Here is a 57671-nt window from a genome sequence, read left to right as displayed (position 1 = left end):
CTGGGCGATGGCCGTTTGCGAGACCCCCATCAGGGCGGCCTTCTCGCGATCCACCTCCAGGATCAGACGCGGGCCGGGATACTCAACCGAGTCATCCACGTCCACCACGCCCGGCGTGTCTTCAAACATCTGTCTGAGCTCGCCGGCCAGGGCCATCTGTCCCGCGTAGTCCGGCCCATAGATCTCCGCCACGATAGGCGCCCGCACGGGGGGGCCGGGAGGCACCTCCACCACCTGAACCCTGGCCCCGTAACGATCGGCAATCTCCCGCAGCGGTTCGCGCACATCCCGGGCGATCTCATGGCTCTTGCGGCTGCGCTCCTTCTGCTGTGCCAGGTTCACCTGCAGATCCCCCAGGTGAGCCCCCTCACGCAGGTAATACTGGCGAACCAGACCATTGAAATTGATGGGGGAAGCGGTGCCGGCATACACCTGATAGTCGTGCACCTCAGGGACGGTGGACAGGTAATCCCCCATCTCGTGAAGCACCCGGGAGGTGCGTTCCAGGCTGGTCCCCTCCGGCATTTCCAGCACCACCTGGAACTCGGACTTGTCATCAAAGGGCAGCATCTTGAGGACCACGGCCTGCACATACACCAGTGACACCGAGGCCAGGATCAGCAGCACCATGCCCCCATAAAGTCCCCAGCGCCGGTAGCGGGCGCCGCTCCCCCGCAGGAAGAACCCCAGGAGCGTCTCCGACACACGCATCAGCCCGGCGCTTGCCTCTTCACCACCGCCCTGCCCATGCCCGCCTTCAGCTGGCGGCCGGGACTCGGCATGGCGGCGAAGCAGCTTGTAGGTCATCCAGGGTGTCACGACATAGGCCACCGCCAGAGAGATGAGCATCCCCATGCTGGCGTTGATGGGGATGGGGCTCATATAGGGCCCCATCAGGCCCGTCACGAAGGCCATGGGTAGCAATGCGGCAATCACCGCAAAGGTGGCCAGGATGGTGGGGGCACCCACCTCGTCCACCGCCAGGGGAATGGCCTCCAGCAGCTTCTTCCTGCCCATCTGCATGTGTCGGTGGATGTTCTCCACCACCACGATGGCATCGTCCACCAGGATGCCGATGGAAAAGATCAGGGCAAACAGAGAGACCCGATTCAGCGTGAAGCCATAGGCCCAGGAGGCGAACAAGGTCACCGCCAGGGTGATCACCACGGCGGTCCCCACGATGATGGCTTCGCGCCAGCCCAGGGCCAGCCACACCAGCAGCACCACCGAAGCGGTGGCCAGGATCAGCTTCTTGATCAGGGTGCGGGCCTTGTCGTCGGCCGTCTTGCCGTAATTGCGGGTCACGGTCACCTGCACATCATCGGGAATATGGGTGCCCCGCAACTGATCCATGCGCGTCATGAGTTGATCGGCGATGTCCACCGCATTGGTGCCCGGCTGCTTGGCAACGGCAATGGTCACCGCCGGCTCGCTATGCCCCGGCAGGGCCCCCGCCTCTGAACCCGCACCCCAGCCAAAGCTCACGTATTGATGCGGAGATGCCGGGCCCTGGCGCACCTGTGCCACATCGGAGAGATATACCGGGGCGCCTTCATGCACGCCCACCACCAGGGACGCCACCTGTGCCTCGGAAGACAGGAAAGTACCGGCCTGGACCGGGATTTCCTGGTTGTCCCGCACCAGGGCACCAGCGTCCCGAGAGACATTGCCCGCCTGAAGGGCCTGACGCAGATCGTCCAGACTGAGACCGAAACCGGCCACCCGCTGCGGATCGAGCGTGACCTGGACCACATGATCCGGGCCACCGATGGTGTAGATATCCCGAGTGCCCGCCACCCGCTTGAGCTCCGTTTCCACTGTGTGAGCCACCCGTTGCAGGTCATGGGCGCTGCGCTGACGATCCTCGGTCCACAGGGTGAAGGCGACGATGGGCACATCATCGATCCCCTTGGGCTTGATGATGGGCTGCCCGACCCCGAGCCTCTGAGGCAACCAGTCCTGATTGGAAAAGATCTGGTTGTACAAGCGCACAATGGCATCGGTCCGCCCTTCACCCACCTGGTACTGCACGGTCAGTACCGACATGCCAGGCCGCGAGGTGGAATACACATGCTCCAGGCCCTCAATCTCGGAGAGCACCTGTTGCGCCGGGATGCTGACCAGTTGCTCCACCTCCTCCACCGAGGCCCCGGGGAAGGGGATGAAGACATTGGCAAAGGTCACATCGATCTGCGGCTCTTCCTCCCGTGGCGTGACCAGAACGGCAAACAGCCCCAGCAACAGACCCACAATGGCCAGCAGCGGCGTGATCTGAGAGGTGAGAAAGGTCCTGGCGATGCGTCCAGAGATGCCCATGGCGCCGTCCTTGTCCGCGTCACTCATCGGGCCGCCTCCCGCTGTGCCTTGAGGGTGATGCCGGCACGTACCGGATCCACGGCCACCCGTTCACCGGCCTCGAGACCCGCCAGCACCTGCACATGATCCTGATTGGCGGCGCGACCGGTGCGCACCTGGCGCAAGCGGATCCGGCCATCCTCGTCCACCACATACACGGCAGAGACCTCTCCCCGCTGCATCACGGCCTCCGTCGGCACCAGCAGACGCTTCTGTTCGCCCACCGCAAACGCCACCTTGACGAACATTCCAGGGAACAGACCCGGCGTGCCATCGGGCAACTGAACCCGCACGCGGAAGCTGGCGCTGACCGGATCGGCGTAGGGGAACAGCGTCAGGCCCTCCGCACTCACTGGCATGGCGCCGTTGAGCATGACGCGCGCCTGCTGATGCTCTCGCACCGCCTGGATATGACGCTGTGGTACCTGGGTAACCACCCGCAGATGCTCCAGGGAGATCCCCGAGACCAGTGGCTGACCTGGACTGACGCTCTCCCCCGTCTCCACATGGCGTTCAGTCAGGATGCCTGCGTAAGGTGCCACCACCCGGGTATGATCCAGTTCCTCACGAGCCCCTTCTACCGCGGCCTGGGCGGATTCCAGACGAGCCCGCGCCGACCGCAACGCCGCCGTGGCCCGGTCCATCTCGGAGCGGGAGACCAATTGCCGCTCAAAGATGTCCTCGATGCGTTCATAGTCACTGCGGGCCTCGTTATAACGTGCCCGGGCCTCCCGCAGACCGGCTTCCGCCTGCTCCAACCGGGAGCGTTGCTCAGTGTCCCTCAGCCGCAGGATCAGATCCCCCTCCTCCACGAAGTCGTCCACGTCGAAGAAGACCTCAACCACCCGCCCGCTGGTCTGGGCCGACACGGTGGCCTGCTGCACCGCCTCGATGCGACCATCGAGCACCTGCTCCATGGGCAGCGTATGCATGCGAACCTGGGTGGTCTCCAGATCCTGAGCTGCCAGGGGCGCAGCCAGGCAGAGGGCGGTGGCGGCCAGCAGCCAGCGAAGTCCTGGGTTGATCATGGGCAAAACTCCCTGCTTGGACACCCGAGGGCGCCACTTCAATATTAGATGTCGCTAATTTATCACAGATTGATCAATTTCAACCCCCCCCCACCCTCACCCCAACCCCGCAATCCGCTCGTAGGGGCGCTTCGAGAAGCGCCCGGCCGGGGTGTCCGATGCCTCCGCACCCCTCCGACAGGCCAGCGACCCGGGACGCTCCGCGCGGGCCGTTCGCGAACGGCCCCTACAGGTGCACGCGAATGGCCCCCAAAATTCATGGGTGATCCCCCCCTGGCCCGAAGGGGTCTACCCGAACCATATCCCCCTGACCCGGAGGGTCTACCCACCCCCGATTGATGTAAAATCCCCACCCAAGCCCCCAACAAACACGATCATCCGGAACCCCTACATGCGTGTATCCCAATTCCCCCTGGCAACCCTCAAGGAAACCCCGGCCGACGCCGAGGTGATCAGCCACCAGTTGATGCTGCGGGCCGGCTACATCCGCCGCCTGGCATCGGGGCTGTACACCTGGATGCCCCTGGGACTGAGGGTATTGCGACGGGTGGAAGCCATCGTCCGCGAGGAAATGGATCGCGCAGGCGCCCTGGAAGTCCTGATGCCGGCCGTGCAACCGGCGGAACTGTGGCAGGAATCCGGCCGCTGGGACCAGTACGGACCCGAACTGCTGCGCCTGAAGGACCGCCACGACCGCGAGTTCTGCTTCGGCCCCACCCATGAAGAAGTGATCACCGACCTGGTGCGCCGCGAGATCAACAGCTACCGCCAATTGCCCGTCAACTTCTACCAGATCCAGACCAAGTTCCGGGATGAAATCCGCCCCCGCTTCGGGATCATGCGCGCCCGGGAATTCCTCATGAAGGACGCCTACTCCTTCCACGCCAGCCCGCAGAGCCTGCACGAAACCTACCAGGCCATGTACGCGGCCTACACCCGCATCTTTCAGCGGTGCGGCCTGGATTTTCGGGCCGTGCAGGCGGATACCGGTTCCATTGGCGGCCACCACTCCCACGAATTTCACGTGCTGGCCGATTCCGGCGAAGATGCCATCGCCTTCTCGGATGCCAGCGACTATGCCGCCAATGTGGAACTGGCCGAGGCACCGGCCCTGAACAGCGAGCGCCCGGCCCCTACCGAAGGCATGCGCATCGCGGACACCCCCAACGTCCGCACCATCCAGGACCTGGTGGAGGGCTTCGATGTGCCGGTGGAGAAGACCATCAAGACCCTGGTGGTGGCAGCCTCCGAGGAAAACGCCACCCAACTGGTGGCCCTGCTGGTACGTGGCGACCACGAACTCAATACCCTGAAAGCAGAAAAACTGCCCCAGGTGGCCAGCCCCCTGCGCATGGCCAGCGAGGTGGAGATCCGCGCTGCCATCAGCGCGGGGCCCGGCTCACTGGGGCCGGTCAACCTGCCCATTCCCTGCATCGTTGACCGTTCCGTGGCCACAATGAGCGATTTCGCCGCCGGCGCGAATCAGGACGGTAAACACCTGTTCGGCATCAACTGGGACCGGGACACCCCGCTGCCCCAGGTGGCTGATCTGCGCAATGTACTGGAGGGGGACGCCAGCCCCGACGGCCAGGGCACACTGGTCATCCGTCGTGGCATCGAAGTGGGTCACATCTTCCAACTGGGAGACAAATACAGCCGCGCTCTGGATGCCACCGTGCTCGACGAGCAGGGCCATAACCAGATGATTTCCATGGGCTGCTATGGCATCGGCGTCTCCCGGGTGGTGGCGGCGGCCATCGAACAGAACCACGATGCCCGCGGCATCCTCTGGCCCCAGGCCCTGGCCCCCTTCCAGGTCGCCCTGTGCCCCATCAACGCCCACAAGTCCCAGCGGCTTCGGGACGCGGTGGAAGGGCTGTACCGGGAACTGACCGAAGCGGGCATGGAGGTGCTGTTCGACGATCGAGGCGCCCGCCCCGGGGTCATGTTCGCCGACATGGAACTGATCGGCATTCCCCATCGGGTGGTACTTGGGGAAAAGGGCCTGGATGCGGGTGAGGCAGAGTACAAGGGTCGACGGGACGCGGAGGCGACCCTGGTGCCCCTGGAAGGGCTGGTCACATTCCTGAAGGAGCGGATGCAGGCCGCGTAAGCCCTCGGCGATTCCCTGAACGCCACCACCTTCGGGCGCCCCCCCGGCGGCCCGGAGGTCTTCAGATGCCCAGGTAGGCCGCCCTCACCTGCTCGTTCTCGAGCAGGTCCTCACCACGCCCTTCCAGCACCACCCTACCCGCCTCCAGCACATAACCGCGATGAGAGGCAGCCAGGGCCTGGGAGGCGTTCTGCTCAACCAGAAAGATGGTGATGCCCTCCTGGTTGAGTTCGCGAATGATGTCGAAGATCTCCTCCACCACCAACGGCGCCAACCCCATGCTGGGCTCGTCCAGGAGCAGCAACCGGGGCCGGGCCATGAGCGCGCGCCCCATCACCAGCATCTGCTGCTGACCGCCGGAGAGCATGCCGGCCAGTTGGCGCTGCTTCTGCCGCAGGATGGGAAAACGCCCATACACCCGCTCCAGATCCTGCTCCACCTCCTGACCCCGCCCGCGCGTGTAGGCCCCCATGAGCAGGTTGTCGTGCACCGTCATGTCACGAAAGACCTGCCGCCCCTCCGGCACCTGGATAATCCCCTGCGCCACACGACGGTGGGACGGCCAGCGGCGCAGATCCTCTCCCTCATAGGTCACACGTCCGGCATCCACCGGCTGCAGCCCGGAGAGGGCCATCAATAACGTGCTCTTGCCAGCGCCGTTGGCACCCACCAGAGAGACGATCTCGCCGCGCCGGATGGTCAGATCCACCTCATGCAGTACCTGGATGCGCCCATAGGATGACACCAGCCCCTGGATGGTCAGCATCTCGTGACGATCCGGCGGCACCTCCATGCGCGTGGGGTGACTGATCCCCAGCCCGCCCACGTGCTCCGGCGCCAGGTTGATGATGCGATGGCGCAGGTCACGGAACTCCTCCCGCACCCGCTCGCCGAACAGGGGATCATTGTACTGGTCCCGGGCCTCGGCGATGGCCGTCCAGTCCGCCTCGGTCAGCACCTTGAGGGCCTGTGGAATGAGGATCTGCTCTTCCAGGAGGATGTGCCGGCGCAGGGTCTGATTGAAGCGATCCAGGGCCGTGCATAGTTCCTCCCCCCCCTCGGGCCAGTGCTCCACGCAGCGGTGCAGCAGCACGCGCAGGTGCTGCAGGGCATCATGGGCCGTCAGATAGTCGGCTTCCAGTTCGTCCAGTTCCTCGAAGGTACCTCCCGCGCGGGCCCGCAGACGCTCAAACAGCAGAATCTCGTTGGGGCGACTCTGCACCCGCTCGGAGTAATGCTCGAAATAGTCCAGGATGGCATTGATCAGCACCTCGTCCGGCTCGGAGCCCTGCTGATCCATATCCTTTTGCAAGCGATCCAGCAGCAGGATGATGCGCCACAGGTTCAGGTGTTCCTCGGAAATCGTGCCCGTGGCACGCTGACTGGCAGCGCCTTTGTGCGGTTGGTTCATGGCTTTCAGCCCCCCAGGTAGGCAGCAATCACGTCGGGATTGTGGCGTACTTCCTCCGGCGTGCCCTCCGCCAGTTTGCGTCCGTAATCCAGTACCAGCACCTGGTGGGAGATGGCCATGACCAGCTTCATGTCGTGCTCCACCAGCACCACCGTCACACCCTGATCGGCGATGCGCACAACCAGCCGCTCCAGGGCGGCTGTCTCGGCGCTGTTCAGGCCCGCCGCCGGCTCGTCCAGCAACAGGATACCCGGTTCCGTGGCCAGGGCCCGGGCGATCTCCAGGCGCTTGAGGGCACCATAGGGCATGGCCGAGGCCTCGGCCTCCAGGTAGGCCTCGCAGCCCACAAAGCGCAGCAACTCCCGCGCCTTCTCCCGACAGGCCTGTTCACTGCGCCGCAAGGAAGGCCAGCGCAACAGGGCCGCAAGAAAATTTCGCTTGAGATGAAGATGCCGGCCCAGCATGACATTCTCCACCGCTGACATGTTCATGCAGACCTGCAGATTCTGGAAGGTACGGGACATGCCGCGCCGGGCCAGACGCTCGGGCGCCATACCCTGTATGGGTTGCCCATCCAGAAGCACTTCCCCCCGGTCCGGCTGGTACAACCCGGTGATCAGGTTGAACAGGGTGGTCTTGCCTGCCCCATTGGGACCGATCACGGCATGGATGGCCCCGGCACGGATGTGGAAGGTCAGATCCTCCACCGCGTGCACGCCACCAAAGGCCTTGCTCAGGGACAGGACCGCCAGATCGGCACCGGCACGTCTCCCCTTTTCCTCGTCAGGTTCCACAGGGTCGTTCTGTGACGGGACCGCATGCATCGATTCAGTCCTCCTGTCCCGACGACCGGACACGACGCGGCCAGCTGCGTTGCAGCAGACCACTGAGGGTTGGCAGCAAGCCCCTGGGCATGAAGATCATGGTGAGCATCAGGATCAGCCCGAACATCATCATCTCGTACTCGTGAAAGTCCGTGAGCAACTGGGGCAGCAGCAACAGCAAGACAGCCCCGATGATCACCCCGTAGGTGGACCCCATGCCCCCCAGAACCACGATGGTGATGAGTTCGATGGAGTGTTCAAACGTGGCCAGCTGGGGCGTGATGAAACCGGTGTAGTGGGCAAAGAAACTGCCCATGAGGCTGGCATACACTGCCGAGATGACAAAGATCAGCAGCTTGTAATGGCTGGTATCGATCCCTACCACCCGGGCCGCCACTTCGGAGCCGCGTACCGCCCTGAGAGCGCGACCAATGGGCGAATCAACCAGGTTCTGGGCGATCCACACCGCCAGCAATAACAGCACGCCGGCCAGGGCATACCAGGCCAGGGCGCCGGACACCGTCATTCCCAGCACCGGGTACTCATCAAAGATGCTCAACTCAAAGCCCATGACGGAGAAAGGGGCCACCGGAATGCCATCGGGCCCGCCGGTGAGCCAGCCCTCGTTGTTGATGACGATGGCGATGATGATGCCCAGGCCCAGGGTAGCCATGGACAGGTAATGCCCCTTCAGCCTCAGGATGGGACGACCCACCAGCCAGGCCAGGGTGGCCACCAGCAGGGCGGCGCACAGCAATGCGGGCACCGGCGCCCAGCCATAGGTGCCAGTGAGGATGGCACTGCCGTAGGCCCCCAGGGCAAAGAACGCCGCATGCCCCAGGCTCACCTGACCCGCGTACCCCACCAGCAGGTTGAGCCCCACGACCGTCGCGGCGATCAGGGCCACCTGGGTGGCAATATCCAGATAAAACTCATCGTTCAGGACGATGGGCACCAGCAGCAGCACGATGGCCAGTACCGGCAGGCCCGGTATCTTCGAAGGGACGGACAAACGCATCACACCCGCTCCGCCACGCGACTGCCAAACAGGCCACGGGGCATGAACAGCAGGATCACCAGGATCAGCAGAAAGGCCACCGCGTCCTTGTAATCGGAGGAGATGTAGCCCGCCGTCATGGCCTCGGCGATACCCAGCAGCAGGCCGCCCACCACGGCACCCACGCCGCTGCCCAGACCGCCGATGGCAGCCGCCACAAAGCCCTTGAGGCCCAGCATGATGCCGATGTCATAGGAGGTGAGGGTGATGGGCGATGCCACCGCACCGGCCACGGCACCGAGAATGGCCGCCAAGGTGAAGGCCAGCATGACCACGAACTGAATGCGCACCCCCATGAGACGCGCGGCCTGCCGGTTCATGCTGGTGGCGAGAATGGCCTTGCCCACCAGGGTGCGGGTGAAGAACAGGGCCAGGGCCAGCACCAGCAACGTGGTCACGCCCAGGATCCACAGGCTCTGGGTGTACATGACCGCCCCCATGACCTCAATGGATTCTTGTTCACTAAAGGACGGCAGGGCATGGTATTCCTTGCCCCAGATCACCTGGGCAAGGCCCCTCAGGAAGATGGAGGCGCCGATGGTGATGATGATCAGGGTGACCACATCCGCCTGACGCGCGGGGGCGATGGCGAGTTGGTGCAGCAGCGCCCCCAGTACCGCCGCCAACAGGATGGCCAGACCAATGGCCAGGGGCATGGGCACCCCCATGCCCAGCAGCGACAGGGTGGCCATGCCGCCGATCATGATGAATTCACCCTGAGCGAAGTTGATCACGTGGCTGGCGTTGTAGACCAGGGTGAATCCGAGGGCCACCAGGGCATAGATGGCCCCGGTGGTGACGCCGGAGAACAGGTACTGGAGAAACTCGGCAAACATGCGGGACTCGAGGCAGACTAGGGATGGGTCATCGAACAGACCCCGTGTGGAGACTGACCGGGCGCCATGCAAATGACGGATAGGGATCTCAGTGAATCAATACCCAGCCACCGTCGCGAACCTCCAACAAACGGAAGGACTCCGGCTCAAGGCCGTTATGATCCTCTGGTGCCATACTGAAGACTCCGGTCACCCCCACAAAGCCCTGGATGGATTCCAGCGCCTCACGAATGGCCTTGGGATCGGTGCTGCCCGCCTGTTCAATGGCATGCACCGCCAGGTGCAGGGCGTCGTAGGCATAACCGCCAAAGGTGGATACAGAGGTGTTCCAGCGTGCCTCGTAGGCCTGCTTGTAACCCTGAACCACCGGTTTCTGCGGGTCCTCATCCGGGAGAGCATCGGGCACGAGCAGCGCCGAGGCGGGCAGGCGCACGCCTTCGGCAGCTGATCCCGCCAGATCCAGGAAGCGGTCGGAGGCGACGCCGTGGGACTGATACAGGGGCAGATCAATATCCAGGTGGGCATAATTGCGGGTGACGATGGCCGGCCCCTGCCCGAAACCGAAATTGAACACCGCCTCGACCCCCTCCGTTGTGCGGATACGGGTCAACTGGGACGTCATGTCCGTGTCCTGGGGGCCATAGGTCTGGTCTGCCACCACCTCGATGCCGAATTGTTCGGCCACTTCCAGGGTCTGCTCCCGACCGGAGCGACCGAACCCATCGGTACCGGAGATCAGTCCGATGCGGGTGATACCGCGATCCTGCATATCGGCCAGGACACGCTCCGCCGCCATGCGATCCGACTGGGGTGTCTTGAACACCCAGGGGTTCACCGGTTCAACGATGGTGAGGGCACCGGCCATGGAGATCATCGGCGTGCGGGCCCGTTGGGCCAGCGGCACGGCAGCCAGGGTGGTTCCGGTAGTACTCCCGCCAATGAGCACGTCCACCCGATCGCGGCGCAGCAACCGGTTGGCGAAGTTGCGGGCCTCGGAGGCGCTGCCACCATCATCATAGTGGACCAGATGCAAGGGGCGGCCCAGCACCCCACCCTGTTCGTTGATGCGCTCCACGTACATCTCCAGGGTCTTGAGCTCCGGGTCACCCAGGAAGGACGCCGGACCGGTAGCGGAGACGAAGGCGCCGATGCGTATGGGCTCATCGGAGGCCGGGGCAGGCCCGGCAAGGGCCAGGGCAAGGAGGGTCGTGACAGCGGCAAGACCGCGCAGCAGGCTCTTCTTGTTCACCGGGTACTCCCGTCTGTGGGGGTGGACAGATGGAAAAACCCGCTAATAAAACCACAAACCCATCATGGGTGGCTAGGGGCGCCACCGGATTACCCCGCTCTCAGGCTGGACATGAGGGTTTCAATGGCCCGATCAAAGACGGGCACATCCTCGATGATCCGCGCCCGGCCAGCCCTGAACTCCGCCGCCAGGGCATGGGAGGTCATCTCTCGAACCTTCAGGCCCTGACGATTGACGAAAAAGTACTTGCCACTGATGAGACTTTTCCAGGACAGCTTGATCCGCTCGGGCTGATTCTCCGCATCCAGCAGTTCCAGCCAGGTGCCCTCGGCCAGTTCCCGGGCGGTCATCAGATGCAGATCCTCCACGGCATCGTCCCCATTCGCTTCTTCCTCCGGCCACGCCGGCGTGGCCTGACCAGGCACGCTGAAGCGACCCTCGGAGATCAGCTGATTGATTTCCGCCACTTTGCGGGCCATGAAGGAACGACCATCGTGGATATCCTCAGGAATGCCTTCCGGCGGGGCCTCACGAGCCGATGGCTGAAGAAGGGGATCCGGCCCGCCCCCCCCATGAGCGGGTACCGGGTTCACGGCCTGCGCCTGGGCAGCGGGAGCCGCTGAGGCCTTCACCTCCTCCGGGTCCATCGGCTCGTCCGGATCCAGCCCCTCGATCGGGGCCAGTGCAGCGGCATCCTCGGAGGGGAGGGGCTTTTTCACCATCCGGGTGTGCTCTTGTGCCAACAGGGCCATGACCTGCTGCTGCTCTTCTGGTGGCCGCGCCATACGGGTCATGCCATCCTGGAGTGCCTTGAGCAACGAGGGCAGCAGGCCCATGAGTTGCTCCCGTTCATCCTGACGTTGCTTGGGAATAAGGCTCCATACCAGCAGCGAGGCCACGTTCAAGGCCTTTTGCCATAATTGACTGTGCTGACCATTCTTCAGATAGATCAACACCAGCAATTCCTTCCATGTGTGGCGCAGCAGATGATCAACGGGTTCCGGCAGGTCACGCCCATCGATCACCCGCTCAATGGCCTCGTCGGCCACCCCCCGGGCCAGCAGCAGATTCTCGCGGCCCTGAGTGGCCAGGGCCGCCTGTTCCTCCCGCTGGGCGGCTCGTTCGGCCTGCTGGGCACAGAAGGTCTGCAGATCCTCAAGGACCGATTCGAAGATGCCCACATCATCCTCGAAGTCGTTCAGCAAACGCTCCACCAGGGACTCGATCTTGACCTTCAGCCCTTCCTCTTCATCGGCAGCCTCGGACCACCCCACGCCCACCCGGGATAATTCCGTCAGCAGGCGACGGGCCGGATGGCGCTTGCGACTGAAGAAGCTCTTGTCCAGCAGCGCCACCTTGAGCACGGGGATCTGCAAGCGACCAATGAGTTCCTTGATGGGGGCAGGCAACGCAGCGTCGTCGAAGATGAATTCGAACAGCATGGCCACAATATCAATGGCCGATTCGTCCATGCCGTTCAGGGCGACTGTCTGATCCCCCCCCGTGTTCAGCGCACCAACCACGGCGCCCTTGAGTTCCGCGGCCCCGCCTGTGGCAACGCCCATATGCCCCTGGGAGGGCAGCGAGGAAAGCGCGGCGATCACCGACCCCATGTCGGCCGTGACCGTTCCGGCATGCCCGTCAACCGCACCGCCCGAGCCAGAAGACCCGCCTGGCGCACCCGGCCCCATCATCCCGGGCCGACCACGCGGTTGGGCAGCAGCCCCCTGGCCTCGACGCCCCACCCAGTGTCGCAGCAGCGCCACCAGATCACCCTCGTCGTCATCGCCATCGGCCTCTTGCGCCCCCGCCCCGTCCGCATCATCAGCCGTGGAGCCACCCAAGGCCCCTCCACGGGGCTCCGGGCCACCCCCCCCTCCCCGACTCTCATGGCGCAGGTCCGGGAGGATGCGCATCTCCACCAGATAACGGTTGATCTCGTGATACAGCGGGCCCAGGCGGGTGACCACGAATTGGTCAAAGAGCTTGAAAATGATCAGACGGATGCGGATATCCACGTCCAGCACCTGCATGGCATCCCGAAACCCTCGGCAGAACGCAATGGGGTCTACCGGGTTGTCCTCCTCATTCAAGCGGGATTGCTCCATCACTGCGGCCAGACGACGCGCGATGGCCTGCAGGTCGTGTTCATTCAGTCGCCGGGCCTTGCCCACCATGCCATCAATGGCCAGGTTTTCCTCCAGTTCCTCCTCATCCACCAGGCTGAGTTCGTCCGACTCGACGGTCGACGCCCTTGGGGTTCCGGGCTTGGCGCGCAGACACAGATCGAAGACCCGCGCCATCTGCGTGGCATACTCGCTTTCCATGGTGGAGCGCTGCCGCCGCAGTTCCCGCATGGCATCGAAATAGGCTGTCTGCGAGCGGTTGTCCTCGGCCTTCTCGGCCAGCTTGAACAAGGCATCGTCGGCATTGTCCAGCATCTCCCGCAACAGCGGTTCCACGTGACGGGTCGACAGGTTGCGGCAATGCCCCAGAATCTGGATGGGCAGGCGCCCCCCCGCCTTCTGTTGGCCTGGGGCCTTGAACGCGACCACGTTTTGTACGGCTTTCTCGTTCATGGCAATGCCCTGGGGTTGCTTCAAACCGTTCCCGGCACGGTTGACTTCAGTGTCTTATAGTCCATAGTTAGGTTCGGGAAACGCGACAAGATTCAAATATTTTCGAGACCAATCAAGCGCATGGGCGAACTTTCAGACAAGCGGTTCGATCTCGACGACCTATTGAAGGACGTCTCGCACCTGATTTCTCCGCCGGAGATCATCATCCGGCTGCGCCAGGCACTGGAGGCACCCCACTCTTCGGCCAACAGCATTGCCGCCATTGTGACACAGGACCCCAACCTGAGTGCCCAGGTGCTGCACCTGGCCAACTCGGCCATGTACGGCCTGCCGAACCGGATCGATACGGTCTCCCGGGCCATCTCCATTGTCGGTACGAGGGCCCTCTACCATCTGGCCCTGGCGGTCAGCGCAACGAACACCTTCTCGCGCCTGCCATGCGAGCTGGTCAACGTGGCCGTATTCTGGCGTCACAGCATCTTCACGGCCCTGGTGGCCCGCTCCCTGGCGCAGCGCTGCCATGTACTGCATCCAGAAAGATTATTTGTTGCCGGGCTGCTGCATGATGTGGGCAGTCTGGTGCTGTACAGCCAGTACCCGGAGGCGCTTCGTGAGGCCCTGATGATCTCCCAGGGGAACGAACAGGTACTGGCGGAACAGGAGCGGGAAATCCTGGGGTTCGATCATGCTGACGTGGGCGGGGAACTGCTGCGCATCTGGGGCCTGCCACCGGTCCTGCAGGAGGCCGTGGGGCGGCACCACCGGCCCGGCGCGGCTCATCAGGCCAGCCTGGAGGTATCGGTGGTGCACCTGGCCGATGCCCTGAGCAATCGCACCGAGCAGGGCAGTTTCAGTGAATATGGCGGCTACGCGTGTCTGGTGGATCCAGGCATCTGGACGACGCTGAAACTGGAGGAAGAAGACACGGACGACATCTGGGACGAGATCACGCCCCAGTTTCTGGAAATCCTCACCGTCATCGTACCCCGGGCCAGGGCCTGAGGCCGGGGTTCTTGGCACCTCAACGTGTGTGGAATCCCGGCTCCACCCGTCCGGCGAAGGCCTCGCAGTCGACACTGTCCACCCGGGCCTTGGGTGGCCCCTGGCGCAGCCATTGCCCGAGTGACTCAAGTGCGGATTCCGGACCCTGGGCCACGACTTCCACGCGCCCATCCGACAGGTTCATGGCATACCCGTCCAGTCCCAGCGCTTGCGCCTTGTCCTGGGTGGAAGCCCGAAAGAACACACCCTGCACCCGGCCTGATATCCAGCAACGCATGGCCTGATGGTCGGCTTGCGACATGATGCTTGACTCCGTATCGGTCTGCCTTTCGGCAGGTAGTGGGTATCACAACGCGGAAGGGCCCGCCAAGGCGGGCCCTCTGATCGAGCACTGCGGCTCTGATCACCCCCCGGGCTCAAAGGCCCTGGTGGGGATCACTGCCGGGCAGACAGCCCATACTGGTCCAGATAGCGCCCGTCCGAGCGCTCCACCGGACCCACCTGCCAGGCACCCCGTGTACGGGCATGCCGTACAGCGTCATCCACATCCGCCGAGGCAGGATCCCGTTCGATGCGCAGCTGCTGACCGGGGTAGATCAGGTCAGCGTCGCGGATCCTGTCCACATTGGCACGATAGATCAGCGGCCACTGGTAGGGATTGCCGTACACGGAACTCTTGCCCGAGATCTTCCAGAGACTGTCACCCCGTTGCACACCATAGGACATGAAACTGGGCTCGGACTCCGGCTCCGGCATGGGCTCGGCCGGGGGCGGCGCCGGTTCGGGTTCGGGCGCAGGCTCCGAAGCACGCGCGAACAAGTGCGGATCGCAGTGCTCGCTGGCCCGCGCCTCGGTCCAGTAAGGGGTGCGCCAGCATTCGCCCGAGGCGTTGGTTACATATTCGCCGCTCGCATCAACCAGATAGGCTGTGCCCACGGGCGTCTCCGACACGGTGGCACAACCCGACAGCAATGCGACAGACGCGACCCCCGCCAACAGTATCGTATTCTTTTTGGTTTTCACGGCGACAGACTCCCTTTTGAATCCTGAGAAGCGAGCACAGGGTCAATTCCCCATTACCACCGAGTTTAGACGATCCCGCGATGCAAGGCGAACGTCGCCGAAGGGTCAGTCCCCGGACTGAATCCGTGCTTCAATGGCCAGACGCTTGGCCTCCTTGGCCTTATAGCGCGCCGACCGGTACTCACCCTGCTGGAGTCGGGTTTCGGCCTGCTCCAGCAATTCACGGGAACGCTGGTAGGTCTCGCCCGCCCGGTCCGGTGCCTGGGCTTCCTCGGCGGCCCGCAGGGCCTGCCGGGCATCGCTCATCTCCTGAACGGGCGGCGTCGTGGCACAGCCGGACAACATCAGCAAACCGCCCATGAACAGGCCCAGGGCGTATAATGTGCCTCGACGTCGACCGGCGGGGCGGAGAAGGAAAGGCAGGGTGCGATGTGAATTCACGATGGCTTCGGGGGCTCCCGTGACGGATTTACAGACCCTAGCACCAGGAAAGAAAATCGTCAAGACAACAATCACCTACAGACAAAACCTTTGATGACTGTTTAAATACTGTTCATCCCAAGGCCCAGCAGGAGTGAGCATGACACTCAATCCCCAGGCAGAGATTCTTGTCGTCTATTACAGCCGTTACGGCGCCACCGCCACAATGGCGCGTCACGTGGCACGCGGCGTTGAAGAGGTGGGTGGTTGCACGGCTCGACTGCGCACCCTTCCTCCAGTATCCGCCACTTGCGAGGCGGTGGAGGACGCCATCCCGGCGGACGGTCCACCCTACGCAACCATGGAAGACCTGAAAGCATGCGACGGCGCAGCCTTTGGCACGCCCACGCGCTTTGGCAACATGGCTGCACCCCTGAAGTATTTTCTTGACCAGACCAGTAACCTCTGGTTCGCCGGGAATCTGGCGGGCAAGCCCGCGGGAGTATTCACCTCAACCGCCACACAGCATGGCGGCCAGGAGTCCACGCTGCTGAGCATGATCACCCCGTTGCTGCATCACGGCATGCTCATCGTCGGCGTACCCTATACGGAATCCGCCCTGACCGAGACCACCTCTGGCGGAACCCCCTATGGCCCCAGTCATGTGGCAGGCCCCAAGGGAGACAACCCCCTGACCGAACACGAAAGGGTACTCTGTCATGCCCTGGGCCGCCGCCTGGCCCGCACAGCCCTTGCCCTCAAGCAGGGCAGCGACCCAAAGGGATAACGTCGTGTCGATGCGCAACTACCGGATATTGACCCTGGGTGGGTTCTTTGGATTGCTGGCGCTGATCCTGATCGCCACCACCTGGGCCTCTCCTCCCGAGGATTTCCCCCGCTCCCTGCTCCTGCTGCTGTTGGGCGGCCCACTGCTGACCCCCTTGCGAGGACTGCTGCACGGGCGCACCCAGGCCCACATCTGGGGCAGCCTGCTGGCCCTGCCCTATGTGGTGATCGGTGTGGCCATGGCCACAACAGGAAGCCATCAGGCTTACGGACTGCTGATGCTGGTACTGAGCCTGGTGTTTTTTGCCGGATGCCTCGGCTATGTAAAGACTGCCCGGGGCGAGACCCGAAAACCTTAGTCCCGCTGAAGCACCTTGCGCACGAAAGGCAGCGTGATCTTGCGTTTGTCCCGGAGCGAGGCCTTGTCCAGACGGTCCAGAAGCCCCATCAGGGAGGTCAGATCACGACGCTGATGGCGCAGCAGATAGTCGCAGGCATCCGGGGGCAAATCGAATCCCCGGCGACGCGCCCGGCGCGCCAGCACCTCACGTTTGTGGGCATCGCTGAGTTCGTGGAGCTGAAACACCGGCCCCCAGAGCAGCCGCGAACGCAGATCCGGCAGGGCCACGGACAACGACTGAGGGGCCGTGCGTGAGGCCAGCAGCAGGCGGGTGCCGGCATCACGCTGACGGTTGATGAAGTCGAACAGGGCCCGTTCGAAATCCGCCGCCCGCGGCATCCGATCCAGTTCATCCAGGGCGATGAGATCCAGCCCTTCCCAACCATCCAGGACCTCGGGACCGCTGTCCGCCAACAACTGCATGGGCAGGTAGGCAATTCGCCCCCCTGACCGGGAGACATGGTGGCAGGCCGCCTCCAGCAGGTGAGTCTTGCCGCAGCCGGCATCACCGAAAAGATAGACCTGAGGCTCACCCGTCCCCTGGGCGACCGCACGCACCGCCTCCGGGCCCAGGGGATGGTCTCCGGAATGAAAGACATCGAAGGTGGCGCCATCACGCAGGGCCACATCCAGGGTCAGTTGCTGGGTTGGTTTTTGGGTCATGAGGTCATCGCGGGGGGTCGACGGTGGCACGGCCGTGATGGAAGGCCTTGCGCGCCCAGGCCACCACATAGGCCAGGCCGCTACTGACCGTGGTGAGCAGCACCAGCACCAGCAATCCCTCCAGATACCAGGCCGGCAGGGAGAACACCCCTGCGCTCACGATGACCGAGAGCACCAGCACGATCTGCATGAAGGTGTTCACCTTGCTGATGAACAGCGGCTGCATCTCCAGGCTGCGCGTCACCGCCCGGAAGGCCAGGGCGCCGCTGAGGATGATCACCTCCCGGGCCACCACCAGGACCACCAGCCACCAGGGCAGCAGCCCCGTCCAGGCCACGGTGAAGTAGGTGCTCACCACCAGCACCTTATCCGCCAGCGGATCCAGGTATCCGCCCAGCCGGGTATACCAGCCGTAACGGCGCACGAGCCAGCCATCAAGGGCATCGGACAGGCCGGCCAGGAGCAGCAACCCAAGGACCAGCCCGTAGGCTTCCGCCAGCAGCGCCCAGATGATGGGCACTGTCAGGGCAATGCGCAGCAACGTAATCGTGTTGGGAAGTTGGCGCAGGCTCACCGAATCAACCTGAAACCAAGAACCGGGTCGGCCTCTTGGTCGTCATTGTTCAAGGACGTGGGCGTGAGGGTGCCGCCCAGTCGTGCGGCCCGTTCAATGTCTCTGGCCTCGCCACGCACCTGCACCAGAAACAAGGCGCGATCCGCATCCAGTCCCCGGGGCTGCACACGGCTCACCGGGGCCATCTCCGAGAGGTGTCGACCCACACGCAGGTAGTCGGACAGGGAGCTCACCCCTGCCACCGACACCATCACGCCATCCTGGTCCTGCTGCAAACCCGTGACCACCATCTGCCGGCTCAGGCTGTTCGCCACCTGGTCCACACCCTGGCGCATGAGACCTGTCAGACCCTCATCACGCATCTCCCAGGAAGGGTCGGAATCATCCGCATGCAACTGAAAGCGCCCCTCCCAGCCCCCGTCGCTCTCGCGAATGCGCACCACGAGCATGCCGTCAGGGCTGTAGCGGGCGGACGCCTCGCGCAGGACATCCTCGAAGCCACCCAGCACATCGGCAGGGCCGACGCGTGCCTGGTCTTCCATGTCCAGCAGGGGGAAGATCAACGGCAGGCCACGCTCGCGGGCCACCCGCTCCATGGCGCGGCGCGCTTCACCGGCATCCTGATCGCCCACCAGCCGTCGCTCGCCATCACCCTGCAGCAACATCCAGACCAGCAGCGCCGGCCTGTCCTGCCCCCAGACCGGCAGGCCACTGTCACGCAGGAATTGCTCCAGGGGGGCGGTATCAAAGCGTACCCAGAGGGTATCATCGCCATCCGGCTGTTCCCGGTAACGGTATTGGCGAACATGACGGGGGGCCTGCTCCAGAAACTCTGCCACGCGCTCATCCTCCGCCAGGGCACGGTCTCCGGTGAGCTTGACCACCACTTGACTCAAGGCCCTGGAGAAGGCCTCGGCACGCTCGGGACGATCGCGGGACTCCACCGGCACCTGGGCCTCGTCGAGGCCAGCCGGAGGCAACGCCGCCGCGGCCGGGGCTCCGGCCAGGACGGCCAGCGCCAGAACCACGGATAGGAACGGCCGAAACTGAACAGCTGATTTCATGGCACCGGGACTAGGGCTAGGGGTGTCTGGGTGGCTAAAATACCATAACTGCCCGGCCCGCCGCCTCGGTTTACAGCAACACCCGGCGTCGCTAACATCACAGCCCCCGTCAGCACCCGGCAGGCACCGGTTCGCGACCCGATTGCCGGCCCTGCCCCGCCAAGCGCCGGCCGGCATCCATCCATTCAAGGACATGCATCATGGCCCAGAACGACAAACCACCCACCCAGGGCATCCGTTATCAGGATGCCGGCGTCAACATCGACGCAGGCAACGCCCTGGTGGAGCGCATCAAGCCCCATGCCCAACGCACCCGACGCCCAGGGGTGATGACCGGCCTGGGCAGCTTTGGCGCCCTGTTCGAGCTTCCCTGGCAGGATTACCGGGAGCCGGTGCTGGTCTCCGGCACGGATGGCGTGGGCACCAAGCTGAAGCTGGCCCAGCAACTGGGACGCCATGACAGCATTGGCATTGACCTGGTCGGCATGTGCGTCAACGACATCATCGTCCAGGGGGCCGAGCCCCTGTTCTTTCTGGACTACTATGCCACCGGCGCCCTGGACGTGGACACCGCCGCCGATGTGGTCAAGGGCATTGCCGACGGCTGCGCCCTGGCAGGCTGCGCCCTGGTGGGCGGGGAAACCGCCGAGATGCCGGGCATGTATGGTGATGGTGAATACGATCTGGCCGGCTTTGCCGTGGGCATCGTGGAAAAATCCCGTCTGATCGACGGCAGCCGGGTAGCCTCCGGAGACATCCTGCTGGGCCTTGAGGCCTCCGGCCCCCATTCCAACGGCTATTCCCTGATCCGGCGCCTGATCGAGCTGACCGACGCGGATCTGGATGCCCCCTGCGGCGAGGTGACCCTGGGTGAGGCCCTGATGGCGCCCACGCGGATCTACGTCAAACCCCTGCTGGCCCTGCTGAAGGCCCAGCCGGTGCATGCCCTGGCCCACATCACCGGCGGCGGCCTGCTGGAGAATCTGCCACGGGTGATGCCCGAGGGCACCCTTGCCCGGGTGAACCCGGATGCCTGGCCAAGACCGGCCGTGTTCGACTGGCTGCGTCAGGCCGGCGGCGTGGAGGAACGGGAGATGCTGCGCACCTTCAACTGCGGCATCGGCATGGTGGTGGTCTTACCACCCGAGGCGGTGGATGCCGCCCAGGACCTCCTGGGGGCCGAGGGCATCAACAGCTGGCGCCTGGGTGAGATTGCCCCGGCCGAGGGTGAGCCGTGCGTGGAGCTGGTGCGCTGATGCCCGCGGATGCACAACCGGGCATCGTGGTGCTCATCTCCGGTTCGGGCACCAACCTGCAGGCCCTGATCGATGCCGCGGGCGATGGCCGCATCCCCGGACGCATCCGCGCCGTCATCAGCAACCGTCCCGACGTGGCCGGCCTTGAGCGCGCTGCACGGGCGGGGATTCACCATGAAGTCATCAATCATCGGGATTATGATAGCCGGGAGGCCTTTGATGCGGCCCTGATGACCGGCATCGACGCCCACGGACCGGACCTGGTGGTATTGGCCGGGTTCATGCGCGTACTCACCCCGGACTTTGTGGGTCATTACGCTGGCTGGCTGATGAACATCCACCCTTCCCTGCTGCCTGCCTATCGAGGCTTGCACACCCATGAACGGGCGCTTGAAGACGGTGTCGAACATCACGGTTGCAGCATCCATTTCGTCAACACCGAACTGGACGGTGGTCCGGTCATCATCCAGGCCCGGGTACCGGTGCTGGCGGATGACACACCCGATACCCTGGCCGACCGCGTGCAGCAACAGGAACACCGCATTTATCCCCAGGTGGTGCGCTGGTTCTGCCAGGGGCGGCTGACACTCGCAGACGGACAGGTATGGCTTGATGAAAAACCCTTGCACAGCCCTCTCCAGGTGGAGGCGGACACGCCACTGGATTCCTGACCGGGCGCAAGGTGGCGCGCCGCCCGGCACACGCGTGCACCGGCCAGCCTGGCCGCTGGCCATGGCGCTGGGCCTGACGCTGATACTGGCATGCCTGCCCGTGGCAGCCCAGTCGATGCCCTTCGTCCCGCCTTCCTACACCGCCGAATACGAGGCCCAGAAACTGGGCCTCTCGGTGGTCGGGCACATCACCCTGACCCGCGAGGGGCAGTTCCTCCGCTACCGGGCACGCCTGCGGCCCACTGGCGTGCTCTCCTGGGTGCGCAGCGATGAGATCATCGAGCAGAGCATCATGCGCCTGACACCTCAGGGGCTGCGCAGCGAGGAATACCTCTACAGCCATACCGGCGGCAGTCGCGAGCGGTTGACGGAGAGCCGTTTCGACTGGGAGGCCTACCAGGTGACCGGCGTCCACAACGGCAAGCCCTTCGAACTGGATCTGCCCCCGGAGGCGGTGGACCGTTTCGCCCTGCAACTGGCCATGATCAATAAACTGCGCCAGGGCGAGAAGGCCTTTAGCCAGACCATTGTGGACCGTCACCGCGTGCGCACCTATCACTTTACCGTGGGTGAGCCACGCAGTATCACCACACCCATGGGGACGATGGAAGCGATCCCCGTGATCCGGGAGATCAAGGATCGGGACACCACCGTCAGCACCTGGTTCGCGCCCCGCATGAACTACCTGCCAGTACGCCTGGAGCAGGAGCAAAACGGGGACAAGGTGGTTCTCAACATCCGCTCCCTGGAGTGGCACGACACCCCTCTTTAACCCCCGACCCACCGGGAGCCCCCATGCCAGACAAGACACCCAAGGCCGTTGACCTGGCAGTGATTGGATCCGGACCCGGTGGCTATCGGGCGGCGGTGCTGGGTGCCCTGCGGGGATTGTCGGTGGTCATCATCGAAAAGGCCGAGTGGGGGGGGTGTTGCCTCAATCGCGGCTGCGTTCCCAAGAAGGCCTGGTACCACACCGCCCGCCTCGTGGCATCCCAATCCCGCTTCGCCGACCGGGGGCTGGAGGGCAGGCTCAGTGCCCGAATGGACCAGGCCTGGATCCACCAGCGCTCTGTGGTGGAACGCATCCGGAACAGCTACCAGGATTACCTGCATCACCTGAAGGTTGCCACGCTGACGGGGCATGCGCGTTTTCAGGATTCCCACACGCTGGTCGTGGCGACACAGGACGACGAACACACCGTCGCCGCCCGGCATATCATCATCGCCACCGGTGCCCATAGCCACGTTCCCGCCCCCTTCAAGGCCGTGCCGGGCCGGGTGCTCACCAGCGACATGCTGTTCGACGCGCCGCCGCCCCCCGGTGACCGTGTTGCCATGATCGGCAGTGGGGTAGTGGCCACGGAATTCGCTTTCATCTTCAGTCAAATGGGCAAGGAGGTCACCTGGCTGGCCCGATCAGCCATGCTCCGACGCCTGAACTTCAGCCGCCCGGCCCTGAGTGCCCTGCGGGATGCGCTCTCGGCTCGGGGGGTGACATTGCAAAGCGGTGTGACCTTCGACTCCGTGGAGGTCCACGATGATGGGGTCACCCTGGGCCTTGCGGGTGACGAGACGGTGACGGTGGACTGGGTCTGCCTCGGCACGGGGCGGATACCCCACACCGAGGGGCTGGCCCTGGAGGCCGCCGGGGTGGAGACGGATGAGGCGGGCTTTGTGCGGCGCGACGGACATCTGCGCACCACGGCCGATACCGTGTATGCCATCGGCGATGTGGCCAGCCACTGGATGACGGCCAATCATGCCCTGTCCGATGCCACGGTGGCCATCCAGAACATCCTCACGGGCAATACCCGTCAGCAGGACGCCGGGCAGGTGCCCGTGGTGGTCTACAGCGCCCTGGAACTGGCCCGCCTGGGCCTGGACGAGGACACCGCGGAGGATGCCGGCCACGAACCCGCGGTGGGATTCGCCGCCTTCGAGACATCTCCCTGTGCCCTGGGCCAGGATGATACGGCGGGATTTGTCCGGCTCATCGCCGACATGGACACGGCCGCCCTGCTGGGCGGCGAGATCACGGGCGCCCAGGCGGGGGAATTGATCCATCTGCTGTCCCTGGCCCCGGACCGTGAGACGGCCCTGGCCTGGATTGCCCGTGGCCGCTTCAACCACCCGGCCCGGGCCGAGGAGGTGCTCAACGCGGTGGAGACCCTGGCCGGCAAGTGGGGCCTGAGAGAGTCGATCTTCGGTACCGGGGTTTGACCCGGGGATGAAAGGGGCCTATTCCCCCGCCACGGTCAGGCCGTCAATGAGCAGTGAGCCGGTACGCACGTTGCCGCGCAGGTCCATGTCCGAACCCACTGCCCGCAAGTTGTGGAACATGTCCTTGAGGTTGCCGGCCACGGTGATCTCCTCCACCGGATACTGGATCTCCCCATTCTCCACCCAGAAACCGGCTGCGCCCCGAGAATAGTCGCCGGTGACCATGTTGACGCCATGGCCAATAAGCTCCGTCACCAGCAGGCCCGTGCCCATCTCCCGAAGCAACTGCTCGAAATCCATGGGCCCCGGATCGATGGTCAGATTGCGCAGCCCCCCTGCGTTACCGGTGCTCTGCATGCCCAGCTTGCGGGCCGCGTAGGTGTCCAGGGCATAGGACTCCAGCCGTCCGCCGCTGACCAGATCCCGGGCCTGGGTCGCCACGCCCTCGTTGTCGAAGGGCGCACTGCCCAGGGCCCGGAGGATGTGCGGCTGCTCGTGGATGTGCACGAATTCAGGGAAGATCGGCTCGCCCAGTTGATCCACCAGGAACGAGGCCTTGCGATACAGGGTACTGCCCCGGATGGCGCCGATGAAATGACCGAGCACCGAACGGGCCACATCCGGGGAATACAGCACCGGACAGCGCCGGGTCGACAGGCGACGCCCTCCCAGGCGCCGCAGGGCCCGGTCAGCGGCCTCCACACCCACGGCCTCGGCCGCCTCCAGGGCATCCCGGTGACGAGCCACCGTGTACCAGTAGTCGCGCTGCATGTTGCCGGCGTCATCACCGGCCAGCACCGAACAACTCAGGGCATGCCGGGTGGTGGCATACCCACCCACGAAGCCGTGCGTATTGCCGTACACCGCAGTGCCGCGAAAGCTGTTGATCCCGGCCCCCTCGGAATTGACAATGCGGGCATCCCGCTCCCGGGCGGCCGCCTCACAGGCGCGGGCAATGTCAATGCCTTCATCGGCGGTCAGCCCCCAGGGATGATCCAGGTCCAGGGCGGGGTAGTCCCGCGCCATCAGTGCCGCATCGGCCAGCCCGGCGCACGGGTCCTCGGCCGTGTAACGGGCGATGCGGCAGGCGGCCTCAGCCGCCTCGCGGAGCGACGCGGGCTTGAGATCGGACGTGCTGGCCGTGCCCTTGCGCTGCCCCATGTAGACGGTCACGGCAATGCCCTGATCCTTGTGATACTCAAGGGTTTCCACCTCACCCAGGCGCACATTCACCGCCAGCCCGGCATCCTGGCTGGCGCCCGCCTCGGCGGAGGTGGCGCCGGCGCGACGGGCCTCGTCCAACACCTGGCCAACGATGGCTTCCAGATCTTTCTCGTCCAGGGCCGGGGTGGTTGTTTCCGACATGGGGGCTCCTTTGTGGGGTAAGTGCATGACTGCCAGGGAATGCGCCAGGGACGGTGGGTGCCGATCCGGCATGGAAATGAACGATCAGTGGCTGGTGCCACCCACCGTGAGGCCGTCCACCCGCAAGGTGGGCTGACCCACCCCCACCGGGACGCTTTGGCCCTCCTTGCCGCAGGTACCCACGCCGGTGTCCAGATCCAGATCATTGCCCACCATGGACACCCGGGTGAGTACATCGGGACCATTACCGATCAGGGTGGCACCTTTCACCGGCCGGGTCACCTTGCCACCCTCGATAAGATAAGCCTCCGAGGCGGAGAACACGAACTTGCCGGAAGTGATGTCCACCTGCCCGCCACCAAAGTTGACGGCATACAGCCCCTTGTCCACGGAGGCGATGATCTCTCCCGGATCGTGGGGTCCGGCCAGCATATAGGTGTTGGTCATGCGCGGCATGGGCAGGTGAGCGTAGGACTCACGGCGCCCGTTGCCCGTGGGCGCAAGTCCCATGAGACGGGCATTCAGGCGATCCTGCATGAAACACTTGAGGACACCATCCTCGATCAGCGTGGTGGACTGGGTGGGCGTGCCCTCATCATCCACGTTCAACGATCCGCGACGTCCCTCCAGAGTGCCATCGTCCACGACCGTCACCCCGGGGGCGGCCACCCGTTGCCCCATGCGTCCGCTGAAGGCCGAGGTCCCCTTGCGGTTGAAGTCACCCTCCAGGCCGTGGCCGATGGCCTCGTGCAGCAGCACACCAGGCCAGCCCGAGCCCAGCACCACCGTCATGGTCCCAGCGGGGGCATCCACCGCGTCCAGGTTCAGCAGGGCCTGACGGGCGGCCTCGCGGGCGTAGCCCAGGCCACGTTCCTTTTCCAGGAAGAAGCCATAGCCGGTGCGACCCCCGCCCCCGCTGGAGCCCTGTTCACGGCGCCCTTCCCGATCCTCGGCAATCACATGCACATTCATGCGCACCAGGGGCCGGATGTCGGCTGCCAGGGTGCCTTCGGTATTGAGCACCATGACCATCTCGTGGACGCCGGCGAGGCTGACCACCACCTGACTGATGCGCGGATCCTGTCCGCGGGCCTCGGCATCCAGAGCCTGAAGCAGTTCGATCTTGGCCTGCTCGTCCAGGGTGCCCAGAGGGTCCACCGGCAGGTACAGACGATGCGCCGGCGCGGCACGTCGCACCGGTACGCTGCCATCTTGATGGTCACGCCCGATGGCCCGGGCGGTCATGGCCGCCTCCATCAGCGAGGTCGGCGCGATCTCATCGGTGTAGGCAAACCCGGTCTTGTCGCCAATGAGGGCACGCACCCCCACGCCCTGCTCAATGTTGTACCCCCCCTCCTTGACGATGCCGTCTTCCAGCACCCAGGACTCGTGCCGGGCCAGTTGAAAGTACAGATCGCCGCCATCCAGCCCGGGACCGGCCAGGGTGCCCAGCACCCGGTCCAGATCCGAATCGGTCAGGCCGGAGGGATCAAGCAGATGCTGACGTGCGGTTTCCAGTGTCTGGGTCATGTAAGGGGCCTTCCGGGTTTGGGATCGCTGACAACACATCCCGGGCACGGTGCCGGGCATGGAGCCAGTGTTGGGGGGCTGAGTCCGTAATTCAAGCCCGAAGGCCCTGGGGTTTTTATGCCCGCCGGGCCTTCGGCCAATCTCAGGTCAGGTCGCAGGACAAGCGCCGATGATAGACCGAGGGGAAGCTGCGGCGGATGACCTTCTGGCGTTCCGGATCCAGCCGGCCACACACCACACCGGATCCCCGGGGCAGGCGGTCCAGCACATTGCCCCAGGGATCCACCACCATGCTGTCGCCGTGGGTCTCGCGACCGTTCACGTGGTATCCCCCCTGGGCGGCGGCCACCACGTAGACCTGGTTCTCGATGGCACGGGCCCGCACCAGAGGCTCCCAGTGGGCACGCCCCGTCACGGCAGTGAAGGCCGCTGGCAGGGCAATGATCTCGGCGCCCCGGTCCAGCAGCCCGCGAAAGAGCTCCGGAAAGCGCAGGTCGTAGCACACCGCAAGGCCGAGCACCCCGAAAGGCGTCTCCACCACCACCACCTGATCACCACTGGCGATGGTGTCGGATTCCTCGTAGTGTTCCTCGTTGTCCGGCAGACGCACATCGAACAGGTGGATCTTATCGTAACGACCGACCCGTTGCCCCTGATCGTCATACACAAGGCAACTGGCGTAAATCTTCCCCGGGTCGGGGCACTTCAGGGGCACGGTGCCCCCCACCAGCCAAATACCATGCTGACGGGCCTGCTCGGCCAGAAAGTCCTGGATGGGGCCCTGACCTTCCGCCTCGCGAACCTCCACCTTGTCGATCTCGTTCATGCCCATCAGGGCAAAATTCTCCGGTAGCACCACCAGGCCGGCCCCTGACTGGGCAGCCACGGTGATCAGGCGTCGCGTTTCCTGCAGATTGGCGGTCAGGTTGGTACCCGAGGCCATTTGAATGGCGGCGGCAATCGTCACGTTGAGTCCCTTGGGTGTTCAGGGTGATGGATTGAGGGTGAGTTCGATGTGTGCGTCCAGATCATCCGTGGGGGCCTGCTGGATGTGCTCGGAGGGCACGCCCAGGGCCACCAGCCAGTCCTGCAGTTCCGCCACCCAGAGATGCCCCTGCTCACCCGCAGGATGACGCAGCACGATGTGACCGCCACGACTGGACTCGTAGCGGGACAGGATGCTGCGCAGCGCGGGCTCGGACACCAGGGATCCCGCATCGCGGGGACGGGACCAGGTATCGGCACTCATGGAGTAAACGGGCTCGCCGGCCATGGCCAGCATGGGCGCGGCCAGGAGGTACGGGATCAGCGCCCTGCAGAGGTTCGGCAACATGACGGTACTATAGCAATACTCAGATGAAATTGACGAACAGCCACCTACTCCCCACCCCGCGCCACGCCCTCCACAAGAGGGCTGGACCAGGGGCCGGTCACGCGGTATTCCACCCGGGAGGCCTCGTCGATGTGCTCACCCACGCCCGCCACCCGATCAAAGACGAATACCGCCAGGCCCGCCACTGGCCCACCCAGCAGGGCCCCCGCCAGAGGCAGGGCACCGCGTACACTGGGGGTGACCACGATGGTCTGGTCATAATCCCGATCCACCAACCCGGTACGTCCCTGGATACGGATGCGGGCAGCGGGGCCCTCGATGCGCAGATCCGGAGTATGTACATTGCCCCCGGACAGCCGGAAGCTACCGACGAGCTCATCGAAGACAAAGCCCCGCTGGAAAAAATCACGGAAGTCGAGAGCCAGGCGCCGTGGCAGCAAGTTGAGACTGAACAGGCCCAGCAGGCGTCCCGCGCCAGGTTCCAGTTCAATGAGGCGGCCATCCCTTACCCGCAGATCACCCGCGCCCTCCAGCGCAGCCAGATCAAAGCGATCAGGGGCCTCGGGCCACTCCAGGATGGCTTCTACCCGCGCCCGTCCGCCACTGAAGGCATGATTGAAACCCAGATCGGTGAGGCCACGGCCCAGATCGTCACTGTCCAGTCTGAGCTCCAGCCGGGTGTGATGCTGACCCGCTTCATCCACAGTCCAATGGCCCTGCATCCGGCCCCGCAACTGATCCCCCGCCGTAACCGCCCGGCCCTCCCGGATCAGCAGCCCGTCGCGGGTGGGTTCGGTCACCAGCCTCACCGGGCCAAAGCGTCGCCCCTCAAGGGCCACGGTGCCCAGGCTCACGTCCAGCGGCGGCAATCGACGTGGGTCCATCGGGGCCCGTGGCCCTTGCCCCGTATCACCGGGACTGAGTTGATCCAGATCCAGCAGGTCCAGTTCCATGACCAGGGGTGTTCCATCATCGGGTGTCACCGGGATCAGCACCTGGCCCAGCACCAGCGGTGAGGCCAGTTGCAGATCCCAGTGACCGGCGTTCCGTCGGGCATGGAGATCCACATCCCGGGTCTGGCGACCACCGGCCAGGCTGACCGTTCCCAGGTGCAGATCCACTTCCTTGAGCGCCCCCCCCGCACCATCCAGAGTGGCCGCCTCCAGGTCAGAGACCAGCGTCCACCAGTCGTCCACATCCACCTGGTCCAGCCGACCCACCACCCGAAACCCCTCACTCGGCAACAGGGCCGCCCCACGGCCCATACGCAACTCGCCCGTCATCGCGCCGGACTCATCAACCCCTGACTCATCAACCAGGGAGACAACGGCCTGGATCCCCCCGTCAAGGTATGCCCGGAGGGGACGGCCGGCGGCTCCCAGGGGAATCTCCACTTCCAGGGGGCGGCTGGATGAACGGGGCTTGTCAAAGGGCGCTGGCAGGCTTGAGGCCACCCCCACCAGGTCGGAGGCCAAACGCAGGCTGGGCAGGCTCTCCGGGGGGATGTGCAGGTGGGCCCGCCAGAGGGAGGCCCCTTCCAGCCGGGAGACCACTGCCTGGGGAAGGGCCTCGCCAAGCAGGGCACGAATCGACTGCATTCCTTCGGCCTCGGCCTGCAGTTCACCATTGGCGAAGCGATCCAGCCTCAGGGTCACAAGGACATCATTGAATCGGGCCGAGAGATCCTGGGCCTGCACGGTCCGTTCCGTGAAATCCACCTGCCCCCGGATGGACTCCAGGGCCAGGTCGCGCCCCTCCAGGGCCAGGCGGTTGCCCTGGAGGGTGAACACACCCTCCACTTGATCGGGACGCTCCATGGCATCTCGCCCCTGCAGGGGAATGTCCAGCTGCAGGTCCAGTTGCCCCTCGCCCTCGACCTGCAGCTGGGCAAGCCAGGTTTCCAGACCCTTGCCCAGCGGGCTTGTCGAGACGTAGCGAAGATAATCCACGAGCCGCCCCTGGAGCCCACCCTCGATGTCGAGGCGCGGGCTGCGAAGGTCTTCGATCCGCACCCGGGCATTGGTGACACGCGCATTGGACAGACGCCCCCGAACAGCGCGCGCCTCCATGCCTTGATTGTCAAAGATCAGCTCGCCGGAGAAGTCCTCGAACCGTGGCCAGCCCTCCTGGTAATTCAGGATGCCGTCCTCAAGGCGTGCCCGCACCAGGAACCGCCCCTCCTGATCCCGGAAGGGAAAGGCGGCAAAGGGACCACGAAACAGCAGGCTGCCGGAGACCACACGCCCCTCCACCACGGCCCGGCTCACCCAGTTGTCCACATCCCCGGGCAGGATGCCCCGCGGCAGATAATGTGCCAGGCGGGCACCGTTATCCTCGCTGAATGCCAAAGCCAGGTCCATGCCCGGCGCCTGGCCCAGGGTCACCTGGCCCCTGGCCCGGGTCTGGATATCCTCGTTGGCCAGGAGCAGATCCTGCGTGCCCAGCACCAGGCCCTCGGGCCCCTGTTGCCAGTGGATCGTGCCTTGAGCAGTATCCGCCCACAGGGGATGGTCAAACAGATCCGGCAGGGTCAGTTCCAACCCCGGGCTGTCCACCCACAGTTCACCCTCCTCACCCGTGAAGGCAAAGCCACCCTCCAGCCCACGCAGCCCGGGCACAGCACCATGGGGAGAGAGGCCCACCCCCCGGAAATGCCCATCTGCATGCAGGTTTGGTGGGGCATCGGTGGGCAGCTGCAGGTTGAGGGTCACCTGATGCACCGTGCCCCTGGGAGCCAGAGCGGACACGGCGTCCTGCCAGGCATGCTCCAGAACCCGCTGGTGCGCCCACAAGGGCGCGATATCATCCAGACGCAGATAGTCGATATGACCCTGCAGTTGGCGGCCCCCATCCTCCTTCCGATAGCGCAGCTCGAACCCGCCCTCCGGCCAACTCAGCCCCTGGCGCTCTAGCTGAACATCGCTGCCCCGCAAGCGCCAGCCGGTCTGCTCCCGTTCCCACAGCAGGCGTCCGGCCACATGCTCCAGGCCGGCGGGCACCCCTTCGCTGCCCTCCCCGACCGCCAGTTCAAGTTCACGTCCTTCCAGTTCCACATGAACCTGCTCCACCCGGCCCCGGTCCCAGGTGAGCCACAGCCGGGTACCCATACGGCCCGACGCCAGCCCCAGGCGCTGGCTCGCCTCTCTGGGCAGGCCCTGAACCTGCAGATCCTGGGCCTGAAGGTAGGCCCGCCCGCGCCATTGATCCCGCTTCTCGGACAGGCGCAGGTCCATGCCCACGCGCAGGGCATGCCCCAACTGGGCAGGCAGGAAGACATCGCCCGCCAGCCGCAGCCGATTGGCCTCCAGGGCCACGGCCAGGTTCAGGTCATCAAACTGGTAATCGATCCCCAGGGTGCGATCTTCCCAGCGCAGGCGACTGTCGACGAGGTTGAAACGGCGCCCGGCCAGGAGTTCGGTGAGATCAGTGGGTGCCGCCGACGGCGTGGCCTCATCGGCGGGGGCGGCCCCCTGGACCCGGACACGGCCGGAGGCATCCCGCAGCACATGCACATCGGCATCCCGCACCCGCACCCGACCGAAGGCGGGTTCGCCCCGCCACAGGCTGGCGAATGGGTTCACATCCAGTTGCAGGCCGCCCACTTCCAGCAGTGCCGCGGGCTGTTCAGGGGCCTGGATGCGCACATCGACCAGGCTGACCCGGGCAGAGACCAGGCGCCAGCGGATGTCCAGTTCGCCCACGGTCACCGGGTGGCCCGCCAGTTCGGAGAGTTCCGCTTCCAGGCGCGCTTCCAGCCCCGGCAGGCGGGGAACCATCAGCCGCAGGGCCAGGGTCAACGCAGCCAGCAGAACGACAGTGACGACGGCAACCCGGATGGAGAACTCGAGAATCCTGGCGGACAAGTGATCTGCCTCGGGGCTAGAGGGTCATGTCGTGGCCCCGGTCAAAGCAGAACCACATCGAACTGCTCTTGGGTGTACAGGCTCTCCACCTGGAAACGGATGGGGATGCCGATGAATTCCTGCAACTGCGCCACGCTGGCGGATTCCTCGTCCAGCAGCAGATCCACCACTGCCTGAGAGGCCAGCACCAGCAACTCGCGGGCATCGAACTGTCGTGCCTCGCGCAGGATCTCGCGAAACATCTCGTAGCAGACGGTCTCGGCGGACTTCACGTAACCCCGACCGCTACAGGTGGGACAGGATTCACACAGTTGGTGTTCCAGACTCTCGCGGGTACGCTTGCGGGTCATCTCCACCAGGCCCAGGGGAGAGACGTCACAGATCTGGCTCTTGGCGTAATCCTTTTCCATGGCCTTTTCCAGGGAGCGCAGCACCTGGCGCTTATGCTCGTCCTGAGTCATGTCGATAAAATCGACAATGATGATGCCCCCCAGGTTGCGCAGCCGCAGTTGCCGGGCGATGGCGTGGGCCGCCTCCAGATTCGTCTTGAAGATGGTCTCCTCCAGGTTGCGATGACCCACGAAGGCGCCGGTATTGATGTCGATGGTGGTCATGGCCTCGGTCTGATCGAAGATCAGATAGCCCCCGGATTTCAGTTCCACCTTGCGCTCCAGGGCCTTCTGGATCTCCCCTTCCACGTTGTAGAGATCAAAGATGGGGCGTTCTCCGGGGTAGTGCTCGATACGGTCCACCAGTTCGGGCACATATTCCCGGGCGAAGTCGCTCACTCGCTGCACGGTCTCCCGGGAGTCGATGCGAATCTTCTCCAGATCCACACCCACCATGTCCCGGAGGATGCGCAAGGTGAGGGGCAGGTCTGCATAGACCTCGGAGCCGGCCTTGGCCGCCCGGGCGGATTGCTGGATGGTCTGCCAGAGCTTTTCCAGGAAGATCACATCGTTTTTCAGCGCCTCCACGGCAGCGGCCTCGGCAGCGGTGCGCACGATGAAGCCGTAGGAGGTCTGTACCTCTGCCTGCAGGGCCTCCAGGGTGGTCTTGAGCCGCGCGCGCTCGGCATCCGCCTCGATACGGGTGGAAATACCGATCGTGGTATTGCCGGGCATCAGCACCAGATAGCGGGACGGCACGGTGATGTACGTGGTCAGACGTGCCCCTTTCGAACCCAGGGGATCCTTGATCACCTGCACCAGGATGTCCTGCCCTTCGCGCAGCAGCCGTTGGATGGGCTCGCTGCGCTCGGTCTCCTCGCGAGGCAGTTCCTCGCGCTCCACCGGCGCCACGTCCGAGGCATGCAGAAAGGCGGCGCGTTCCAGACCGATATCCACGAAGGCGGCGTCCATCCCCGGCAGGACACGACTCACCCGGCCCTTGTAGATATTGCCCACCAGACCGCGCCGGCGGGCGCGCTCCATGTTCAGCTCCATCAACACGCCATTTTCCACCAGGGCCACGCGGGTCTCCTGGGGTGTGACATTCATGAGAATTTCCGTGCCCATCATTCTTCGGTGCCTTGGTTCTGGATGTCTGGGCGCCCGGGCGGGCAGACCCCGCTACACAATACAGGATGCCGAGGGATTCAGTCCCCGGACAGCAAGGCCCCGGTCTCGAACAGCGGCAGGCCCACCACGCCACTGTAACTGCCCTCGATGTGTTCCACGAACAGGGCGCCCTGGCCCTGGATGCCATAGGCCCCGGCCTTGTCCACCGGTTCGCCACTGGCCCAGTAGGTCTCCCGCTCGCGCGCCGACAGGGCCTTGAAGCGCACACAGGTCACACTCAGAGCATCCCGGACCTGCCCTTCCTGGATCAGGGCCACGGCGGAATATACCGTGTGGGTCCGCCCGGAGAGACGATCCAGCATGGCCAGGGCATGCTCCCGGTCCCGGGGCTTACCGAGGATATCACCGTCGATGCTGACCACCGTATCGGCTCCCAGCACCGGGCGTCCATCGGCGATCCGCGCTCCCGCCAGGGCCTTGGCCCGGGCCATGCGCCGGGCAAAGTCGTCAGGGGCCTCACCCGGGTGAGGGGTTTCATCCACATCCACGGGGCGCACCTCATGGCAGACCCCGATCTGGTCCAGCAGTTCACGACGACGGGGCGAGGCGGAGGCAAGGATCAGCATGGCTGGAGACGACTCATTCGCGGTGATAGGGGTGCCCGCGCAATAGCGACCAGGCCCGGTAGATCTGTTCGGCCAGGATCACCCGTACCAGCGGGTGTGGAAAGGTCAGCGGGGAAAGCGACCAGGTTAAATCAGCCCGTGCCCGACAGGCGGGCGAAAGGCCGTCGGCGCCCCCCACCAACAGACAGACATCCCGGCCCGACTGCATCCAGTCATCCAGCCGGCTCGAGAGGGCAGCGGTCTCCAGGCCACGACCGTGTTCATCCAGGGCCACCACCCAGGCGTCCCGGGGCACGGCGGCCAGCAGGGACTCGCCCTCCTGCTCCCGCAGGCGCTCCACGGGCACGTTGCGCCCCCGGCGCGGCGCGGCGATCTCGCGCAGTTCCAGGCGGCATTCGGCGGGCAGGCGCTGGGCGTAGGTCCGGTAGGCCTCGTTCACCCACCCGGGCATGCGGTGGCCAATGGCCAGCAGGTGAATGCGCACGACCTAGCGGCGCAGGCGCCGGATGGCCGCCTCGGGGGAGTCCTCGTCGACCTCGGGCCGGGCCTGCTCGTCAGTGAGCCAGAGCTTTTCCAGGTTGTAGAAATCACGTACCTGAGGAAGCATGACATGCACCACAACGTCGTTCAGGTCCACGAGCACCCATTCGGCATCCTGCTCGCCTTCCGAGCCCAGCGGCATGACGCCGGCCTCCTTGGTCTTGCGCAGGACATTCTCGGCCAGGGACTTCACATGGCGATTGGAACTCCCGGTGGCAATGACCATGGTATCGGTGATGGAGGTCTTACCGCGCACGTCGATCACCTTGAGGTCCTGGGCCTTCATGTCTTCCAGGGCATGGGTGACGATTTGCGTCAGGGTTTCTGTCTGCATCTTGAGTCTCTTGTTTAACGGATGGCCGCAGGGCCATAGAGGCCCTGGTCGGCAATGTAATCCACCACCACCCTGGGGGTCAGGTAGAGGGGGCTGCAACCCCGGGCGGTAAGCCGACGGATGGCGGTGGCGGAGATGTCCAGCTGGGTGACCGGCAGGAAGAACACGCGCCCTGCCGGTGTTCGGCGCAGGTCCTGGGGATCCTGAGTGCAATGATCTTCCATCCAGTCACCCAGGTCATGGGACGCAGGGCTTCCGGGACGGTGGGACACCACCACATGAGCGAGCCGGGTGATCTCCTGCCAGCGATGCCAGGAAGACAAACCGGCAAAGGCGTCCATTCCCAGCATCAGGCACAGGGGCACCGCCTGCCCCAGTTCCGCCCGCAGACTCTCCAGGGTGTCCACGCTGTAGGAGGGGCCCTCCCGCTGCAATTCCCGGGGGTCCATGACAAACCCCGGTTGCCCCTGCACGGCGAGTTCCACCATGGCCGCGCGATGCGTGACTGACACGGCGGGCTGGCGCCGGTGCGGCGGCAACCCGCAGGGGATGAAGCGCACCTCATCCATGCCCAGGTGTTCCTTCACCTCCAGGGCCGGGCGCAGGTGGCCGAAGTGAATGGGATCGAAGGTGCCGCCCAGGATACCGATCATGAGCTCAACGGCCGCATCGTCCGACCGGAATCAGCCACGCACATGGCCATCGCCCAGGACGATGAACTTGAGGGTGGTGAGCCCCTCAAGGCCCACCGGTCCGCGCGCATGCAATTTGTCGGTGCTGATGCCAATCTCCGCGCCCAATCCATATTCAAAACCATCGGCGAAGCGGGTGGAGGTATTGACCATCACGGAACTGGAATCCACCTCGCGCAGGAAGCGTCGCGCCCGGGTGTAATCCTCGGTGATGATGCTGTCGGTGTGCTGGGAGCCATGGGTGTTGATGTGTTCGATGGCCTCATCCAGGCCCGCCACCACCCGGATGGCCAGTACCGGGGCCAGGTATTCGGTATCCCAGTCAGCCTCCGAGGCCTCGGCGATGTCCGACAGAAAGGCCCGGGTCCGCGGGCAACCACGCAGTTCCACACCCTTCTCGTCGAACAACGGTTTGAGGGCCTTGAGGGCGCGAGGGGCAATACCCTCGGCCACCAGCAGGGTTTCCAGGGTATTGCAGGTGCCATAGCGCTGGGTCTTGGCGTTCACGGTCACCCGGGTGGCCTTGTCCAGCTGGGCATGGTCATCGATATAGACGTGACAGATCCCGTCCAGGTGCTTGATCACCGGGATCAGGGAATCCTCACTCACCCGAGCGATCAGACCCTTGCCCCCCCGGGGAACGATCACGTCCACATGGTCCTTCAGGCGCAGCAGAGCGCCGACGGCCGCCCGGTCGGTGGTGGCCACCACCTGCACCGCGTTGGCCGGAAGACCGGCGGCGTCCAAGCCATCCCGGATGCAGCCCGCCAGGGCCTGGTTGGAATGGATGGCCTCGGAACCGCCTCTCAAGATGGCCGCATTGCCCGACTTGAGACACAGACCGGCGGCATCCACGGTGACGTTGGGCCGGGATTCGAAGATGATGCCGATCACCCCCAGGGGCACCCGCATGCGTCCGACCTGGATCCCGCTGGGACGATAATTCAGATCACTGATGGCCCCCACCGGATCCGGCAGTGCGGCGATCTGACGCAGGCCTTCCGCCATCACACCCAGCCGCTCCGGGGTGAAGGCCAGTCGATCGAGCATGGCCGCATCCAGACCGTGATGCTCGCCGGCCTCCAGATCCTTGCGGTTCTCGACCATGAGTTGATCGGCACGCTGCTCGATCAGCGCCGCCATGGCTGTGAGCGCGGCGTTCTTGGCCCCGGATTCAGCCCGCGCCAGGTCACGGGAGGCAGCACGAGCCTGATGGCCCATGTCCCGCATCATCGTCTGGATATCATCGTTCGCTGTATCGGACACTACGGCGTTCCTGTCGGTGGAGAAAGGTCAGGCACCACATGGGTCCCGGCCAGGTTCAGGGTCAAGTCTAACAATTCATCCCACGGGTTGCCCGGATGACGGCCCTTGATGGCCCGATCCACCCGGGCACAGCCAGATAGCAATCGCCCAAGACCGTGGGCACCCTGGCGGCGCAGGGCCTGACGCACCACGGGCTGACGACGCTGGGGACGTACACCGGCCAGAACCTGCTGGACTGACTTGCCGGCCTCCACCTGCTCGGCCATGCGATGCAGGGCGCGGATCTCCCGGGCCAGGGCCCAGAGCACCAGCACGTCCTCGATGCCCTCATCTCTCAGCCCCTGGAGCACGCGCACGGCCCTGGCCGTCTCACCGGCCAGGGCCGCGTCCACCAGATCGAAGACGCCAAAGCGGGCACTGTCGGCCACGGCGCTCAGCACCCCATCCGCATCCACCGGGCCCGGGCCACTGAGCAGCACCAGCTTATCGATCTCCTGGGCAGCGGCCAGCAGATTGCCCTCAACCCGTTCGGCCAGCAGACGCACCGCCTCGGCGGTCGGCTGCAGGCCATGTCGGCGCATGCGCCGCTGCATCCAGGCCTGGGTGCCGGGCAGGTCCAGTGGCCACACCTGCACCAGCACGCCCACCGATTCCAGGGCCTTGCACCAGGCGGTCTTGCGGTCATTGGCATCCAAGCGACCGGCCTCGATCAGCAGAACCGTGTCCTCGGCGGGGCGTCGGGCATAGGCCTGCAGCACCTTGCTGCCCTGGGGGCCGGGCTTGCCCGTGGGCAGGCGCAACTCCAGCAGGCGTTGTCGGGCGAACAGGGACAGGCTCTCGGCGGCGACAGAGAGTTGCTCCCAGTCAAATCCCTTGTCCACGTTGAAGACCTCGCGATCCTCCACGCCCTTCGACCGGGCGGCGGCGCGCACCGCATCCGCTGCCTCCATCAACTGCAGCGGCTCCTCCCCGGAGAGCAGATAGACGGGCGCCAGGGTCTTTTCCAGATGGGACTCCAGCTGTTCGGGACGAAGCTGCACGGGGCGCGACCTTTAGCGGGCGGCGCTTTGCAGGCGCAGCAGGATGAGTTGCACCGCGTCCCGGCGCATGGATTCCTGCAGCACCCGTTCCTGTTCGGAACGACCCAGCACCCCGGCAGGATCGAAGAGATAATCCCGGGTGAGGGTCAGGGTCTGATTGGCGATCTCGAATTCCGAACCCTTGCCGTCCACCTGGAAGGCAAGGGTGAGATAAACCTCGTATTCACTCACCCGTGCATCTCCGCCCACGGATAGCGTGCGACGTCCGGTGTCCATGCGGGTGATGCGTAACAGGGCATCGGCCTCTTCCCGTTCCACCACCTCAACACCATTGGCCCGCAAAGACCGACGCAGCTCCTGTGTCAGGGCATCTCTCTCGCCAATGCCGGTAATGGCCGTACGCGCCATCTCCGGTGGAAGCTCACCCGCCCCGCGCAACTGGAATCCACAAGCCACCAGGCTCAAGCACAGCAACCCCACCCCGAGCCAGGACAGTCTCCGACCGCCTCGGACAACCACACGCACCCATCCACCCCAAGGAGCCATACGGATCACTTGGCCACCACGTTGACCAGCTTGCCGGGCACCACGATCACCTTGGCCACGGACTTGCCCTCGGTGTGGCGCTGCACATTCTCATCGGCCAGGGCCATCTGCTCGATGGCGCCCCGCTCAGCCCCGGTGGGCACACGAATGTGGCTGCGCAGCTTGCCATTGACCTGCACCACCAACTCCTGAGTATCGCTCTGCAAGGCGGATTCATCCACGCGCGGCCAGGCGCAATCCACCACGGCCTGATCATGACCCAGTTCCCGCCAGAGGCGATGGGTGACATGGGGAATGATGGGCGAGAGCATGAGCACCACGGACTCCAGCACCTCCTGGGTCAGGGCACGATCCTCCTCCGTTGCCCCTTCCAGCCGCCCCAGGTCGTTCATCAATTCCATACAGGCAGCAATAGCGGTATTGAAGGTGTAGCGACGCCCCACGTCGTCGCTCACCTTGGCGATGGTCTGATGCAGCTTACGGCGCAGCCCCGCCTGGGCGTCATTGAGGCCGGCAGGCTCCAGAGTCGGGGCCGGGCCCTGGCTGACATGATCATGCACCTGCTTCCACAGCCGCTTGATGAAGCGGAAGGCGCCATCCACACCGGAGTCCGACCATTCCAGAGACAGCTCCGGCGGCGCGGCAAACATCATGAACAGGCGCACGGTGTCGGCACCGTAGCGCTGGATCAGATCCTGGGGATCCACGGTATTGCCCTTGGATTTGGACATCTTGGCGCCATCCTTGAGCACCATGCCCTGGGTGAGCAGGTTGGTGAATGGCTCATCCCCCGGCACCAAGCCCTCATCCCGCATCAATTTATGGAAGAAACGGGCGTACAGCAGGTGCAGCACCGCATGCTCGATCCCCCCCACATACTGATCGACGGGCAGCCAGTGCCCGGCGCGCTCATCCATCATGGCGCCGTCGTTGTCCGGGCAGGTGTAGCGAGCGTAATACCAGGAAGACTCGAAGAAGGTGTCGAAAGTATCCGTTTCCCGCTCAGCCTCGCCGCCGCACTCCGGGCAGGTGGTCTTGTAGAACTCAGGCATCTTCTTGATGGGCGAACCTGAACCATCGAATGCCACATCCTCGGGCAGCACCACCGGCAACCGGGATTCGGGCACCGGCACGGCACCGCAACTGGGACAGTTGATGATGGGGATGGGGCAACCCCAGTAACGCTGACGGGAGACGCCCCAGTCCCGCAGACGGTAGTTCACCTGACGGGTTCCCAGCCCCCTGGACTCCAGGTAACCGGCGATGGCCTCGAAGGCCTGGGGGAAGTCCAGCCCGTCAAATTCCCCGGAAGCCATCAGGATGCCCTTCTCCGTGAAGGCTCCCCGCTCCAGATCCACGCAGGTCGCCTCATCCGCGGGGCGGATCACCTGGCGAATGGGCAGGCCGTGCCCGCGGGCAAATTCCCAGTCCCGTTGATCATGGGCGGGCACGGACATGACCGCACCCGTACCGTATTCCATCAGCACGAAGTTGGCCACCCAGACAGGCACGCGCGCCCCGGTCATGGGGTGGCGTGCCTCGATACCGGTGGCCACACCCCGCTTCTCCAGGGTCGCCATATCCGCCTCGGAAACGCTGTTGTGCCGGCACGCCTCAATGAAGGCAGCCACGTCCGGGCGGGTCTCGGCGGCCTGTCGTGCCAGCGGGTGATCGGCGGCCACGGCCATGTAGGTCACCCCCATCAGGGTATCGGGGCGGGTGGTGTATACCTTCAGGGGATCCCCCCCATCCACCGGGAACGCCACTTCCACGCCCTCGGAGCGGCCGATCCAGTTACGCTGCATGGTGCGGACCTGTTCCGGCCAACCGTGTAGATTATCCAGTCCATTGAGCAACTCTTCGGCATAGTCGGTGATGCGCAGGAACCACTGGGGGATCTCGCGGCGCTCCACCTTGGCACCCGAGCGCCAGCCGCAGCCTTCGATGACCTGCTCATTGGCAAGCACGGTCTGATCCACCGGGTCCCAGTTGACCACGGCGGTCTTCTTGTAGACCAGGCCCTTCTTGAACAACCGGATAAACAACCACTGCTCCCAGCGGTAATACCCCGGGGTACAGGTGGCCAGTTCCCGGGACCAGTCATAGGCAAATCCCAGCCGCTGCAACTGACCGCGCATGTAGTCGATGTTCTCGTAGGTCCACTGGGCCGGAGGCACGCCATGCTTCATGGCCGCGTTCTCGGCGGGGAGACCAAAGGCGTCCCACCCCATGGGTTGGAGGACGTTGCGACCCTGCATGCGCTGATAGCGGGCGATCACGTCACCGATGGTGTAATTGCGCACATGCCCCATGTGCAGCCGTCCGCTGGGATAGGGAAACATGGACAGACAGTAGAAGGTCTCCCGGGAGGGGTCCTCCTGGGCGCGGAAGCAATCCTTCTCGGCCCACCAGGCCTGTGCTTCGGTCTCGACGGTCTCGGGTTGATACAGTTCTTGCATGGTCACACCGGCTGGAATCTGGATACGGGTTCGCGGGACGCAACGGGGCATGCCCAGTGCGGCATGGGACGGACCCGGGACGTGCGGAAAGACCGAAAAGAATACCAGCGCCCACCGAGGAGGAACAACTGACACACGTTGGGTTGATGGGTGCGCATGGCTGTCCAGGTGAAGAGTTGGTAGGCTTTGAGAAACGGCGGCATCAGCGATTTTCACCAGGAGGGCACATCATGTCCGAACAAGAGCATCAAAAATCAGAACATCCGGTCAAGGACACCCTGGCCCACGCCTACGACACCATGCTGGAGCGGGTGAAGCATGCCGTGGAAACGACCGAAGAGCGGGCCACACCCAGCCTGGAACAGGCCATCCAGCATGCCCGCAAGCGCGCGGTGGAACTGGGAGAGGTCACCCGTGAGGAGGCCCACCAGGTGGCCGACTACCTTCGCCGTGACCTGCATGACATGGGCGACTACCTGGGTGAGTCCAGCCGAGACTATCAAGCCTGGTTCCGCATGGATCTGCAGTTGATCGAGGCTCGACTACTGGACCTGCTCGGTTCCATTGCCGATCGCACCCGTGTGGAACTGGCGGAATTGGAGGCCCAGGCGCGGGTGGTGGGTGTCTGGCATACCGGTGAAGTGGCCGGGCCAGGCGTGCTCCGTTGCGATCAGTGCGGTAAGGAATTGCACTTCACCGAGAGCGGGCGCATTCCCCCCTGTCCACAGTGCCAAGGCACGAAATATCACCGCATGCGGGGCTGAAACGACCGCCGGGCCAGCAGCGGCAAGCCCCCTATCACGATGACAGCCCACAGGATCACCGGCCAATTGCCCCAGATGACGTAGGGAGTGGACCCATCCCGGGGCTGGGCCTCGGCGGTGAGCACGTGGGTCTCGAACTGGGGTGACTGATCCCGGATCCGGCCGCGGTGATCGATCACCGCGGAGATGCCTGTATTGGTGGCTCGCAGCATGTCGCGCCCCGTCTCCAGGCTGCGCGCCCGGGCAATCTCCAGGTGCTGATGGGGCGCGATGGAATCGCCGAACCAGGCATCATTGGTCACATTCACCAGCAACTGAGCCTGGGGCAATGCGCGTATGACCTGGGAGCCAAAGGCGTCTTCGTAGCAGATGGAGGGCCCCAGGGTGATGCCTGCCGCCTCCAGGGTCCACCCACCGTGCCCACGGGACAGATCCGCCATGGGCAGTTCAATGAAGTCGTCCAGCCACATGAGCAGGCCGCGCAGCGGCAGGTACTCACCGAAGGGCACCAGCTTGCGCTTGTGATAGAACGCCACCTTCCCTGCCCCATCCAGTCGGCCAATGCTGTTGTACATCTTCCCGGTGTCCGGCTCGTAGGTGAAGATGCCGGTGATCATCTCACTGCCCTGGGCCCGGGCGGCCCGGGCCAGGGGGCCGAGGAATTCCGGCTCCAGTCGACGGTGGAAGGTGGGCACGGCGGTCTCGGGCCACACGATGAGGTCACTGCCAAAGGCCTCTTCCGTGAGTTGTGCGTACAGGGCCATGGACTGGGGCAGGTGCTCCGGCAGCAACTTCTCCTCCTGGGCCACGTTGCCCTGGAGCAGACTGGCCGTGAGAGGGTCACCAGCGGGACGTGTCCACTCCACCTGGGAGAGCAGCGCACCGCCCAGCCACAGGGCCAGGATGAACCCGCCCGCCCGCAACGCGGCCCGTTGCCCTCGAATCAGTCCCCAGGCCAGACAACCGGCCATGACTGCCACCAGGGCGCTCACGCCAAACACACCCACCACCGGCATGTAGCCGGCCAATGGGGTATCCAGGTGGGCCGTGCCCAACAACAGCCAGGGGAAGCCGGTGAGAAACCAGCCACGCCACCATTCGAATAGTACCCACAGGGCCGGCATGAGCAGGATGAGCGCCCAGGGCCCCGGCATCCGCGCGCGTAGACGGGCCACCAGATAACCCATGAGGGCCGGGAACAGGGCCAGGACCAGCACGAAACCCGCCGTGATCAGCGCCGCTAGCGGCGCAATGGCCGCCCCGAACAGGTGCAGGCTGTGATACACCCAATAAACCCCCGCCCCGAACAGCCCCACCCCGAAGGCGTAGCCGCGCCAGGCGGCCTGGCGCGGACTGGCACCGACCCAGAGGATGAACAGAAGGGCGGGCGCCAGAATGCTCAGAGCACGCACCTGGAACGGGGCAAAGGCTGCCACCAGCAAAACCCCAGCCAGGGCGGCCACCAGGGCCGCCAGACGCGGGTGTTGCTCGATTCGCCGCGGCAGGGGCAAGTCCGAAAGCGGTGCGATCATGAGGGCAATGAGTCTGGAAGCGTCAACGGGACCGTGGTCAGGAGGCCTTGTCGGATTCGGCCGCCGGCACGTCTCGATAGCTCAACTCCAGCAGGTGAACGCGCCGATTATCGGCCCGCAGCACACGCACGTGGAAGCGATCGAATACCAGCTCTTCACCCCGTTTGGGCACATGGCCAAAGCGGTGGACGATGAAACCGCCGATGGTGTCAAAGGCCTCGTCACTGTACTGGGTGTTGAAGTAGGCGTTGAACTCCTCAATGGGAGTGAGCGCCTTGACGGTGAAGCGACCGTTGGTATGGCGCAGGATATGCGTGAGGAAATCATCGATATCGTGCTCATCGTCGATCTCGCCAACGATCTGTTCCAGCACGTCCTCAATGGTGACCAGCCCGGCCACGCCGCCGTACTCATCCACCACAATGGCCATGTGGTTACGGCTGTTACGGAACTCCTTGAGCAGGATGTTCAGCCGCTTGGCCTCGGGAACAAACACGGCAGGACGCAGGATGTCCTGCATGTCGAAGCCCTCCGCCCCCTCCTGACTGAAATAACGCAGCATGTCCTTGGCCAGCAGGATACCCACCACCTCGTCCCGATCATCACCGATCACGGGAAAACGGGAATGGGCCGATTCCGCCAGCAGGGGCACGATCTCATCCAGCCGTGCATCCCGGGTCACCACATCCATCTGTGCCCGCGGGATCATGATGTCCCGCACCTGCATGTCGGCCACCTGCATGACGCCCTCGAGCATCCCCAGGGCATCCGGGTCAATGATCTGGCGCTGGTGTGCATTGCGCAGCAGTTCCACCAACTGGCTACGATCCCGGGGCTCCGAGGAGAGAGCAAGACTAAAGCGCTCCACCCAACTGCGGCTCCCGGGGTGACTAGATCGATCAGTGTTCATGAGTGTGTCGTTTCAGGGGGATTGGAAGGAAGGGTGTAGGGGTCATCATAGCCGCATTCTGCCATCAGCAATGTTTCAATCATTTCCATCTCCCGCGCCTTGGCCTCGTTCAGATGGTCGTAGCCGCGCAGATGCAGGACACCGTGGATGACCATGTGTGCCCAGTGGCCGCGAGGCGTCTTGCCCTGCTCCCGGGCCTCGCGGGCCACCACAGGGGCACAGATCACCAGGTCGCCCAGATGATCCACAGGGATGCCCTCCGGCCCCTCGAAGGAGAAGGACAGCACGTTGGTGGGGCCCTGCTTGCCGCGATAAGCGCCGTTGAGCTGGGCGCTCTCCTCCTCATCAACCACACGGATGACCACGGACCCCGGAGCGCCCTGGCGTGCCAGGCTCGCCCAACGGCCCAGGGACACGGGGGCGGGGATGCCCCGACGGGGCACCGCATACTGGACCTGGATCCGAGACTCCACGATCAGGCGCCCTTGCCGCCGACGTCCCCGGCGTCATAGGCCTCGACAATACGCTGCACCAAAGGATGGCGCACCACGTCCCGGGCGGTAAAGAAGGTGAAGCTGACCCCCTTCACGTCCTTGAGGATCTCCACCCCGTGACGCAGGCCCGACTGCCGGGGGTGAGGAAGATCTGTTTGCGTGACGTCGCCGTTGACCACCGCGGTGGAACCAAAGCCGATGCGGGTGAGGAACATCTTCATCTGTTCCGGCGTGGTGTTCTGGGCTTCGTCCAGGATGACGAAGGCATCATTGAGGGTGCGCCCGCGCATGTAGGCCAGCGGGGCCACCTCGATGACGCTGCGTTCCTGAAGTTTGGCCACCTTCTCGAACCCCAGCATCTCGTAAAGCGCGTCGTACATGGGACGCAGATAGGGGTCGATCTTCTGAGCCAGATCCCCGGGCAGGAACCCCAGGCGTTCACCTGCCTCCACCGCCGGGCGCACCAGCACCAGACGACGCACCCGGTCCGTCTCCAGGGCCTCGCAGGCGGCGGCCACGGCCAGGTAGGTCTTGCCGGTCCCCGCAGGACCCACGCCGAAATTGAGATCATGGGTGCGGATGTTGCGCAGATAACGCATCTGATGGGCGCCACGCCCCCGGATCACGCCACGGCGCAGCCGCAGGACGGGGTCCTCTTCATCGGCAGCACTGTCCCGGCGCTCCATGAGCAGATCCACCTGGGACTCCTGCAGGTGCAGATGCACCCGCTCGGGCGTGAGGGTTTCGCGGGCGGTGATGCGATACAGATCACGAATCACCTCGGCACCGGCCTGGGCAGGCTCGGCATCGCCTATGATATTGAAGCGGTTACCGCGATTATTGACCTCCACCCCCAGGCGCTTTTCCAGCAGCCGAAGGTGTTCATCAAACTGGCCACAGAGATTGGCCAGACGCAGGTTGTCGGCGGGCTCCAGAGACAACTCCACGGAGGAGGGTCGGGCCGCTGATTGGGAATCGGCAGGTTGGTCTATCAAGGTCGGGTCAGGCCACTGGACGTGTTGCGTGTCTTGAAAAGTATAGCTGGATCAGGCGCCGTTCGCCGCCACGGGCGTCGGTTGTGCTTGTGCCGGATCACTCACGAGCTCACCGCGCAGGGAGTTGCTCATGGCCTCGGTGATGCGCACGGGAACAAACTGCCCCAACAACTCCGGGCCACCGGGGAAGTTGACCATGCGGTGATTGGCAGTGCGGCCGGCCATGAAGGCGGGATCCTTCCGGGAAGGGCCTTCCACCAGCACGGTTTGCACCGAACCCACCATGGCCTCGCTGATGGCCCGCGCCGAGGTGTTGATGCGATCCTGCAACCGTTGCAGCCGCGCCTTCTTCACCTCCAGGGGTACCGAGTCCTCCAGATTGGCGGCGGGCGTGCCCGGGCGGGGGCTGTAGATAAAGCTGAAGGATTGATCGAACCCCAGCTCTTCAATCAGGCGCATGGTGGCCTCGAAATCCGTATCGGTCTCGCCCGGGAAGCCCACAATGAAGTCTGAAGACAGGGACAGATCCGGGCGGGCCTGGCGCAGCCTTCGGATGCGGGACTTGTACTCCAGGGCCGTATGGCCGCGCTTCATGGCCGCCAGGATGCGATCCGAGCCGCTTTGCACCGGCAGGTGCAGGTGGCTGGCCAGTTCCGGCACATCGGCAAAGGCCTGGATGAGGCTGTCGGAGAACTCCACCGGGTGGGAGGTGGTGAAACGGATGCGGTCGATGCCGTCCACGGCCGCCACATAATGAATCAGCAGGGCCAGATCGGCGATCTCGCCATCATGCATGGGGCCACGATAGGCATTCACGTTCTGCCCCAGCAGGTTCACTTCGCGCACCCCCTGGGCCGCCAGTTGTGCCACCTCGGCCAGCACATCGTCGAAGGGGCGACTGATCTCCTCGCCCCGGGTGAAGGGCACCACACAGTAAGTGCAGTACTTGCTGCACCCCTCCATCACCGACACAAAGGCCGTGGGCCCCTCGGCCCGGGGCTCGGGCAGGCAATCAAACTTCTCGATCTCGGGAAAGGAGACGTCCACCACCGGCTGATGCTCCCGGCGGGCACGGTCCAGCATCTGCGGCAGACGATGCAGGGTCTGAGGCCCGAAGACCAGGTCCACGAAGGGGGCCCGCTCGCGCAGCACCTCACCCTCCTGACTGGCCACGCAGCCCCCCACGCCAATCAGCACCCCGGGGCGGGCGTCCTTGAGTCGGCGCCAGCGCCCCAGCAGCGAAAAGACCTTTTCCTGGGCCTTCTCGCGGATGGAACAGGTATTGAGCAGCAGCAGATCCGCCGACTCAGGGTCGTCCGTCAACTCCGCCCCATGGGAGGCCCGCAGCACGTCCACCATCTTGCCCGAGTCATACTCGTTCATCTGGCAGCCATGGGTCTGGATGTGGATCTTGAGAGTCATGGGAGGATTTTAAACCTGATGGGCGCGAATGTCGCGGGCCGAAGGGGTGTGATCTTCCAGGGAGCCCGGTTCCGGCAACGTCATTTTGCCTGGCTCGTCAGCAAAGCGGTACTCATCCGCTCGGCAGCGCTCAAACAGGCCGCGCCGCCGCCAGCGAGGAGGCTGCAGCAGCGTGCCAGATCCCAGATGCCCTGGTTGATGGTCAGTCCACACCTTACGGCGATGGTAGCTGAAGTTCTTGTCGTTTCCAGGGCTGTGCTCTATGCTGGTTGGTAACATGGCCCCCGCCTCTTGGCTCGCACGAGCTTACGCGGGGGTTCTTAATTTGTCTGCCGCTCAGGCCCTCAAGTTGACCACCATCGCTCCCAGCCGACCGGGGCGCCCATATCTTCCAGCGAGAGCCGGCGCTGGGCATGCAGTGCCGGGAAGGTCATCAGATGCGCCTCAAGGCGAAGGTGCCAGCCGGTATCCGAGCAAACCACCTTGGTCATGTGCCGCACAATGCTCAGCAGCAGAAAGGGCCGAGCGATCAACTGCTGCTGAGCATGGAAATTATCGCACCACGGTAGAGCGCCCAGCTCAGGCAGCTTGGGCTGGTCGATGACGTTGCGGTTCCAGAGCCTGCTGTGGTGGGCGCAGACATTGCGCAGGTAGTTGAGGGAGCGCAGCCAGCTCTGAAAGACTGCCCAGTCCAGCACACCGTACTTACGAGCGATGCGTCGTTGGTCAGGCACCTTCATCATCGCGAATAGCTGCGAGAGGGTTCCGAAGTCCCAGGTCTCCACGGCGACCCAGATCGGCAGGCGTGGACCGTGCTTTTGTCGGTAGTGCTGGACGAAGTCCTCCTTGGAACGCCTTTCCATTCCCTCGCAGCGCTCCTGCCACTTTTCGAAGGTATCGCGTGGGTCGCGCCCGAACTTTTTCCGGGCAAATGATGGATGAAAGGTGTCACGATGCAGGTGGGCAAAGGCATCTCTCTCACCCAGCAGGTGGGCGATATCCACACGCAGGGCGATCTCGATCCGCTCCAGGGCATCGGTCAGGCGCAGCCGGAGTTCCTTGTCGAACAGGTAGAGGCGCACCGCATCGACGAACTGGGTGTTGGGAACGAACTGATCGGTGGCCTGTGTGATCGGCCTCCCCTGGCGGTCGTGGTCCACCGTTTTGAAAATCCGGAACGGATACCAGTAGGCGCTCAGCCGGTAGTAACCGACGCGCTCCAGGCATTCCAGGGCGGCTGCCTCATCAGCAACCCCCATACCTCGCGATTGCAGAATCGCGATCTGCTCATTGAAACACTTCCAGGGTCGATCGTAGGCCATCAGTTCACCGCCTGATCGACCATCGCCTCGGCGAGGTGAGTCCGTGTCTCACCGGCCTTGGCCAATCGGGCCTTGAGCTCGTTGCAGAGGACCATCAGCTCGTCGACTTTTTCGACGATGCGGCGTTGTTCATTAGCCGGGGGCAATGGCACCAAATACATCATTACACTATTTGCAGACAAATTAGGCTGCGCCGAACCATTGTCAAATCTAAAAATCTGACTACGACCTAAGGGGCTAACCAAATAGCTATAGATATATTTGCGCATAATCGGAAGCAACGGACGGATAATCATTAGTGATGAGGCAATTGCGCCTTCCTCATATGGTGTCACAAAAGCAGTTTTTCCAAATGTTGCTCCACGCAAGCAGTAAACAAGGTCTGTAGGTTCAATCTTACCACCACGCAGCGAATCAAATTTCTCACGCGTAATAAAGTGCATACCTTTCCGTGTTAGCGTACCGTCTGGCCTTATGTGGCCGGTGTTTATCCAAGCGATTCCGCTTGCTACGTAATCCTCTCTGTTTGGGTAATTCTTGCTCCTGTCACCATTTACGAACACCCCCAGTTCGCCGAGATTAACCCAGGCCCAATTTTTGGGTATATCAAAACCGGCATCAGCTTGATTTATTTCTAGCCGCTTCTTTTCTTTCTTGATTTTCCCTTCATTGACCAGCCGCGACTTCTCCTCGGCGATCTTCTCCAGTAGCACGCTGGCCGATTCATCATTGGGATCCTGCTCCACCAGCCGCCCCATCACTGCCAGCTGAAGAATGGTCTGCTTCAGCTTGTCGATGCTGGCTTCGGTGGTGAATAAAGTATCAAAATGCTCGGCAACGCGGGCCCAACTCCGGCTCAGTTCCTCAGCATCGGCGGAACGGGTCAAGGCATCGAGAAGGGTGTCGACCAGCACCTCATGGGCTTCCAGTTGGTCTCCGGCCTTTTGCTCCAACCTGTCGCAGAGGGCCATCAGTTCATCGACTTTTTCTACGATGCGCTGTTGCTCTTCCAAAGGGGGTAATGGTACTGCAAGCAGCTTCACTGAGCCTGAGTTAAGTTCAACTTGCTTAGTGGTACCTGATACCAATGAGTTTTCATGGTCAGGTTCAATCCTCTGCTGAACACTAGGCGATGAAATATAGTTCAGGATATGGCTTGGCTCGGTAGCCAGTAGGCGAATGATGGTCACATGAGAGTCAGCAACCATAGGGTATCGCGGATTTTCAACTATAATGACTCGACCAACAGTCCCTGTGCCGGTCGAGTTCCATAGAATGTCGTTGTTTCGGATATATCGCTCATCTTGATAGCTGCTCAAGCTGCTGTCATCAACGAAGCGCGAGGCGTTCAGGTCAAAACTTGACCATTGAACACACTTTTGTGACACAATGCGAACCTTTCCAGAATTCGCATATTTGGGCCCTTTTCCGCGCTGGATATATTCACTGATGGCTTCCATCCGAGCCCACTCCCACCCATCCGGCAGCTCAAACGGCTTATCTTCCTCAGCAATCTCCGGCAGCTTCTTGGGCTTCTTTATCTTCCCTTCCTTGACCAACCGAGCTCTCTCCTCGGCGATGCGCTCCAGCAGCACACTGGCGGGTTCTTCGCTGGGGTCCTGGTCCACCAGCTTGCCACGCACAGCGAGTTCCAGAACCAGCTCGCGCAGCTTCTTGATGCCGGTGAGTTCGATCTTGCCATTCCTCCCGCGGCCTGCCGTGGATTTGTGAGTGACGGCGCCAGTCCATAGGTCGAGGTGAGCGGTTATCAACTCCTGTGTGTTCATACCTGATCGCCCTCTTCCCTGGTGGCATGGTTCAGCGCATCGCCGAGGATCTGCTTGATCTGGTCACGCAGTTCCTGGATCTCAGCCTGCTGCTGGGCGTACTTCGCCAATAGTTTCTCGGGGTCGTGACTGACTTGCTCGCCCTTCCAGGGGTTCTTGATATCCAGGTTGTAGTTGCGCGCCTTGATTTCCTCGATGCCGACCTTCCAGGCCTGCTCGGTCTCCTGGCGACTGGCGAAGCCGTCGCTCTCGTCACCCCACCAGTCGATCTCGGTGGCAAATTCGGCAAAGCGCATGGGCTTGGTCTTGCTGTAGCTCTTGTAGCCCTCGGGATAGGGGTGCTCGTAGTACCAGATCTGCTCGGTGGGCCGGCCTTTGGAGAAGAACAGCAGGTTGGTCTTGATGCCGGTATAGGGGCTGAACACCCCGTTGGGTAGGCGAACGATGGTGTGCAGATTGCACTCGGTGAGCAGTTTCTCCTTGAGGCGGGTTTTCATGCCCTCGCCGAAGAGGAAGCCGTCCGGTAGCACCACGCCAGCGCGGCCGCCCTCCTTGAGCAGCTGGATGAACAGCGTCATGAAGAGATCGGCGGTTTCCCGGGTGCGGAAGGCCTGGGGGAAGTTGGTCTCGATGCCGTCTTCCTCCATGCCGCCGAAGGGCGGGTTGGCAAGGATCACGTCTACCCGTTCCTTGGGTCCCCAGCTGATCAGCGGGCGGGCCAGGGCGTTGTCGTGGCGGATCTGCTCCGGCACCTCGATGCCGTGGAGAATCAGGTTGGTGGTGGCCAGCAGATGGGGCAAGGGCTTCTTCTCGATGCCGCGAATGCTGGCCTGCAGGCTCTGCTCGTCTTCCGGGGTCTGCACGTAGTGGCTGCGCTTGTGCTCAATGGTGCAGGTAAGAAAGCCACCCGTGCCACAGGCCGGGTCCATCACCATCTCATCAAGCCTGGGGTCCACCCGGTTGACCATGAACTCGGTCACAGCCCGCGGGGTGTAGAACTCGCCGGCGTTGCCGGCGCTTTGCAGATCCTTGAGGATCTGCTCATACATGTCGCCGAGCTGGTGGCGGTCTGCCTGGGTGTTGAAGTCGATGCCGTCCTGCAATTTGTTGATGACCTGACGCATCAACTAGCCGGACTTCATGTAGTTGTAGGCGTCCTCGAAGATGTTGCGGATCACCACCGCGCGGGTATCCTCGCCGCGGGCCTGCAGCAGCTGCAGGCCGGGGAACAGCGTGTTGTCGACGAAGTCCTTGAGTTCGTCGCCGGTCATGCCCTCGGGGTCGGCGGCCCAGTTGCGCCAGCGCAGCGGCTCGGGTATCGGCGAGCGGTAAGCATCGTCGAACATTTCCCACTCCTGTTCCCGGTCGTCGAAGATCTTCAGGAACAACATCCAGACCAGCTGGCCGATGCGCTGTGCATCGCCGTCGACACCGACGTCCTTGCGCATGATGTCCTGGATGGACTTGATGGTGGTGGAGATACTCATGGGGGGTGTGGATTCCTTGTGATATTGAATGGATGCGGGCCCACTCACAGATAGGCGCCATGCGCAGGATGGCCCGCATCGGGGATTGGCTCACATCGGTTGGGGCGATAGCGAAGGGTGACAGGATACCGATCAGCCACCGAACTGGTAGAGGGCATCTTCCAGTTCGTGGACGGCGCGGGTGTAGCCGGCCTTGCCGCCGAAGGCCTTGACCAGCTCCATGGGAGCACCGATGGCGCTGAAGGGGGCCAGGGTGAGCACCTTGGGGTCCTCGATAGGGGTGATGCCGGCGTCGGTGTATTTCTCCACCAGCGACTCCAGTACCTTGCGGGCCTGGCCCTCGTAGCGACTGAAGATGTCCCGCTTCTTCACCTGGTCGGCGCGCTCGCGGCGGGTCAGTGGTGGGCGGTCGAAGGCGATATGGCAGATCACATCGAAGGGGTCGGGTTCGTCACCGAGCTTCCTGCCAAGCTCGGCGATCAGCTCATCCCAGAAAATGCCCTGCTCGGCCAACTCATCGAGAATCGCTTGCTTGCGCTCGGCTTCATGCCAGCGGCGCAGGAAGTCGTCCAGTGAGGCGAACTGCTCCTTGACCTTCTGACGGGTGTAATCGCGCAGGCTCTCGGTGATCAGCTTGCCGTCCGGGCCGAGGTACTGCACGCGCTCGGCCACCACGCTGACTTTCACATCGTTGACCACATACTTCACCCGCCGGCCCTGGCCCCCATCTTTATCGAAGAGAGAACCGCCTGGGATGGCGGTGGAATCGTCGCTCTGCCAGGTGGCGCCTTCTTCAACATCGTACTCAGCGTGGGTGTCTTCTACGCCGTTCGGTACCACATCGCTCTGTGCCTGCTCGTCATCCGGCGTGATGGGGTCGTCGGGGTAAGGCTGGTAGACCTTCACTGGGTCGCCGTCAAATTCGGGATCGGCGAACAGCTCGGTGGCCTTCTTGAAGTCCAGGATGGTGAACCAGTGTTTTTGGTAGTCGTCGTTGATGCGGGTGCCACGGCCGATGATCTGCTTGAACTCGGTCATGGACTGGATGCGCTGGTCGAGCACGATCAACTTGCAGGTCTGGGCGTCCACACCGGTGGTCATCAGCTTGCTGGTGGTGGCGATGACGGGGTAGCGCTCCTCGGGGTTGATGAAGTTATCAAGCTCCGCTTTACCTTCGGCCTCGTCGCCGGTGATGCGCATCACGTACTTGCGATTCTCCGCCACCCGCTTGGGATTGAGGTTGACCAGCGCCTGGCGCATGCGCTCGGCGTGGTCGATGTCCTCGCAGAAGATGATGGTCTTCTGGTAAGGGTCGCTGCCCTCCAGGAACTCGGTGATCTTGAGTGCCACCAGCTCGGTGCGCGGTTCCAGGACCATCTGCCGGTCGAAATCCTTCTGATTGTAGATGCGATCCTCAATCTCCTGACCCAGTTTGTCACGCTGTCCCTTGCTGGGCCGCCACCCCTGCAGGTCGCGGTCGATATCCACGCGGATAACCTTGTAGGGAGCGAGGAAGCCGTCCTCGATGCCCTGCTTGAGCGAGTAGGTGTAGAGCGGCTCGCCGAAGTAGTCGCTGTTGGAGACCTCTTTCGTCTCCTTGGGCGTGGCGGTCAGCCCGATATGGGTGGCAGAGGCGAAGTAGTCGAGTACCCGGCGCCAGGCGGAGTCCACCGCGGCGCTGCCACGATGGCATTCGTCGATGATGACCAGGTCGAAGAAGTCCGGAGAGAACTGTCGGTAGATGTCCTGCTCTTCCTCGCTGCCGGTCACTGCCTGGTAGAGCGAGAGATAGACCTCGTAGGACTTGTCTACCGTGCGGTTGCTGACCTTGGTCATGGCCTGGCCGAAAGGCTTGAAGTCGTTGTTCTTGGTCTGATCGACCAAAATGTTGCGGTCAGCCAGAAAGAGAATTCGCTTTTTCTGTTTAGCCTTCCACAGCCGCCAGATGATCTGGAAGGCGGTGAAGGTCTTGCCGGTGCCCGTGGCCATCACCAGCAGGATGCGCTGCTGGCCGCGGGCCACCGCCTCCACGGTGCGGTTGATGGCAACACGCTGGTAGTAGCGGGGGCTGCGACCGCTGCCGTCATCGTAGTAGGGCTGTTCCACCACCGGGCGTTCGCTGGGCCCAAGGCCCCTGTAACGGCAGTAGCACTCCCAGAGCATCTCGGGGGAGGGGAAGTCGTCGAGACCCAGCACGGTTTCGGTCTGGCTGCCCAGGCCGGTGCGATCGTGGCACAGAAAGCCGTCGCCATTGCTGGTGAACACGAAGGGCACATCCAGGGCGTCGGCGTAGGCAAGTGCCTGCTGCATGCCGTCGCCCAGGCCGTGCTTGTTGTCCTTGGCCTCGATCACCGCAATAGGCTGGTCCTTGTGGTAGTTGAGCAGGTAGTCGGCGCGGCGGCGCTTGCCTCGAATGTGCATGCGCCCGCGTACGATGATGCGGCCGGCGGTGAACGACACCTCCTCGCGCACCTGGGTCTGGATGTCCCAGCCGGCACGCTCCAGCGCCGGGGTGATGAACTTGGTGCAGATGTCCCGTTCGCTGAGAGCCTTCTTATCCATACCGACCTCCCTGGAATGATTTCAATGCCTGTTCCGGCCTTCCCAGCTTACGGTATGAAGCACAGATCATCACTTCAGCCGAAGTCGATTAGAGAGGGGGGGGGGAAAGGCCCTGAAAAACAGGGCCTTACAATTTAAATAAACCGAAATCGAAATACGTTCTATTTAGAACGGTATATCGTCGTCAAAGTCACTGGGCTCCGGGCGGGAACCGGACGACTGGCCGGAGGACTGCCCACCGCCGGACGATGCGGGTTCACCCTGCCCCCGGGAACCGCTCTGTCCCCATTGACTGCCACCGGAGTCGAAGTCGCTGGAGCTACCACCGCCTCCGCTGCCACCCCGGCCGCCGAGCATCTGCATCTCATTGGCCACGATCTCGGTGCTGTAGCGATCCTGACCGTCCTGGGTCTGCCATTTGCGGGTCTGCAGTCGACCCTCCACATATACCTGGGAGCCCTTGCGCAGGTACTCTCCGGCGATTTCAGCCAGACGACCGAAGAACACCACCCGGTGCCACTCCGTGCGATCCTGCATCTCGCCGCTCTGCTTGTCCTTCCAGCGATCCGTGGTGGCAATGCTCACATTGGCCACCGCCGAGCCACTGGGCATATATTTCACTTCCGGGTCATTCCCCAGATTACCCACCAAAATCACTTTGTTGATACCTCTTGCCATGTTCGCTCCTAACGCCTCATTGGGTCCGTTTTCAATCGATTCGAATCATTCCCTGATGCCCGGATCATCCGTGTTGCCGGGCCGACTCCCCGCCCCAGGCCGGCCCCAGGATCCGGGGCCGCTTGGGGGGCGGAGATCATGTTACATTAGTCGTTTGCCTGCAATCTGTCACTGGGGTGGATCCACTCCCTCCGCCCCCTCGAAGCGATCACTCCATGGAACAGATCATCATCCGCGGCGCCCGGACCCACAATCTTCAGAATGTGGACCTGGTGCTTCCCCGAGACCGTCTCATCGTCATCACCGGCGTGTCCGGATCGGGCAAGTCCTCGCTCGCCTTCGACACCCTGTTCGCCGAGGGGCAGCGACGCTATGTGGAGTCCCTGTCGGCCTATGCGCGGCAGTTCCTGTCCATGATGGAAAAGCCGGATGTGGACCACATCGAAGGGCTCTCTCCGGCCATCTCCATCGAACAGAAGACAACCTCCCATAACCCGCGTTCCACCGTGGGCACCATCACGGAGATCTACGACTACCTGCGCCTGCTGTTCGCCCGCGCCGGCACGCCCCGGTGTCCGGAACATGGCACCACCCTGGAGGCACAGACGGTGAGTCAGATGGTGGATCAGATCCTGGCGCTTCCGGAAGGCGACAAGCTGATGCTGCTGGCGCCAGTGGTGCAGGAGCGCAAGGGCGAACACCTGAACGTGCTGGAGGGTCTGCGGGCACAGGGCTATCTGCGGGCGCGCATTGATGGCGAACTCATCGAACTGGATGACCCGCCCAGCCTGGAACCACGACGCAAGCACACCATCGAGGTGGTGGTGGATCGATTCCGGGTGCGCGACGACATTGGGCTGCGCCTGGCCGAGTCCCTGGAAACGGCCCTGAATCTCTCCGAAGGCCTGGCCCTGGTGGCCTGGCTGGACGACCCCAAGCGCGCGCCGCTGGTGTTCTCCTCCCAGTTCGCCTGCGCCCATTGCGGCTATGCCATCCAGGAGATGGAGCCGCGCATGTTCTCCTTCAACAACCCGGTGGGTGCCTGCCCCACCTGTGATGGGCTGGGGGTTCAACAGTTCTTCGACCCGGAGCGCGTGGTGGCCCACCCGGAACTGAGTCTGGCCGGCGGCGCCGTGCGCGGCTGGGACCGGCGCAACGCCTACTACTTCCAACTCATCCAGTCCCTGGCGGCCCATTACGGCTTTGATATTGAAACCCCTTTCCAGGATCTGCCTGAAGAGGTGCGCCAGGTGGTGCTTCATGGCAGTGGCCGGGACAAGATTCAGTTCGAATATCACAACGAACGCGGTCGCCGCTCCAAATCCGAACACACCTTTGAAGGCATCATCCCCAATCTGCAGCGCCGCTACCGGGAAACCGACTCCAGCGCCGTGCGGGAGGAGCTGGCCAAGTACCGCTCCATGCATCCCTGCCCCACCTGCCAGGGCACCCGCCTGAACCAGGCCGCGCGCAACGTCTTTGTGGACGATCGCACCCTGCCCCAGCTCACCGCGCTGCCCATCGGCGACGCCCAGCGATTTTTCACCGAACTGGCCCTGCCGGGCAAACAGGGACAGATCGCCGACAAGATCGTCAAGGAGATCGTGGCCCGACTGAATTTCCTGGTGAACGTGGGCCTGGACTACCTGACCCTGGACCGCTCGGCCGATACCCTCTCCGGGGGCGAGGCCCAGCGCATCCGCCTGGCCTCACAGATTGGCGCCGGCCTGGTGGGCGTGATGTACATCCTGGACGAACCCTCCATCGGCCTGCATCAGCGCGACAACGAACGCCTGCTCAACACCCTCACCTACCTGCGGGACCTGGGCAACACCGTCCTGGTGGTGGAACACGACGAGGATGCCATCCGCCGCGCCGATCATGTGGTGGACATGGGTCCGGGCGCCGGACGTCACGGTGGGCAAGTAGTGGCGCAGGGCACCCCCGGACAGGTGAGTCAGACGGAACACTCCCTCACCGGGCAGTATCTGAGTGGGCGCCGACGCATCGAAGTGCCATCCCGGCGACACCCCGTGGCCCCGGACCGCCTGCTGCGCGTCATCGGAGCCCGGGGCAATAACCTGAGCAACGTGGACATGGACGTGCCGGTGGGCCTGCTGACCTGCGTCACGGGCGTTTCCGGCTCCGGCAAATCCACCCTGATCAACGACACCCTGTATCGGCTCATGGCCCTGCGGATCAATAAGGCGGGAGATCAACCGGCGCCCTATGAACGTGTGGAGGGCGTGGAACATCTGGACAAGGTGGTCGACATCGACCAAAGCCCCATTGGCCGTACACCCCGCTCCAATCCGGCCACTTATACCGGCCTGTTCACTCCCATTCGCGAGCTGTTCGCGGGCACCCAGGAGGCTCGCTCCCGGGGCTATGCGCCCGGTCGCTTCTCGTTCAATGTCCGTGGCGGACGCTGCGAGGCCTGCCAGGGGGACGGGGTGATCAAGGTAGAGATGCATTTCCTGCCGGATGTCTATGTGCCCTGCGACATCTGTCGGGGCAAGCGTTACAACCGCGAGACCCTGGATGTGCGCTACAAGGGCAAGAACATCCACGAAGTGCTGGAGATGACCGTGGAGGACGCGGTGGAGTTCTTCGACGCCGTCCCGGTGGTCAAACGCAAGCTGGATACCTTGATGGACGTGGGTCTGTCCTACGTCCAACTGGGACAGAATGCCACCACCCTCTCCGGGGGCGAGGCCCAACGGGTGAAACTGGCCCGGGAGCTCTCCAAACGTGACACGGGCCGGACGCTGTACATCCTGGACGAGCCCACCACCGGCCTGCACTTCGAGGACGTGGATCAGCTGCTCAAGGTGCTGCACCGTCTGCGGGACCATGGCAACACGGTGGTGGTCATCGAACATAACCTGGATGTGATCAAGACGGCCGACTGGATCATCGACCTGGGGCCCGAGGGCGGATCCGGTGGCGGTGAGATCATTGCCACGGGAACGCCAGAGGCGGTCGCTGCTGTATCCGGCTCGCATACGGGGCGGTTTCTGGCGCCCATGCTGGGTATGCCCGAAACGGCCTCATCGACCGGGACGTAATCGAG

Annotated in this window: 50 protein-coding genes (1 of these 50 running past the window's edge); 10 read left to right on the top strand and 40 right to left on the bottom strand. The window is 63.8% G+C overall.

The window, feature by feature from the left end; translation table 11 throughout:
* Together LPW29_RS06175 and LPW29_RS06170 are read right to left on the bottom strand one after the other, a co-directional pair.
* Positions 1–2343: the 5' portion of an efflux RND transporter permease subunit gene (locus LPW29_RS06175; protein ID WP_238627293.1), read on the bottom strand. 930 nt of this gene lie to the left of the window's left edge; the window shows 2343 of its 3273 coding nt (coding positions 1–2343); the start codon lies at positions 2341–2343; the stop codon falls past the left edge of the window.
* Positions 2340–3383 carry an efflux RND transporter periplasmic adaptor subunit gene (locus tag LPW29_RS06170; RefSeq protein WP_090252990.1) on the bottom strand — a complete coding sequence of 348 codons (1044 nt, stop codon included), beginning with the start codon at positions 3381–3383 and terminating at the stop codon, positions 2340–2342. Before LPW29_RS06170 ends, LPW29_RS06175 begins: the two co-directional genes overlap by 4 nt.
* Before the next feature lie 391 nt (positions 3384–3774).
* Here LPW29_RS06170 and LPW29_RS06165 point away from each other — a divergent pair, with 391 nt between their 5' ends.
* Positions 3775–5496 carry a proline--tRNA ligase gene (locus LPW29_RS06165; protein ID WP_090252988.1) on the top strand — a complete coding sequence of 574 codons (1722 nt, stop codon included), beginning with the start codon at positions 3775–3777 and terminating at the stop codon, positions 5494–5496.
* Positions 5497–5557: 61 nt separating this feature from the next.
* Here LPW29_RS06165 and LPW29_RS15730 read toward each other — a convergent pair whose 3' ends face one another.
* The 6 genes from LPW29_RS15730 to LPW29_RS06135 form a co-directional block, all read right to left on the bottom strand.
* The gene (locus LPW29_RS15730; RefSeq protein WP_090252985.1) at positions 5558–6907 is read right to left on the bottom strand and encodes an ATP-binding cassette domain-containing protein; all 1350 of its coding nucleotides are present in this window, start codon (positions 6905–6907) and stop codon (positions 5558–5560) included.
* 5 nt (positions 6908–6912) lie between these two features.
* Entirely contained in the window at positions 6913–7731 is an 819-nt protein-coding gene (locus LPW29_RS06155; protein ID WP_090252983.1) for an ABC transporter ATP-binding protein, read from the bottom strand.
* Positions 7732–7735: 4 nt separating this feature from the next.
* The gene (locus LPW29_RS06150) at positions 7736–8749 is read right to left on the bottom strand and encodes a branched-chain amino acid ABC transporter permease (protein WP_238627292.1); all 1014 of its coding nucleotides are present in this window, start codon (positions 8747–8749) and stop codon (positions 7736–7738) included.
* The gene (locus tag LPW29_RS06145; protein ID WP_090252979.1) at positions 8749–9624 is read right to left on the bottom strand and encodes a branched-chain amino acid ABC transporter permease; all 876 of its coding nucleotides are present in this window, start codon (positions 9622–9624) and stop codon (positions 8749–8751) included. The genes LPW29_RS06150 and LPW29_RS06145 overlap by 1 nt, the downstream gene beginning before the upstream one ends.
* A gap of 88 nt (positions 9625–9712) precedes the next feature.
* Complete coding sequence (locus tag LPW29_RS06140; protein ID WP_238627291.1) at positions 9713–10873, bottom strand: ABC transporter substrate-binding protein; 1161 nt, start codon at positions 10871–10873, stop codon at positions 9713–9715.
* Between the two features lie 89 nt (positions 10874–10962).
* Entirely contained in the window at positions 10963–13452 is a 2490-nt protein-coding gene (locus tag LPW29_RS06135; RefSeq protein WP_238627290.1) for a DUF1631 domain-containing protein, read from the bottom strand.
* A 120-nt stretch (positions 13453–13572) separates the two neighbouring features.
* Between LPW29_RS06135 and LPW29_RS06130 the strand changes: the two genes are divergently transcribed.
* Complete coding sequence (locus LPW29_RS06130; RefSeq protein ID WP_238627289.1) at positions 13573–14454, top strand: HDOD domain-containing protein; 882 nt, start codon at positions 13573–13575, stop codon at positions 14452–14454.
* Positions 14455–14473: 19 nt separating this feature from the next.
* Here LPW29_RS06130 and LPW29_RS06125 read toward each other — a convergent pair whose 3' ends face one another.
* The 3 genes from LPW29_RS06125 to LPW29_RS06115 form a co-directional block, all read right to left on the bottom strand.
* Positions 14474–14755, bottom strand: a complete 282-nt coding sequence (locus tag LPW29_RS06125) for an acylphosphatase (RefSeq protein ID WP_090252974.1) — start codon at positions 14753–14755, stop codon at positions 14474–14476.
* A 134-nt stretch (positions 14756–14889) separates the two neighbouring features.
* Positions 14890–15477, bottom strand: coding sequence for a LysM peptidoglycan-binding domain-containing protein (locus tag LPW29_RS06120; RefSeq protein ID WP_238627288.1), 588 nt, complete (start codon positions 15475–15477; stop codon positions 14890–14892).
* A 105-nt stretch (positions 15478–15582) separates the two neighbouring features.
* Positions 15583–15918 (bottom strand): DUF4398 domain-containing protein, encoded by a 336-nt coding sequence (locus LPW29_RS06115; RefSeq protein WP_238627287.1) that lies wholly within the window; start codon positions 15916–15918, stop codon positions 15583–15585.
* Positions 15919–16057: 139 nt separating this feature from the next.
* Between LPW29_RS06115 and wrbA the strand changes: the two genes are divergently transcribed.
* Together wrbA and LPW29_RS06105 are read left to right on the top strand one after the other, a co-directional pair.
* Positions 16058–16684 (top strand): NAD(P)H:quinone oxidoreductase, encoded by a 627-nt coding sequence (gene wrbA / locus LPW29_RS06110; protein WP_090252972.1) that lies wholly within the window; start codon positions 16058–16060, stop codon positions 16682–16684.
* Positions 16685–16694: 10 nt separating this feature from the next.
* Entirely contained in the window at positions 16695–17042 is a 348-nt protein-coding gene (locus LPW29_RS06105) for a DUF2069 domain-containing protein (protein WP_238627306.1), read from the top strand.
* On the opposite strand, the gene hda is transcribed toward LPW29_RS06105, so the two are convergent.
* From hda to LPW29_RS06090, 3 genes are read right to left on the bottom strand one after another with little or no spacing between them, the layout of a single operon-like run.
* The gene (hda, locus tag LPW29_RS06100) at positions 17039–17746 is read right to left on the bottom strand and encodes a DnaA regulatory inactivator Hda (protein ID WP_090252967.1); all 708 of its coding nucleotides are present in this window, start codon (positions 17744–17746) and stop codon (positions 17039–17041) included. The genes LPW29_RS06105 and hda overlap by 4 nt on opposite strands.
* Before the next feature lie 4 nt (positions 17747–17750).
* Positions 17751–18320: a CDP-alcohol phosphatidyltransferase family protein gene (locus LPW29_RS06095; protein WP_238627286.1), complete on the bottom strand. Its 570-nt coding sequence runs from the start codon at positions 18318–18320 to the stop codon at positions 17751–17753.
* Positions 18317–19384, bottom strand: coding sequence for a DUF2066 domain-containing protein (locus tag LPW29_RS06090; protein WP_177169890.1), 1068 nt, complete (start codon positions 19382–19384; stop codon positions 18317–18319). The genes LPW29_RS06095 and LPW29_RS06090 overlap by 4 nt, the downstream gene beginning before the upstream one ends.
* A 200-nt stretch (positions 19385–19584) precedes the next feature.
* Between LPW29_RS06090 and purM the strand changes: the two genes are divergently transcribed.
* The 4 genes from purM to LPW29_RS06070 are packed head-to-tail and all read left to right on the top strand — an operon-like array spanning position 19585 to position 23531.
* The gene (gene purM / locus LPW29_RS06085; RefSeq protein ID WP_238627285.1) at positions 19585–20640 is read left to right on the top strand and encodes a phosphoribosylformylglycinamidine cyclo-ligase; all 1056 of its coding nucleotides are present in this window, start codon (positions 19585–19587) and stop codon (positions 20638–20640) included.
* Positions 20640–21311, top strand: a complete 672-nt coding sequence (gene purN / locus LPW29_RS06080) for a phosphoribosylglycinamide formyltransferase (RefSeq protein WP_238627284.1) — start codon at positions 20640–20642, stop codon at positions 21309–21311. The genes purM and purN overlap by 1 nt, the downstream gene beginning before the upstream one ends.
* A gap of 34 nt (positions 21312–21345) precedes the next feature.
* Positions 21346–22083, top strand: coding sequence for a DUF3108 domain-containing protein (locus LPW29_RS06075; RefSeq protein WP_238627283.1), 738 nt, complete (start codon positions 21346–21348; stop codon positions 22081–22083).
* A gap of 23 nt (positions 22084–22106) precedes the next feature.
* On the top strand, positions 22107–23531 hold the full coding sequence (locus LPW29_RS06070) for a dihydrolipoyl dehydrogenase family protein (RefSeq protein ID WP_238627282.1): 1425 nt from the start codon (positions 22107–22109) through the stop codon (positions 23529–23531).
* 18 nt (positions 23532–23549) lie between these two features.
* Here the strand turns inward: LPW29_RS06070 and pmbA are convergent, their stop codons facing one another.
* From pmbA to leuS, 14 genes are all read right to left on the bottom strand, one after another.
* A complete protein-coding gene (gene pmbA / locus LPW29_RS06065; protein WP_238627281.1) occupies positions 23550–24896 on the bottom strand; it encodes a metalloprotease PmbA in 1347 nt (448 codons plus the stop codon).
* An 84-nt stretch (positions 24897–24980) separates the two neighbouring features.
* Positions 24981–26426: a metalloprotease TldD gene (gene tldD / locus LPW29_RS06060; RefSeq protein ID WP_238627280.1), complete on the bottom strand. Its 1446-nt coding sequence runs from the start codon at positions 26424–26426 to the stop codon at positions 24981–24983.
* A gap of 142 nt (positions 26427–26568) precedes the next feature.
* Positions 26569–27393 (bottom strand): carbon-nitrogen hydrolase family protein, encoded by an 825-nt coding sequence (locus LPW29_RS06055; RefSeq protein WP_338018679.1) that lies wholly within the window; start codon positions 27391–27393, stop codon positions 26569–26571.
* Between the two features lie 18 nt (positions 27394–27411).
* Positions 27412–27759, bottom strand: a complete 348-nt coding sequence (locus LPW29_RS06050) for a hypothetical protein (RefSeq protein WP_238627279.1) — start codon at positions 27757–27759, stop codon at positions 27412–27414.
* Between the two features lie 44 nt (positions 27760–27803).
* Positions 27804–31622, bottom strand: a complete 3819-nt coding sequence (locus LPW29_RS06045) for a YhdP family protein (protein ID WP_238627278.1) — start codon at positions 31620–31622, stop codon at positions 27804–27806.
* 41 nt (positions 31623–31663) lie between these two features.
* Positions 31664–33142 (bottom strand): ribonuclease G, encoded by a 1479-nt coding sequence (gene rng, locus LPW29_RS06040; protein WP_238627277.1) that lies wholly within the window; start codon positions 33140–33142, stop codon positions 31664–31666.
* Between the two features lie 77 nt (positions 33143–33219).
* Positions 33220–33768: a Maf family protein gene (locus LPW29_RS06035; RefSeq protein ID WP_238627276.1), complete on the bottom strand. Its 549-nt coding sequence runs from the start codon at positions 33766–33768 to the stop codon at positions 33220–33222.
* Between the two features lie 13 nt (positions 33769–33781).
* Positions 33782–34252: a 23S rRNA (pseudouridine(1915)-N(3))-methyltransferase RlmH gene (rlmH, locus tag LPW29_RS06030; protein WP_238627275.1), complete on the bottom strand. Its 471-nt coding sequence runs from the start codon at positions 34250–34252 to the stop codon at positions 33782–33784.
* Between the two features lie 3 nt (positions 34253–34255).
* Complete coding sequence (gene rsfS / locus LPW29_RS06025; protein ID WP_090252934.1) at positions 34256–34642, bottom strand: ribosome silencing factor; 387 nt, start codon at positions 34640–34642, stop codon at positions 34256–34258.
* A 14-nt stretch (positions 34643–34656) separates the two neighbouring features.
* Entirely contained in the window at positions 34657–35295 is a 639-nt protein-coding gene (gene nadD / locus LPW29_RS06020) for a nicotinate-nucleotide adenylyltransferase (RefSeq protein ID WP_238627274.1), read from the bottom strand.
* Between the two features lie 30 nt (positions 35296–35325).
* Complete coding sequence (locus LPW29_RS06015) at positions 35326–36600, bottom strand: glutamate-5-semialdehyde dehydrogenase (RefSeq protein ID WP_238627273.1); 1275 nt, start codon at positions 36598–36600, stop codon at positions 35326–35328.
* On the bottom strand, positions 36600–37640 hold the full coding sequence (gene holA, locus LPW29_RS06010; protein WP_238627272.1) for a DNA polymerase III subunit delta: 1041 nt from the start codon (positions 37638–37640) through the stop codon (positions 36600–36602). Before holA ends, LPW29_RS06015 begins: the two co-directional genes overlap by 1 nt.
* A 12-nt stretch (positions 37641–37652) precedes the next feature.
* Positions 37653–38096 carry an LPS-assembly lipoprotein LptE gene (locus tag LPW29_RS06005; RefSeq protein WP_238627304.1) on the bottom strand — a complete coding sequence of 148 codons (444 nt, stop codon included), beginning with the start codon at positions 38094–38096 and terminating at the stop codon, positions 37653–37655.
* Positions 38097–38191: 95 nt separating this feature from the next.
* Complete coding sequence (gene leuS, locus LPW29_RS06000) at positions 38192–40645, bottom strand: leucine--tRNA ligase (RefSeq protein WP_238627271.1); 2454 nt, start codon at positions 40643–40645, stop codon at positions 38192–38194.
* A 230-nt stretch (positions 40646–40875) separates the two neighbouring features.
* On the opposite strand from leuS, the gene LPW29_RS05995 reads away from it, so the two are divergent.
* Positions 40876–41409, top strand: a complete 534-nt coding sequence (locus LPW29_RS05995) for a zinc ribbon-containing protein (RefSeq protein WP_090252926.1) — start codon at positions 40876–40878, stop codon at positions 41407–41409.
* Here LPW29_RS05995 and lnt read toward each other — a convergent pair.
* The 12 genes from lnt to ssb all read right to left on the bottom strand — a co-directional run bounded on the left by lnt (position 41391) and on the right by ssb (position 54598).
* Positions 41391–42941 carry an apolipoprotein N-acyltransferase gene (gene lnt, locus LPW29_RS05990; protein WP_238627270.1) on the bottom strand — a complete coding sequence of 517 codons (1551 nt, stop codon included), beginning with the start codon at positions 42939–42941 and terminating at the stop codon, positions 41391–41393. The genes LPW29_RS05995 and lnt overlap by 19 nt on opposite strands.
* A 37-nt stretch (positions 42942–42978) precedes the next feature.
* Positions 42979–43851 (bottom strand): HlyC/CorC family transporter, encoded by an 873-nt coding sequence (locus tag LPW29_RS05985; RefSeq protein ID WP_238627269.1) that lies wholly within the window; start codon positions 43849–43851, stop codon positions 42979–42981.
* Positions 43848–44324: an rRNA maturation RNase YbeY gene (gene ybeY, locus LPW29_RS05980; protein WP_238627268.1), complete on the bottom strand. Its 477-nt coding sequence runs from the start codon at positions 44322–44324 to the stop codon at positions 43848–43850. The genes LPW29_RS05985 and ybeY overlap by 4 nt, the downstream gene beginning before the upstream one ends.
* Positions 44325–44326: 2 nt before the next feature.
* The gene (locus tag LPW29_RS05975; protein ID WP_090253192.1) at positions 44327–45337 is read right to left on the bottom strand and encodes a PhoH family protein; all 1011 of its coding nucleotides are present in this window, start codon (positions 45335–45337) and stop codon (positions 44327–44329) included.
* Positions 45338–45391: 54 nt separating this feature from the next.
* The gene (gene miaB / locus LPW29_RS05970) at positions 45392–46762 is read right to left on the bottom strand and encodes a tRNA (N6-isopentenyl adenosine(37)-C2)-methylthiotransferase MiaB (protein ID WP_238627267.1); all 1371 of its coding nucleotides are present in this window, start codon (positions 46760–46762) and stop codon (positions 45392–45394) included.
* 9 nt (positions 46763–46771) lie between these two features.
* A complete protein-coding gene (locus LPW29_RS05965; RefSeq protein ID WP_238627266.1) occupies positions 46772–47041 on the bottom strand; it encodes a hypothetical protein in 270 nt (89 codons plus the stop codon).
* A 65-nt stretch (positions 47042–47106) separates the two neighbouring features.
* The gene (locus tag LPW29_RS05960; protein ID WP_238627265.1) at positions 47107–48084 is read right to left on the bottom strand and encodes an Abi family protein; all 978 of its coding nucleotides are present in this window, start codon (positions 48082–48084) and stop codon (positions 47107–47109) included.
* The gene (locus LPW29_RS05955; protein ID WP_238627264.1) at positions 48084–49871 is read right to left on the bottom strand and encodes a restriction endonuclease subunit S; all 1788 of its coding nucleotides are present in this window, start codon (positions 49869–49871) and stop codon (positions 48084–48086) included. Before LPW29_RS05955 ends, LPW29_RS05960 begins: the two co-directional genes overlap by 1 nt.
* The gene (locus tag LPW29_RS05950) at positions 49868–50995 is read right to left on the bottom strand and encodes an N-6 DNA methylase (RefSeq protein ID WP_238627263.1); all 1128 of its coding nucleotides are present in this window, start codon (positions 50993–50995) and stop codon (positions 49868–49870) included. The genes LPW29_RS05955 and LPW29_RS05950 overlap by 4 nt, the downstream gene beginning before the upstream one ends.
* Positions 50996–50998: 3 nt before the next feature.
* Positions 50999–51358 (bottom strand): type I restriction-modification system subunit M N-terminal domain-containing protein, encoded by a 360-nt coding sequence (locus LPW29_RS05945; protein ID WP_238627262.1) that lies wholly within the window; start codon positions 51356–51358, stop codon positions 50999–51001.
* Positions 51359–51490: 132 nt separating this feature from the next.
* Positions 51491–53920: an EcoAI/FtnUII family type I restriction enzme subunit R gene (gene hsdR / locus LPW29_RS05940; RefSeq protein WP_238627261.1), complete on the bottom strand. Its 2430-nt coding sequence runs from the start codon at positions 53918–53920 to the stop codon at positions 51491–51493.
* Between the two features lie 165 nt (positions 53921–54085).
* On the bottom strand, positions 54086–54598 hold the full coding sequence (gene ssb / locus LPW29_RS05935) for a single-stranded DNA-binding protein (protein ID WP_063464737.1): 513 nt from the start codon (positions 54596–54598) through the stop codon (positions 54086–54088).
* 215 nt (positions 54599–54813) lie between these two features.
* Between ssb and uvrA the strand changes: the two genes are divergently transcribed.
* Positions 54814–57666: an excinuclease ABC subunit UvrA gene (gene uvrA, locus LPW29_RS05930; RefSeq protein ID WP_238627260.1), complete on the top strand. Its 2853-nt coding sequence runs from the start codon at positions 54814–54816 to the stop codon at positions 57664–57666.
* Positions 57667–57671: the final 5 nt, after the last annotated feature.

The organism is Ectothiorhodospira sp. 9100 (assembly GCF_022227565.1).
Taxonomy (GTDB): Bacteria; Pseudomonadota; Gammaproteobacteria; order Ectothiorhodospirales; family Ectothiorhodospiraceae; genus Ectothiorhodospira; species Ectothiorhodospira marina.
This window is presented reverse-complemented; position numbering and strand designations above follow the sequence as displayed.

Bases quoted from the DNA above. Each gene is read 5' to 3' on its own strand.
- uvrA (WP_238627260.1), top strand. From the start codon at position 54,814: ATGGAACAGATCATCATCCGCGGCGCCCGGACCCACAATCTTCAGAAT.
- lnt (WP_238627270.1), bottom strand. From the start codon at position 42,941: ATGATCGCACCGCTTTCGGACTTGCCCCTGCCGCGGCGAATCGAGCAA.
- LPW29_RS05945 (WP_238627262.1), bottom strand. From the start codon at position 51,358: ATGAGTATCTCCACCACCATCAAGTCCATCCAGGACATCATGCGCAAG.
- LPW29_RS06155 (WP_090252983.1), bottom strand. From the start codon at position 7,731: ATGCATGCGGTCCCGTCACAGAACGACCCTGTGGAACCTGACGAGGAA.
- LPW29_RS05995 (WP_090252926.1), top strand. From the start codon at position 40,876: ATGTCCGAACAAGAGCATCAAAAATCAGAACATCCGGTCAAGGACACC.
- hda (WP_090252967.1), bottom strand. From the start codon at position 17,746: ATGACCCAAAAACCAACCCAGCAACTGACCCTGGATGTGGCCCTGCGT.
- leuS (WP_238627271.1), bottom strand. From the start codon at position 40,645: ATGCAAGAACTGTATCAACCCGAGACCGTCGAGACCGAAGCACAGGCC.
- LPW29_RS05960 (WP_238627265.1), bottom strand. From the start codon at position 48,084: ATGGCCTACGATCGACCCTGGAAGTGTTTCAATGAGCAGATCGCGATT.
- LPW29_RS05950 (WP_238627263.1), bottom strand. From the start codon at position 50,995: ATGCGTCAGGTCATCAACAAATTGCAGGACGGCATCGACTTCAACACC.
- LPW29_RS05965 (WP_238627266.1), bottom strand. From the start codon at position 47,041: ATGTTACCAACCAGCATAGAGCACAGCCCTGGAAACGACAAGAACTTC.
- LPW29_RS06125 (WP_090252974.1), bottom strand. From the start codon at position 14,755: ATGTCGCAAGCCGACCATCAGGCCATGCGTTGCTGGATATCAGGCCGG.
- pmbA (WP_238627281.1), bottom strand. From the start codon at position 24,896: ATGTCGGAAACAACCACCCCGGCCCTGGACGAGAAAGATCTGGAAGCC.
- ssb (WP_063464737.1), bottom strand. From the start codon at position 54,598: ATGGCAAGAGGTATCAACAAAGTGATTTTGGTGGGTAATCTGGGGAAT.
- LPW29_RS06150 (WP_238627292.1), bottom strand. From the start codon at position 8,749: ATGCGTTTGTCCGTCCCTTCGAAGATACCGGGCCTGCCGGTACTGGCC.
- LPW29_RS06130 (WP_238627289.1), top strand. From the start codon at position 13,573: ATGGGCGAACTTTCAGACAAGCGGTTCGATCTCGACGACCTATTGAAG.
- LPW29_RS06145 (WP_090252979.1), bottom strand. From the start codon at position 9,624: ATGTTTGCCGAGTTTCTCCAGTACCTGTTCTCCGGCGTCACCACCGGG.
- LPW29_RS06035 (WP_238627276.1), bottom strand. From the start codon at position 33,768: ATGCTGATCCTTGCCTCCGCCTCGCCCCGTCGTCGTGAACTGCTGGAC.
- purN (WP_238627284.1), top strand. From the start codon at position 20,640: ATGCCCGCGGATGCACAACCGGGCATCGTGGTGCTCATCTCCGGTTCG.
- rsfS (WP_090252934.1), bottom strand. From the start codon at position 34,642: ATGCAGACAGAAACCCTGACGCAAATCGTCACCCATGCCCTGGAAGAC.
- LPW29_RS05985 (WP_238627269.1), bottom strand. From the start codon at position 43,851: ATGAACACTGATCGATCTAGTCACCCCGGGAGCCGCAGTTGGGTGGAG.
- nadD (WP_238627274.1), bottom strand. From the start codon at position 35,295: ATGATCGGTATCCTGGGCGGCACCTTCGATCCCATTCACTTCGGCCAC.
- rng (WP_238627277.1), bottom strand. From the start codon at position 33,142: ATGATGGGCACGGAAATTCTCATGAATGTCACACCCCAGGAGACCCGC.
- LPW29_RS05955 (WP_238627264.1), bottom strand. From the start codon at position 49,871: ATGAACACACAGGAGTTGATAACCGCTCACCTCGACCTATGGACTGGC.
- LPW29_RS06170 (WP_090252990.1), bottom strand. From the start codon at position 3,383: ATGATCAACCCAGGACTTCGCTGGCTGCTGGCCGCCACCGCCCTCTGC.
- LPW29_RS06050 (WP_238627279.1), bottom strand. From the start codon at position 27,759: ATGTTGCCGAACCTCTGCAGGGCGCTGATCCCGTACCTCCTGGCCGCG.
- purM (WP_238627285.1), top strand. From the start codon at position 19,585: ATGGCCCAGAACGACAAACCACCCACCCAGGGCATCCGTTATCAGGAT.
- miaB (WP_238627267.1), bottom strand. From the start codon at position 46,762: ATGACTCTCAAGATCCACATCCAGACCCATGGCTGCCAGATGAACGAG.
- hsdR (WP_238627261.1), bottom strand. From the start codon at position 53,920: ATGGATAAGAAGGCTCTCAGCGAACGGGACATCTGCACCAAGTTCATC.
- LPW29_RS06090 (WP_177169890.1), bottom strand. From the start codon at position 19,384: ATGAAATCAGCTGTTCAGTTTCGGCCGTTCCTATCCGTGGTTCTGGCG.
- LPW29_RS06070 (WP_238627282.1), top strand. From the start codon at position 22,107: ATGCCAGACAAGACACCCAAGGCCGTTGACCTGGCAGTGATTGGATCC.
- wrbA (WP_090252972.1), top strand. From the start codon at position 16,058: ATGACACTCAATCCCCAGGCAGAGATTCTTGTCGTCTATTACAGCCGT.
- LPW29_RS06165 (WP_090252988.1), top strand. From the start codon at position 3,775: ATGCGTGTATCCCAATTCCCCCTGGCAACCCTCAAGGAAACCCCGGCC.
- LPW29_RS15730 (WP_090252985.1), bottom strand. From the start codon at position 6,907: ATGAACCAACCGCACAAAGGCGCTGCCAGTCAGCGTGCCACGGGCACG.
- LPW29_RS06105 (WP_238627306.1), top strand. From the start codon at position 16,695: ATGCGCAACTACCGGATATTGACCCTGGGTGGGTTCTTTGGATTGCTG.
- tldD (WP_238627280.1), bottom strand. From the start codon at position 26,426: ATGACCCAGACACTGGAAACCGCACGTCAGCATCTGCTTGATCCCTCC.
- LPW29_RS06135 (WP_238627290.1), bottom strand. From the start codon at position 13,452: ATGAACGAGAAAGCCGTACAAAACGTGGTCGCGTTCAAGGCCCCAGGC.